Annotated in this window: 55 protein-coding genes; 33 read left to right on the forward strand and 22 right to left on the reverse strand. The window is 72.3% G+C overall.

From position 1 onward, the window contains the following. The 3 genes from VFL99_RS02330 to VFL99_RS02340 all read left to right on the forward strand — a co-directional run. Window positions 1–190: hypothetical protein (locus tag VFL99_RS02330; RefSeq protein WP_325104712.1), on the forward strand; the 190-nt coding region annotated here is incomplete at its 5' end. A gap of 232 nt (window positions 191–422) precedes the next feature. Next, window positions 423–1,646 (forward strand): LCP family protein, encoded by a 1,224-nt coding sequence (locus tag VFL99_RS02335; protein WP_325104713.1) that lies wholly within the window; start codon window positions 423–425, stop codon window positions 1,644–1,646. 13 nt (window positions 1,647–1,659) lie between these two features. Beyond that, window positions 1,660–1,998 carry a hypothetical protein gene (locus VFL99_RS02340; protein WP_325104714.1) on the forward strand — a complete coding sequence of 113 codons (339 nt, stop codon included), beginning with the start codon at window positions 1,660–1,662 and terminating at the stop codon, window positions 1,996–1,998. A gap of 62 nt (window positions 1,999–2,060) precedes the next feature. Here the strand turns inward: VFL99_RS02340 and VFL99_RS02345 are convergent, their stop codons facing one another. Together VFL99_RS02345 and yczR are read right to left on the reverse strand one after the other, a co-directional pair. Then, window positions 2,061–2,837 carry a hypothetical protein gene (locus VFL99_RS02345; RefSeq protein ID WP_325104715.1) on the reverse strand — a complete coding sequence of 259 codons (777 nt, stop codon included), beginning with the start codon at window positions 2,835–2,837 and terminating at the stop codon, window positions 2,061–2,063. 128 nt (window positions 2,838–2,965) lie between these two features. Next, window positions 2,966–4,435, reverse strand: a complete 1,470-nt coding sequence (gene yczR / locus VFL99_RS02350) for a MocR-like transcription factor YczR (RefSeq protein ID WP_325104716.1) — start codon at window positions 4,433–4,435, stop codon at window positions 2,966–2,968. 63 nt (window positions 4,436–4,498) lie between these two features. Between yczR and yczE the strand changes: the two genes are divergently transcribed. The 3 genes from yczE to VFL99_RS02365 all read left to right on the forward strand — a co-directional run bounded on the left by yczE (window position 4,499) and on the right by VFL99_RS02365 (window position 6,594). Beyond that, window positions 4,499–5,203 carry a membrane protein YczE gene (yczE, locus tag VFL99_RS02355; RefSeq protein WP_325104717.1) on the forward strand — a complete coding sequence of 235 codons (705 nt, stop codon included), beginning with the start codon at window positions 4,499–4,501 and terminating at the stop codon, window positions 5,201–5,203. Window positions 5,204–5,237: 34 nt separating this feature from the next. Further along, complete coding sequence (locus VFL99_RS02360) at window positions 5,238–6,026, forward strand: class I SAM-dependent methyltransferase (RefSeq protein WP_325104718.1); 789 nt, start codon at window positions 5,238–5,240, stop codon at window positions 6,024–6,026. A gap of 61 nt (window positions 6,027–6,087) precedes the next feature. Beyond that, window positions 6,088–6,594 carry an amino-acid N-acetyltransferase gene (locus tag VFL99_RS02365; protein ID WP_414713704.1) on the forward strand — a complete coding sequence of 169 codons (507 nt, stop codon included), beginning with the start codon at window positions 6,088–6,090 and terminating at the stop codon, window positions 6,592–6,594. A 48-nt stretch (window positions 6,595–6,642) separates the two neighbouring features. Here VFL99_RS02365 and VFL99_RS02370 read toward each other — a convergent pair whose 3' ends face one another. The 4 genes from VFL99_RS02370 to VFL99_RS02385 are packed head-to-tail and all read right to left on the reverse strand — an operon-like array spanning window position 6,643 to window position 11,015. Further along, window positions 6,643–7,464, reverse strand: coding sequence for a carbohydrate ABC transporter permease (locus VFL99_RS02370; protein WP_325104720.1), 822 nt, complete (start codon window positions 7,462–7,464; stop codon window positions 6,643–6,645). Further along, complete coding sequence (locus VFL99_RS02375) at window positions 7,461–8,414, reverse strand: carbohydrate ABC transporter permease (protein ID WP_325104721.1); 954 nt, start codon at window positions 8,412–8,414, stop codon at window positions 7,461–7,463. The genes VFL99_RS02370 and VFL99_RS02375 overlap by 4 nt, the downstream gene beginning before the upstream one ends. Continuing rightward, window positions 8,411–9,796, reverse strand: coding sequence for an extracellular solute-binding protein (locus tag VFL99_RS02380; protein ID WP_325104722.1), 1,386 nt, complete (start codon window positions 9,794–9,796; stop codon window positions 8,411–8,413). Before VFL99_RS02380 ends, VFL99_RS02375 begins: the two co-directional genes overlap by 4 nt. Window positions 9,797–9,812: 16 nt before the next feature. After that, complete coding sequence (locus tag VFL99_RS02385) at window positions 9,813–11,015, reverse strand: carbohydrate kinase family protein (protein ID WP_325104723.1); 1,203 nt, start codon at window positions 11,013–11,015, stop codon at window positions 9,813–9,815. A 102-nt stretch (window positions 11,016–11,117) separates the two neighbouring features. Between VFL99_RS02385 and VFL99_RS02390 the strand changes: the two genes are divergently transcribed. Then, window positions 11,118–11,876 (forward strand): DeoR/GlpR family DNA-binding transcription regulator, encoded by a 759-nt coding sequence (locus VFL99_RS02390; protein ID WP_325104724.1) that lies wholly within the window; start codon window positions 11,118–11,120, stop codon window positions 11,874–11,876. Then, the gene (locus VFL99_RS02395) at window positions 11,873–13,228 is read left to right on the forward strand and encodes a 6-phospho-beta-glucosidase (RefSeq protein ID WP_325104725.1); all 1,356 of its coding nucleotides are present in this window, start codon (window positions 11,873–11,875) and stop codon (window positions 13,226–13,228) included. The genes VFL99_RS02390 and VFL99_RS02395 overlap by 4 nt, the downstream gene beginning before the upstream one ends. A gap of 5 nt (window positions 13,229–13,233) precedes the next feature. Here VFL99_RS02395 and VFL99_RS02400 read toward each other — a convergent pair whose 3' ends face one another. The 3 genes from VFL99_RS02400 to VFL99_RS02410 are packed head-to-tail and all read right to left on the reverse strand — an operon-like array spanning window position 13,234 to window position 15,846. Next, complete coding sequence (locus VFL99_RS02400) at window positions 13,234–14,211, reverse strand: ABC transporter ATP-binding protein (RefSeq protein ID WP_325104726.1); 978 nt, start codon at window positions 14,209–14,211, stop codon at window positions 13,234–13,236. Next, entirely contained in the window at window positions 14,208–15,047 is an 840-nt protein-coding gene (locus VFL99_RS02405; protein WP_325104727.1) for an ABC transporter permease, read from the reverse strand. The genes VFL99_RS02400 and VFL99_RS02405 overlap by 4 nt, the downstream gene beginning before the upstream one ends. Then, a complete protein-coding gene (locus tag VFL99_RS02410) occupies window positions 15,040–15,846 on the reverse strand; it encodes an ABC transporter permease (RefSeq protein WP_325104728.1) in 807 nt (268 codons plus the stop codon). The genes VFL99_RS02405 and VFL99_RS02410 overlap by 8 nt, the downstream gene beginning before the upstream one ends. A gap of 67 nt (window positions 15,847–15,913) precedes the next feature. Here VFL99_RS02410 and VFL99_RS02415 point away from each other — a divergent pair, with 67 nt between their 5' ends. After that, on the forward strand, window positions 15,914–16,441 hold the full coding sequence (locus tag VFL99_RS02415; protein ID WP_325104729.1) for a gluconokinase: 528 nt from the start codon (window positions 15,914–15,916) through the stop codon (window positions 16,439–16,441). Further along, the gene (locus VFL99_RS02420; protein ID WP_325104730.1) at window positions 16,438–17,952 is read left to right on the forward strand and encodes a GntP family permease; all 1,515 of its coding nucleotides are present in this window, start codon (window positions 16,438–16,440) and stop codon (window positions 17,950–17,952) included. Before VFL99_RS02415 ends, VFL99_RS02420 begins: the two co-directional genes overlap by 4 nt. An 85-nt stretch (window positions 17,953–18,037) precedes the next feature. On the opposite strand, the gene VFL99_RS02425 is transcribed toward VFL99_RS02420, so the two are convergent. The 4 genes from VFL99_RS02425 to VFL99_RS02440 form a co-directional block, all read right to left on the reverse strand. Beyond that, the gene (locus VFL99_RS02425) at window positions 18,038–18,931 is read right to left on the reverse strand and encodes an A/G-specific adenine glycosylase (protein ID WP_325104731.1); all 894 of its coding nucleotides are present in this window, start codon (window positions 18,929–18,931) and stop codon (window positions 18,038–18,040) included. A gap of 3 nt (window positions 18,932–18,934) precedes the next feature. Continuing rightward, window positions 18,935–20,011: a DNA integrity scanning diadenylate cyclase DisA gene (gene disA / locus VFL99_RS02430; protein WP_325104732.1), complete on the reverse strand. Its 1,077-nt coding sequence runs from the start codon at window positions 20,009–20,011 to the stop codon at window positions 18,935–18,937. Window positions 20,012–20,136: 125 nt separating this feature from the next. Continuing rightward, window positions 20,137–21,531 carry a DNA repair protein RadA gene (gene radA, locus VFL99_RS02435; RefSeq protein ID WP_325104733.1) on the reverse strand — a complete coding sequence of 465 codons (1,395 nt, stop codon included), beginning with the start codon at window positions 21,529–21,531 and terminating at the stop codon, window positions 20,137–20,139. A gap of 90 nt (window positions 21,532–21,621) precedes the next feature. Then, entirely contained in the window at window positions 21,622–22,479 is an 858-nt protein-coding gene (locus VFL99_RS02440) for an SDR family NAD(P)-dependent oxidoreductase (protein WP_325104734.1), read from the reverse strand. Window positions 22,480–22,605: 126 nt separating this feature from the next. Between VFL99_RS02440 and VFL99_RS02445 the strand changes: the two genes are divergently transcribed. Continuing rightward, window positions 22,606–23,457, forward strand: coding sequence for an SCO family protein (locus VFL99_RS02445; RefSeq protein ID WP_325104735.1), 852 nt, complete (start codon window positions 22,606–22,608; stop codon window positions 23,455–23,457). Window positions 23,458–23,460: 3 nt separating this feature from the next. Here VFL99_RS02445 and VFL99_RS02450 read toward each other — a convergent pair whose 3' ends face one another. The 3 genes from VFL99_RS02450 to VFL99_RS02460 form a co-directional block, all read right to left on the reverse strand. Next, the gene (locus tag VFL99_RS02450) at window positions 23,461–23,706 is read right to left on the reverse strand and encodes a hypothetical protein (RefSeq protein WP_325104736.1); all 246 of its coding nucleotides are present in this window, start codon (window positions 23,704–23,706) and stop codon (window positions 23,461–23,463) included. Between the two features lie 132 nt (window positions 23,707–23,838). Continuing rightward, the gene (locus VFL99_RS02455) at window positions 23,839–24,534 is read right to left on the reverse strand and encodes a class I SAM-dependent methyltransferase (protein WP_325104737.1); all 696 of its coding nucleotides are present in this window, start codon (window positions 24,532–24,534) and stop codon (window positions 23,839–23,841) included. Then, window positions 24,531–25,400: a hypothetical protein gene (locus tag VFL99_RS02460; RefSeq protein WP_414713706.1), complete on the reverse strand. Its 870-nt coding sequence runs from the start codon at window positions 25,398–25,400 to the stop codon at window positions 24,531–24,533. The genes VFL99_RS02455 and VFL99_RS02460 overlap by 4 nt, the downstream gene beginning before the upstream one ends. A gap of 120 nt (window positions 25,401–25,520) precedes the next feature. On the opposite strand from VFL99_RS02460, the gene VFL99_RS02465 reads away from it, so the two are divergent. The 8 genes from VFL99_RS02465 to VFL99_RS02500 all read left to right on the forward strand — a co-directional run bounded on the left by VFL99_RS02465 (window position 25,521) and on the right by VFL99_RS02500 (window position 31,630). Continuing rightward, window positions 25,521–26,324, forward strand: a complete 804-nt coding sequence (locus VFL99_RS02465; protein WP_325104739.1) for a sugar phosphate isomerase/epimerase family protein — start codon at window positions 25,521–25,523, stop codon at window positions 26,322–26,324. Beyond that, complete coding sequence (locus tag VFL99_RS02470) at window positions 26,321–26,902, forward strand: TetR/AcrR family transcriptional regulator (protein WP_325104740.1); 582 nt, start codon at window positions 26,321–26,323, stop codon at window positions 26,900–26,902. Before VFL99_RS02465 ends, VFL99_RS02470 begins: the two co-directional genes overlap by 4 nt. 70 nt (window positions 26,903–26,972) lie before the next feature. Further along, window positions 26,973–27,722, forward strand: a complete 750-nt coding sequence (locus VFL99_RS02475; protein WP_325104741.1) for an ABC transporter ATP-binding protein — start codon at window positions 26,973–26,975, stop codon at window positions 27,720–27,722. Then, complete coding sequence (locus VFL99_RS02480; protein WP_325104742.1) at window positions 27,719–28,453, forward strand: ABC transporter permease; 735 nt, start codon at window positions 27,719–27,721, stop codon at window positions 28,451–28,453. The genes VFL99_RS02475 and VFL99_RS02480 overlap by 4 nt, the downstream gene beginning before the upstream one ends. Before the next feature lie 221 nt (window positions 28,454–28,674). Beyond that, window positions 28,675–29,628, forward strand: a complete 954-nt coding sequence (locus VFL99_RS02485; RefSeq protein WP_462283430.1) for a proline dehydrogenase family protein — start codon at window positions 28,675–28,677, stop codon at window positions 29,626–29,628. Window positions 29,629–29,635: 7 nt separating this feature from the next. Further along, a complete protein-coding gene (gene proC / locus VFL99_RS02490) occupies window positions 29,636–30,439 on the forward strand; it encodes a pyrroline-5-carboxylate reductase (RefSeq protein WP_325104743.1) in 804 nt (267 codons plus the stop codon). Next, on the forward strand, window positions 30,436–30,915 hold the full coding sequence (locus VFL99_RS02495) for a GNAT family N-acetyltransferase (protein WP_325104744.1): 480 nt from the start codon (window positions 30,436–30,438) through the stop codon (window positions 30,913–30,915). The genes proC and VFL99_RS02495 overlap by 4 nt, the downstream gene beginning before the upstream one ends. Before the next feature lie 181 nt (window positions 30,916–31,096). After that, a complete protein-coding gene (locus VFL99_RS02500; RefSeq protein WP_325104745.1) occupies window positions 31,097–31,630 on the forward strand; it encodes a GNAT family N-acetyltransferase in 534 nt (177 codons plus the stop codon). 34 nt (window positions 31,631–31,664) lie between these two features. Here VFL99_RS02500 and VFL99_RS02505 read toward each other — a convergent pair whose 3' ends face one another. Further along, window positions 31,665–32,333, reverse strand: a complete 669-nt coding sequence (locus VFL99_RS02505; protein WP_325104746.1) for a potassium channel family protein — start codon at window positions 32,331–32,333, stop codon at window positions 31,665–31,667. Between the two features lie 96 nt (window positions 32,334–32,429). Between VFL99_RS02505 and VFL99_RS02510 the strand changes: the two genes are divergently transcribed. Together VFL99_RS02510 and VFL99_RS02515 are read left to right on the forward strand one after the other, a co-directional pair. Next, a complete protein-coding gene (locus VFL99_RS02510; RefSeq protein WP_325104747.1) occupies window positions 32,430–33,626 on the forward strand; it encodes an acetoin utilization protein AcuC in 1,197 nt (398 codons plus the stop codon). A 225-nt stretch (window positions 33,627–33,851) separates the two neighbouring features. Then, entirely contained in the window at window positions 33,852–34,052 is a 201-nt protein-coding gene (locus VFL99_RS02515; RefSeq protein ID WP_325104748.1) for a helix-turn-helix domain-containing protein, read from the forward strand. A gap of 129 nt (window positions 34,053–34,181) precedes the next feature. On the opposite strand, the gene VFL99_RS02520 is transcribed toward VFL99_RS02515, so the two are convergent. The 3 genes from VFL99_RS02520 to VFL99_RS02530 form a co-directional block, all read right to left on the reverse strand. Continuing rightward, window positions 34,182–34,448 carry an SHOCT domain-containing protein gene (locus VFL99_RS02520; RefSeq protein ID WP_325104749.1) on the reverse strand — a complete coding sequence of 89 codons (267 nt, stop codon included), beginning with the start codon at window positions 34,446–34,448 and terminating at the stop codon, window positions 34,182–34,184. Between the two features lie 132 nt (window positions 34,449–34,580). Then, a complete protein-coding gene (locus VFL99_RS02525; protein ID WP_325104750.1) occupies window positions 34,581–35,261 on the reverse strand; it encodes a response regulator transcription factor in 681 nt (226 codons plus the stop codon). Then, the gene (locus tag VFL99_RS02530) at window positions 35,254–36,240 is read right to left on the reverse strand and encodes a sensor histidine kinase (protein ID WP_325104751.1); all 987 of its coding nucleotides are present in this window, start codon (window positions 36,238–36,240) and stop codon (window positions 35,254–35,256) included. The genes VFL99_RS02525 and VFL99_RS02530 overlap by 8 nt, the downstream gene beginning before the upstream one ends. 283 nt (window positions 36,241–36,523) lie before the next feature. On the opposite strand from VFL99_RS02530, the gene VFL99_RS02535 reads away from it, so the two are divergent. The 3 genes from VFL99_RS02535 to VFL99_RS02545 all read left to right on the forward strand — a co-directional run bounded on the left by VFL99_RS02535 (window position 36,524) and on the right by VFL99_RS02545 (window position 38,721). Next, on the forward strand, window positions 36,524–36,622 hold the full coding sequence (locus VFL99_RS02535; RefSeq protein ID WP_003792170.1) for a 30S ribosomal protein bS22: 99 nt from the start codon (window positions 36,524–36,526) through the stop codon (window positions 36,620–36,622). A 132-nt stretch (window positions 36,623–36,754) separates the two neighbouring features. Further along, window positions 36,755–37,711, forward strand: coding sequence for an NAD-dependent epimerase/dehydratase family protein (locus VFL99_RS02540; protein WP_325104752.1), 957 nt, complete (start codon window positions 36,755–36,757; stop codon window positions 37,709–37,711). Next, window positions 37,708–38,721: a lysophospholipid acyltransferase family protein gene (locus tag VFL99_RS02545; protein WP_325104753.1), complete on the forward strand. Its 1,014-nt coding sequence runs from the start codon at window positions 37,708–37,710 to the stop codon at window positions 38,719–38,721. Before VFL99_RS02540 ends, VFL99_RS02545 begins: the two co-directional genes overlap by 4 nt. Before the next feature lie 155 nt (window positions 38,722–38,876). Here VFL99_RS02545 and VFL99_RS02550 read toward each other — a convergent pair whose 3' ends face one another. Further along, the gene (locus VFL99_RS02550; RefSeq protein WP_325104754.1) at window positions 38,877–39,848 is read right to left on the reverse strand and encodes an HAD family hydrolase; all 972 of its coding nucleotides are present in this window, start codon (window positions 39,846–39,848) and stop codon (window positions 38,877–38,879) included. 92 nt (window positions 39,849–39,940) lie between these two features. On the opposite strand from VFL99_RS02550, the gene VFL99_RS02555 reads away from it, so the two are divergent. From VFL99_RS02555 to VFL99_RS02595, 9 genes are all read left to right on the forward strand, one after another. Beyond that, window positions 39,941–40,273, forward strand: a complete 333-nt coding sequence (locus tag VFL99_RS02555) for a glutaredoxin family protein (RefSeq protein ID WP_414713705.1) — start codon at window positions 39,941–39,943, stop codon at window positions 40,271–40,273. A gap of 138 nt (window positions 40,274–40,411) precedes the next feature. Beyond that, window positions 40,412–41,101 carry a redox-sensing transcriptional repressor Rex gene (locus VFL99_RS02560; RefSeq protein ID WP_325104755.1) on the forward strand — a complete coding sequence of 230 codons (690 nt, stop codon included), beginning with the start codon at window positions 40,412–40,414 and terminating at the stop codon, window positions 41,099–41,101. Then, entirely contained in the window at window positions 41,098–42,405 is a 1,308-nt protein-coding gene (locus tag VFL99_RS02565) for a glutamyl-tRNA reductase (protein WP_325104756.1), read from the forward strand. The genes VFL99_RS02560 and VFL99_RS02565 overlap by 4 nt, the downstream gene beginning before the upstream one ends. Then, entirely contained in the window at window positions 42,402–43,481 is a 1,080-nt protein-coding gene (hemC, locus tag VFL99_RS02570; RefSeq protein ID WP_325104757.1) for a hydroxymethylbilane synthase, read from the forward strand. Before VFL99_RS02565 ends, hemC begins: the two co-directional genes overlap by 4 nt. After that, window positions 43,478–45,142, forward strand: coding sequence for a bifunctional uroporphyrinogen-III C-methyltransferase/uroporphyrinogen-III synthase (locus VFL99_RS02575; RefSeq protein ID WP_325104758.1), 1,665 nt, complete (start codon window positions 43,478–43,480; stop codon window positions 45,140–45,142). The genes hemC and VFL99_RS02575 overlap by 4 nt, the downstream gene beginning before the upstream one ends. After that, complete coding sequence (gene hemB / locus VFL99_RS02580; protein WP_325104759.1) at window positions 45,139–46,134, forward strand: porphobilinogen synthase; 996 nt, start codon at window positions 45,139–45,141, stop codon at window positions 46,132–46,134. The genes VFL99_RS02575 and hemB overlap by 4 nt, the downstream gene beginning before the upstream one ends. Before the next feature lie 136 nt (window positions 46,135–46,270). After that, window positions 46,271–46,927 carry a DUF5753 domain-containing protein gene (locus VFL99_RS02585; protein WP_325104760.1) on the forward strand — a complete coding sequence of 219 codons (657 nt, stop codon included), beginning with the start codon at window positions 46,271–46,273 and terminating at the stop codon, window positions 46,925–46,927. Window positions 46,928–47,010: 83 nt separating this feature from the next. Next, window positions 47,011–47,223, forward strand: coding sequence for a hypothetical protein (locus tag VFL99_RS02590; RefSeq protein WP_325104761.1), 213 nt, complete (start codon window positions 47,011–47,013; stop codon window positions 47,221–47,223). An 80-nt stretch (window positions 47,224–47,303) separates the two neighbouring features. After that, entirely contained in the window at window positions 47,304–47,795 is a 492-nt protein-coding gene (locus VFL99_RS02595; RefSeq protein WP_325104762.1) for a GNAT family N-acetyltransferase, read from the forward strand. 20 nt (window positions 47,796–47,815) lie between these two features. On the opposite strand, the gene VFL99_RS02600 is transcribed toward VFL99_RS02595, so the two are convergent. Then, the coding region (locus tag VFL99_RS02600) for a hypothetical protein (RefSeq protein WP_325104763.1) at window positions 47,816–48,387 on the reverse strand (572 nt) is incomplete at its 5' end.

Below are 48,387 nucleotides of genomic sequence, written 5' to 3' on the forward strand. Positions count from 1 at the left end.
CGTGGGATTCGTGCCGGTGATCGAGGGCTCGGAGAACTACACCGAGGAGCAGGTCGTCGACGCGATCGTGCGCACCGACTACGACCAGCCGATCGCGTCCCAGCGGAAGACTCCACCCGCTCCCGCGCCGCCGCTCCCGCCCAAGGGCGGGGTGTTCCGCCGGTTCCTGGACGGGTTCCGCTACCGCTGACGGCACGCCGGAGTCAGGTTCCGTGCTGGGCCGGCCGCCACCCGGACCACCATGGTGGGAAGTGGCCCGTTCGGTCAGGTCTCAGGTCTCGCCGGGGCCACCACGCCGGGAAGTGGCCAGCTTGGTCAGTTGTCAGTTGTCAGCGCACAGCCGGGCACGGCCGGGCCGGCGCCACCGCGCCAGCGGCGGGCGGTGGGGTCGACGGCCTACGAGCGTCGTCTACCGTGGCCGGGTGCCTGCCACGACACCACGCACCGCGATCCGCTCGACCGCAGCCGTCGGCGTGGCGCTCGCCGTCGCGCTGAGCGGCTGCACCTCCTCGGACGGCTCCGCCGCCCGGAGCAGCAGCCCCACCTCGAGCAGCCCTGCGCCGAAGGCGAGCAGCTCCAGCCCGGCCAAGCCGCATCCGCGCGTCAGCGTCGCCGGCGTGCCCACCGCCCTCGCCAAGACGGTCCGGCAGCTGTATGCCGGAAAGCCCGTCCCAGCGCCGGCTCCGCTGCGCCGGGTCCTCGCCCAGCGAGCCACCTCGCACGGGCGCGTGAAGGCCCACGGCAACGTGGCGAGCTGGAAGTCGTCGAAGATTGCGGTCGTGACCGCCCGCCACGACGTCACCCTCGCGGTGCAGGGCAAGCACGGCTGGCACGTCGTCGGCGGCTGGTGGCCCTCGATGAAGGTGAGGAGGCCGCAGCTCGGCGGCACCCGGCACGTGCTGCTCATGGGGTCCGACGCCCGGGTCTCGCACGGGCAGGAGGTCGCCCGTTCCCGCGCCGACAGTCTCCACGTCATCGGACTGGACGGTCGCGGTGGCGCCGGTGTGCTCGGCATACCGCGCGATTCGTGGGTGTCGCTGGCCACCGGCGGGCCGGGGAAGATCAACTCGGCCATGGCCTACGGCGGTCCGACGGCGGAGCTGAAGACGGTCCGGCACGTGACCGGGCTGCCGATCGAGGGCTACCTGCTGACCGGGTTCGTCGGCTTCCGGCACGCGATCGACGCCTTCGGGGGCCTGCCGTTCGACGCGCCCAAGGCCGTCATCGACCCGACGCACCACAACTCCGGCGCGGACGTGAAGAAGGGCAAGCAGCACCTCAACGGCGACGAGGCGCTCGCCTATGCCCGGGAGCGGAAGTCGTTGCCGGACGGCGACTTCGGGCGCTCGCGCAACCAGGGTTGGCTGCTCCTCGCGGGCGCGGCACTGGTGCGCGGCGGCGGTCCGGAGAAGCTGCCGAGGTACCTGCACGAGCTCTCGCCGTACGTCACGACCGACCTGTCCGCCCAGCAGGTGCTGACCCTCGCGGCGCACGTCTTCACCCTGAACCCTCATAGGGTGCGCAACGAGGTCGCCACCGGTGGCTTCGGTGTCCGTGGGGGCGGCCAGTCCGTGGTCCTGCTGGGCAGCGGCGCTCGGCACCTGTTCCACGACCTCCGGGACGGCACCCTCTCTGGCGGCGGGTGAGAGACTGCGAACCATGGCGGACGAGGTGCTCTACGACGATGGTGTGGTCACGCTCGACGAGGGTGGCATCACGCTGCGGCGCTACTACTTCCCGCTCGCGCTGAGCAAGCGGATCCGCTACTCCGACGTCCGCGGCTTCGAGCAGCGGCAGATGGGACCGTTGACCGGCAAGGGCCGGGTCTGGGGCAGCGGCGACTTGCGGCACTGGACGCCGCTCGACCTGAAGCGGCCGCAGAAGCAGGTCGCGATCATCCTCGACGTCGGCGCCGCGGTGCGGCCGACCTTCTCACCGGAGGACCCGGAGCGCTTCGTGGCGATCCTGCAGCAGCACGTGCCGCCCGTCACCTCCTGACGGGATGGGGTCCGCGGTGGCCGGCTGGAGACCCGGCCACCGCGGCGCCCGCTCGCGGGAGCTCAGCTCTCCGGCAGGGCGGCACACTGGCCGACGGCCTTGCCGCCGACACTGTTCGGCCCGTACCCGGGTGGGGCACCGTCCACCGCGTCACCCAGTTGCGGCTTCGGGCTGTTGCGGTGGCAGACCAGGTTCTTGCCGATCGTGTTCGCGACCACCTCGTTGCCATCGGGATCGGCGTTCTGGATGTTCTTCAGCACGACGTTGCCGCCGATGGTGCTGCGGATCACCCCGAACCACGTGGTGTTCAGGCCCTGGACCACGACGTTGCCGTGGATGGTGTCGTCCTTGATGGAGAACGGGATGAACGGGTCGGTGGCCGGCCCGGCCCCGCCGCCGTGCGAGGTCAGGTTGCCATGGATCGTGATGCCGTTGAAGGCGGCGTTGTAGACGTGGTCGAGGGTGACGTTGCCCTTGACGACGTCGGCTCCGACCTCACCGGGGGTCCCATCGGTGCTGCACGGGTGTGCCTGGGTGCAGCCCAGCGCCAGCATCGAGCCGGGCTTCGCCGTCACGTTGCCGCGCACCGTGAGCGTGGAATGCGTGGAGGCGTCGAACACTGCTCCCCGGGTGACCGTCAGGTTGCCGCGCACGATGACCGCGGCGCCGTCGGGAACCATGCAGTTTCCGGTGATCCGGACATTGGAGTAGGTGCCGGACGCGAGTTCCCCGCCGCTGCAGGCGGCGGAGGGCGGAGGTGCGGCGTTCGCCGCGGCGGTGAATCCAGTGGCCGTCAGGACGGCGGCACCGAGGATCGCCGCACCATAGCGTGCTTTCATGTGGGGTTTGCCCGTCTGTGAAGGATGGTGGGACGCCCCGAATCGAACGCCATCCACACAGCGGGCCACAAGCGGCGGGCGCAAGAATCACCCGATAAACGCCCGTGTCTAGACAACGCCTCGCGTGGTCAGGCGACCATCGGTGCCCGACCGCGTCGGGTCCGGCGCTGGGTGCCCGACTGCAGGGCATCGGACCATGCGCGGGCCAGTCCCGTCACCGCCGCACCGATGCGCTCCTCGCCCAGGGTGTAGGGCACCCGGACGAAGCGCTCCAACCCGGTGCCGTCGACGGAGAAGGACGCCCCCGGCGCGAGGAGCACCCCGTGCCGCTCGGCGGCCACGGCCAAGGCGGTCGAGCGCGGCTGCGGCAGGCGGCACCAGGCTGTCAGACCGCCCGGTGGCCGGCGGACCTCCCAGTCGGGCAGCTGCTCGCCCAACGCCTGTAGCAGGGCGGCCCGGCGACTGCGCAGTTCCGCCCTCCGCGCCTCCAGCAGCGGCTCGCCCGCCTGCAGCAGCTCGGTCACCACGAGCTGTTCGAGCACCGGAGCCCCCAGGTCGAGGCTGACGCGCGCCTCCAGGAACCGCCCGACCTGCTGTCGTGGCACCCGCATCCAGCCCACCCGGAGGCCACCCCAGTAGCTCTTGCTCGCGCTGCCGACCGTGACGGACTCCGTCGCGAACGCGGCGAATGGTCGGGGCATCGCATCGACGTCCAGTCCGACGTCGACCATCGTCTCGTCCACCACCGGCACCGCGCCGGCGGCGCGTAGTGCGTCCGCGACCAGCTGCCGATCCGCCTCCCGCATCAGTGAACCGGTCGGGTTCTGGAAGTCAGGGACCAGCACGGCGCCGGCCACGGCCGAGCGGCGCCCGGCGCCCAGGAGGTCTCCCAGTGCGGCGAGATCGAGACCGGCCGGCCCGACGGGCACCCCCACCAGCCGGGCGCCCTGACGGCGCAGCGTCGCCAGGGCGTTGGGGTAGCCGGGGTGTTCCACCAGCACGCGGTCGCCGGTGCGCAGCAGCGCGCGGGCGGCCACGGCCGTCGCGGCCACGGCGCCGGCGGTGACGATGACCTGGTCCGGTTCGGTCGGCAGCCCGCGGGCGGTGAACCGCGCGGCGAGCGCCTCGCGCAGCACCGGCAGTCCCGCCGGGTGGTAGCCGGTGCCGTACAGGTGCCGGGGGAGCCGCTCCATCGCCGCCTCGTAGGCCGTCAGGACCCCGACGCCGGCTGTCGGCGCGGCGTAACTGAGGTCCAGCATCGTCGCGGACCGTTCGGTGGGATGCACCAGGTTGGCGGTCCCCGGCTGCGGGCCGCCGGGGACCGTCGCGATGCTGCCAGAACCCCGGCGGGAGGTGAGGTAGCCGCGGTCGCGCAGCTCGGCATACGCCCTCGCGACGGTGGTGCGGCTGACCGGCAGCGCGGCCGTCAGCTCGCGCTCGCTCGGCAGCCGCGTGCCGTGCAGGATCCGCCCGTCGGCCACGAGCAGGCGGATCCTGTCGGCGAGCGACCGGTAGGCCGGCCCGTCGGGGGCCGGGTCGGCGAGCAGGTCGGCGAGCAGGGAGGCGAGGCGGGCAGCGGAGACGCGCGCGGTCGGCATACGGGCCACTGTCGCACAAGTGGCCATGTTCAGGAAGGCCACTTTGCTGTCACACTGGCCGGCATGACCCTGACGCCGCCTCGCCGCCAGCTGGCCTCGCTGTCGCCGCGCGAGCAGCTGCGCAGCGGCCGGATGCCGCGCCGGCTGCTCCAGCTCTTCGTCGGCCTGTCCTGCTTCGGTGCGTCGATGGGGATGATGGTGCGGGCCCGGCTCGGACTGGCGCCGTGGGACGTCTTCCACTGGGGGCTGACCTCCCGGCTGCCGCTGAGCTTCGGGACGATCGTGATCATCGTCGGCGCCCTCGTGCTGCTGCTGTGGTGGCCCCTGCGGCAGTGGCCCGGCCTCGGCACGGTCTGCAACGTGGTGTGGGTCGGCGTGGCCAGCGACGTCACGCTCGGCCTCCTGCCGCCGCCGGAGGCGATGGGGTGGCGGATCGCGCTCATGGTCGGTGGTGTGGTGCTCAACGGCCTGGCCAGCGCGCTCTACATCGGCAGCCAGCTCGGCCCGGGGCCGCGGGACGGCCTGATGACCGGACTGTCCCAGCGCACCGGGCGCAGCATCCGGCTGGTGCGGACCTCGATCGAGGTCACCGTGCTCGTGGTCGGGTGGATCCTCGGCGGCGTCGTGGGCGTCGGCACGGTGCTGTATGCCGTGGCGATCGGCCCGCTCATCCAGCTGTTCCTGCCGATGATGGTCGTGGACCTGCCGGGCGCGGCCCGCTACGCTGCGAAACCGGCCGGCCGCGAGCCCATCCAGCCGCGGCCCTGACGTCACTTCGCACCACGGAGGCAGGAGCCGTCCGATGCCCACCGGGGAACGCCTGCGCGCGATGTCGCGCCGCCGCTCGAGCCTCACCTTCAAGCTGCGGTATGCCGTGCGGCACCCCGAGCGCATCCGCGGCCACCTGCGACGCGCTGCCCGGGACGCGTGGCTGCGGGCCAGCAGCCGGGACCACGTCGCCTACTACCGGGCGGTGATGCAGCACGACGTCGCGCACCGGGCAGCGAACGCCGCCGTCGGCAGCCCGAGCGAGGAGCAGTGGCTGCGGTTCGGGCGGTTCCAGTTCCGCTACCTGCGCCAGCACGGCCTGCTGCCGAGGCACCGGGTGCTCGAGATCGGGTGCGGGAACCTGCGGGCGGGCTGGCACCTCATCGACTACCTCGACGCCGGCAACTACTACGGCATCGACATCTCCCCGGACATCCTCTTCGCGGCGCAGCAGACGGTCGCCGACCGGGGACTGCAGGACAAGCTGCCGCACCTGACGCCGGTGCGCGACCTGCGGTTCGCGTTCCTGCCGGACGGGTACTTCGACGTCGTCCATGCGCACAGCGTCTTCTCGCACTCCCCGGCCGAGGTGGTCGAGGAGTGCCTGGCCCACGTGGGTCGCATCCTCACGCCGGACGGCTTCTTCGACTTCACCTTCAACCGGACCGAGGCCGCCGAGCACCACGTCCTGCACGAGGACTTCTACTACCGCACCGAGACGCTGGTCGCCGCGGCCGAGCGGCACGGCCTGACCGCGCGGTTGATGGAGGACTGGGAGCAGAGCTCGCACCGGCAGTCCAAGCTGCGCGTCACCCGCTCCTGAGCCGGGTCTCACCCGGCGGGCAGCCGGCCGTTGCCCGCCGGGGGCGGACTACCGTGTGCGCGTGGAGACCCCCCACCTCACCACCCGCCGGGCGCGCACGCGTGACGTGCCCGAGATCCGTGCGCTGGTGCAACCGCTCGCAGAGTCCCGCGTGCTCGTCGCGAAGGACGCTGTCGCCTACTACGAGTCCCTGCAGGAGTTCCGGGTCATCGAGGACGCCGGCGTCGTGATCGGCTGCGGAGCGGTGCACGTCATGTGGCAGGACGTCGCCGAGGTGCGCACCCTCGCGGTGGCCGACTCCCACCGGGGGCGGGGGATCGGCCACCTGCTGCTCGAGCAGCTCCTCGACGACGCCCGCGAGCTCGGCGTGGCGCGGGTCTTCTGCCTCACCTTCGAGGTGGACTTCTTCTGCCGGCACGGCTTCCAGCCGATCGAGGGGCAGGCCGTCACGCCTGAGGTCTACGCCCAGCTCCTGCGCTCCTACGACGAGGGCGTTGCCGAGTTCCTCGACCTGGACCGGGTCAAGCCGAACACCCTCGGCAACACCCGGATGCTGCGCGTGCTCTGAGCGGCGACCGGGCGGGGGGCTTCCCGGCAGCGCGGGCCGGTCAGCAGGTCACTCCTTGACCGCGCCCGTCAGCATGCCCTCGATGAACCGCCGCTGCAGGATCAGGTAGACGATCACCACCGGTAGGGCGACCAGGACCGCCCCGGCCGCGAGCAGCGACACGTCCGAGGAGTGCTGGCCCTGGAAGAAGACCAGTCCCAACGGCACGGTCCGCCGCGCCTCGGAGGTCACCATGACCAGCGCCAGCAGGAACTCGTTCCACGTCCACATGAACGTGATCACCACGAGGGTGGTGATCGCCGGCCGCCCGACCGGCACGAGCACCCGCCACAGCGTGGTCCAGCTGTTGGCGCCGTCGATCCGCGCGGCCTCCACCAGCGTTCGGGGTGCGCTGCTGAAGTAGGCCCGCATCCAGAACGTGCCGAAGGCGATCGACTGCGCCGTCTGCGGCAGGATCAGGGCCCAGTAGGTGTCGGTCAGGCCGAGGCCACGCAGGTCGTAGTAGAGCGGCACGACCAGCGCCTCCTCGGGCAGCGTCAGCCCGATGAGGAACATGTAGAACAGCACCGTCGAGCCGGGGAAGCGCATCGTGCCGAAGGCGTAGGCCGCCAGCGTGGAGAACACCGCCGCCGACACCACCACGGCGACCGCGACGATCACCGAGGACCCGAGGTAGTGGCTGAAGTGCCCCCGCGTCCAGGCCTCGACGAAGTTGTGCCAGTGCAGCTCGTTGGGCAGCGCGAAACCGGTGGCGAGCGAACGCTGGTCGGCAAACGCGGTGCTGAGCACCCCGAAGACCGGGGTCAGGGCGATGACACTGAACAGCGCGAGGATCACGTAGGTCGCCCACTGCTCGGCCTTGGAGGTCACCGGTCCCTCCCCTCGATCAGCCTCGACACCACCACGGTGAGCACGAAGATGAGGATCGCCAGGCTCACCCCGATCGCCGCTGCCGAGCCGACCTGCCCCGTCTCGAACGCCCGGTGGTAGACCTCGTAGGCCGGCACGGACGTGGCGTTCTCCGGTCCACCTCCCGTCGTGACGTAGATCAGGTCGAAGTTGCGCAGGCCCGCCACGATCGTCAGCGTCGCGGCGACCGCGATCTCCGGCCGCAGGGCGGGGAGCGTGACGGCGAAGAACTCCCGGATCGCACCGGCACCGTCGAGCCGGGCCGCCTCGTAGAGCTCACGCGGGATCCGCTGGGCACCGGCGAGGAACAACACCATGGCCAGGCCCGATTCGACCCACGTGCCGATGAGTCCGACGGCGGGCAGGGCGAAGGTGAAGTCCCCCAACCATGCTCGCGTGATGTCGCCGAGCCCGACAGCGGCAAGCAGATCGTTGAGCAGCCCCTGGGGCGCGTAGATCCAGCGCCACGCGAGAGCGACGACGACCATGGCCAGCACCTGCGGCAGGAACAGGACGGTGCGGAAGAACGTCAGCCCGTGGATCCGGATGCGCGACATGGCACCGGCCAGCAGCAGCCCGATGACGATGGGCAGGAACGAGTAGAACAGCAGCAGGATCAGCGCGTGGACGAACGGCCCGCGGAACGTCGGGTCGGTGAAGATGGCGGCGTAGTTGCTGCCGCCGGCCCAGGTCGCGACCGAGAGCCCGTCCCAGTTGTAGAGCGAGTACCAGATGGACTGGCCGAAGGGGATCAGCACGAACAGCGCGAAGAGGGCGACGGCCGGGAGGATGTAGAGGTAGCCGACCTGCCGTGGCTCGCCCGGGGATCCTCGGCGGCGCCGGCGGCGGCCCCCGGCGCGCTCCAGGGGCCGCGTTGCGACGGTTCGCCGGCTGGTGGCGTGCTGGCTCACTGACTGTGGAACGACTGGTAGTCCGACTGCAGCCTCTGGGTGAACTGCTGGGGCGTGAGCTTGCCCCCGATCAAACCCTGCAGCGACGCGGTGATCGTGTCGTAGAAGGTGGGCGTCGAGTAGTCCAGGTAGGGCACCAGCCCGTCGTCCTGGCTCAGCGTTTCCCAGCCCTGCACCATCTGACCCTCGATGCTGGAGGCGGGCAGCGACTTCGCGGCCGGCCCGGGCACTGCGGGGAGGTTGCCCGTCTTCGTCATCACGTCCGCGGCGTGCTTGTCCGTCAGGAAGTTGATGTAGGCGGCGGCCACATCGGGGTGCTTGGACTTGCTCGTGACGGCGAAGGCCAGGCTCTCGCCCCCGGTCGTGACCACGGAACCGCCGGGCTGGTCGGGCGGGGTGACGATGAGGCCGAGCTTGCGACCCATGGAGGGCTTCAGCACGGCCGCCTCCCAGGTGCCGGTGACGAGGTAGACGCCCTGCCCCGAGGCGAACTGCTTGGCGGCGTCGTCGTAGCCGAGCCCGTTGGCGCCCTGCGGGAAGTAGCCCTTCTTGGCCCAGTCGGCCAGCACCTGCGCGGCCTTGAGCGTGCCGGAGTCGGTCCACGTGGCGTTGCCGGTGCCGAAGACGAGGTTGCGCACGGTCTGCTTGCCGGCCGTCTGGCCCTGGATGACGCCGAAGGTGTGGATGGCCGGGTACTTGTCGAGGTTGCCGAACTGAATGGGCAGCTGGCCCTTCGCCTTGATCTTGGGCAGCTGGTCGGTGAAGTCCTTCCACGTCTTGGGTGGTTGCAACCCGAGCTGCTTGAGCTTGTCCTTGTTGTAGTAGATGCCGATGTACTCACCCATCTGGGACAGGCCGTAGAGCTTGCCCTCCCCGAAGTGCTTGCCGTCGTTGGAGACCCGGTTCAGGTCGAGGAGCGTCTTGGGGTAGCGGTTGGCCCAGCCGTAGGCCTTCGCGTAGCTGTCGAGCGGGGTCAGCATGCCGGCCTTCACGAAGGCGACCATGTCGCCGTAGCCCTGGTTCGCCTCCACCACATCGGGTGGGTTCTTGCCCGACAGGGCCAGCTTGAGGGTGGTCTTGAGGTCGGAGAAGCTCTTGGCCGTCCGCTTGATCGTGACGTTCGGGTACGTGCTCTGGAACTCCTTGTTCAACCGGCTGATCTCGGCGTTCTGCCCGCCGCGGACCTCCTGGTCCCACACCTGCAGGGTCACCGTGCCGGCCTTGGCCGGGTTGGTGGAGATGCTGCCCGCGGGCCGGCTGGACTGGCTCGAGGCGGCACTGCCGCTGCCCGGTGGCGAGCAGGCCGCGGCCGCCAGCCCACCAGCCACGGTGAGGCAGGTCAGCGACAGCAGGGACGTCATACGGCGGGGGGAACGTCGCACAGGGAACTCCTTGCGGTCAGCGGCTTCTGGGGCCGCGATGGGGAGGGATGCGGGTGTGTCGCTGGGGTGCCGCGTCGGTGTGGTCGATGTCCGCGAGCCGCGCCACGGTGGCCTGCGCGCGGCGCACGCTGGCCAGTGGCGCGGGCGGGGTCACGTCGTCGAGGAAGGCGTAACGGCGCAGCAGGGAGGCGTGGTAGGCGTCGGTGGGGCCGACCCCCTTGGTGCAGGACCACCAGTCGCTGATGTCGCCCCACCCGGGCGCCGCGAGGGAGCCGCCGAACTGCTGCACCGCCAGGGCCGAGCAGACGCCGGCGAAGGCGAGCCGGTTGGCCAGTGGCCAACCCTTGAGGGTGCCCAGGACGATCGCGGCGCCGAACACGTCGCCGGCACCGGTGGCGTCCAGGGCCTTGACGCGGACCGCGGGGACGTGCGCCTCCTCGCCGGTCTCGGAGTCGATGGCCATGGCGCCCTCCGCGCCGTTGGTGACCACGGCCAGCGGCACGAGGTCGGCGAGGGTGTAGAGCGCGTCCTTGGCATTGCCGCACCGGGTGTAGGCCATCGCCTCCGTGGCGTTGGGCATGAAGGCGTGGCAGACCGAGAGCTGGTCGAGGATCGCGGGCGACCACTGCCCACTGGGGTCCCAGCCGACGTCGGCGAAGATCTTCGTGCCGTTCGCGCGGGCGGCGTCCACCCAGGTCGCGGTGGCCGCGCCGTCGCCCGGACCGGCACCGGTGCCGGCCACGTGGATCGGGTGGGACTCGCTGAGGTCGACGATGGCGGCCCGGGCCCGCGGTGGGGTGCCGATGAGCTCGGCGACGGGCACCGGCGGCGCGTGGCCGTGCGTGACCATCGCGCGGTCCCCGGGGGTGGCCATCGAGACCGTGACGGGGGAGTGCCAGTGCTCGAAGCGGCGCGAGTGGCTGAGGTCGATGCCCTCCTGCTGCTCGAGGGTGCGCCAGCAGAAGTCGCCGTAGTCGTCGTCCCCGAACGCCGCCGCGAGCGAGGTGCTCAGCCCGAGCCGGCCGGTGGCGACGGCCAGGTTGGCGATGCCGCCGGGGCACGAACCCATGCCCTCGGCCCAGATCTCCGTTCCTCCGGTCGGCAGCGAGCCCAGCCCCGTGAAGATGATGTCGAGGAAGACGGTGCCGTGGACGAACACGTCGAACTGGCGCTCGGCGTCGGCCGCCTTGGCCGTCGTGGTCGTGTCGCGCGCGGTCACGGTGACACGCTAGCCCTGCGTGCGGGAGCGGACAACCATGAACGCGCAAATCTGCGCATCGAGTGCGCGCTCGTGCGTGTTCGTGGTGCTAGCGTGGCGGTCATGCTGCAGCACGAGCGCCGCGTCGCCATCCTGCGGCGGGTGCGCGCGAGCGGCGCCACCGAAGTCAGCGAGTTGGCCCGCAGCCTGGGCGTGAGCGCCTCGACGATCCGGCGCGACCTCGCGGCGCTCGGTGCGGAGGGGACGGTCCGCCGCGTGCACGGTGGGGTGCGCGTGGACGACCAGGCCGATGCCCGGCTGCCCTTCGCTGCGGTCGTGGAGGTGGACCCGGCACGCAAGGACGCGATCGGAGCGCGTGCGGCGGCGACAGTGCAGGACGGGCAGAGCGTGCTGCTCGACATCGGCACCACGGTGCGCTCGATGGCGCAGCACCTGCGCGGCCGGCCGGTCACGGTGCTCACCTCGAGCCTCGCCGTCGTCGACGTGCTGCGCGACGACCCGCAGGTGGAGCTCATCGTGCTCGGGGGTGTGGTGCGCCGCGCCTACCACTCGATGGTCGGGCTGCTCACCGAGGACGCGTTGGCCCAGGTGCACGCCGACCGGGCCTTCCTGGGCGCCAGTGGAGTTCGCCCGGACGGGCGGGTCCTGGACAGCACCCGGGTCGAGGTGCCGGTCAAGCGGGCCATGCTGCGGGCGGTCGACCGCGCCGCGCTGCTCGTGGATGCCCACAAGTTTCCGGGCTCCGGTGGCCTGCGGGTCTGCGACGTGGGTGACCTGGACCTGGTGGTGACCAACGACGATGCCGACCCCGACACGGTGGCCCTGTGCCGGGAGCGTGGCGTGGAGGTGGTGTTCGCGTGAGGTTGACGATCCTCGGTGGTGGGGGTTTCCGGGTTCCGTTGGTCTACGGCGCCCTGGTCCGGGACGCGGTCGCGGGCCACGAGCCCCGGGTCACCGAGGTGGTGCTGTATGACGAGGACGCGACCCGGCTGCGCGCTGTCGCCTCGGTGCTCGAGCAGATGGCCCCCGAGGCGAGCCGACCGGCCGTGCGCAGCACCACCGACCTCGACGAGGCCCTGACCGGAGCCGACTTCGTCTTCTCCGCGATCCGCGTCGGAGGCCTGCACGGGCGCACCTGCGACGAGCGGGTGGCCCTGGACCTCGGGGTGCTGGGGCAGGAGACCACGGGTCCCGGCGGCATCGCCTACGCGCTGCGGACGATCCCCGTCGCGCGGGCGATCGCCGAGCGGGTCCGGGCGTGCTGCCCGCAGGCGTGGGTCATCAACTTCACGAACCCGGCCGGGATGGTGACCGAGGCGATGCAGGAGCTGCTCGGAGCGCGGGTCACCGGGATCTGCGACTCGCCGATCGCCTTGGCACGTCGTGCTGCTCGCGCCCTCGGCCTCGACCCGGCGCGCACCGAGCCCGACTATGTCGGCCTCAACCACCTGGGCTGGCTGCGCGGGCTGCGCCACGCCGGCCGCGACGTGCTGCCCGACCTGCTCGCGGACGACGCGGCGCTCGGACACGTCGAGGAGGCACGGCTGTTCGGGCCCGCCTGGGTCCGGTTGCTGGGGGTGCTGCCCAACGAGTACCTCTACTACTACTACTTCGCGCGTGAGTCGGTCGCGGCCATCCTCGCCGGCGGGGACACCCGTGGCGAGTTCCTCCTGCGCCAGCAGGAGGGCTTCTATGCCAGCGCCGCGGCCGATCCCGGTGCGGCGTACCGGGAGTGGCAGCAGGTGCGACGCGAGCGGGATGCGACGTACATGCAGGAGAGCCGGCAGGAGCGGGCCGCGGGGGAGCGGGACGAGGAGGACCTGCAGGGCGGCGGCTACGAGGGGGTCGCACTGGCGCTCATGGCGGCGATCGCGCGCGGCGAGCGGTCGACCATGATCCTCAATGTGTGCAACGGGTCCGCCGTGCCGGGGCTGCCCCCGGAGGCGGTCGTCGAGGTGCCCTGTGCGGTCAGCGCGTCGGGACCCCAGCCGCTGGCGACCCGCCCGCTGGCGGGGGACCAGCTCGGGCTGCTGCAGCAGGTCAAGGCGGTCGAGCAGCTGACTATCCGCGCCGCCGTGACCGGGTCGCGGTCGTTGGCACTCAAGGCCTTCGCCCTGCACCCGCTGGTCGACTCGTTCACCACCGCCCAGGCACTCCTCGACGGATATGCGCAGCGGATCCCGGAGGTGGCCGCCGCATTGCCGAACGGCTGAGCGCGTCAGCGCGTCGAGGAGTAGATCCGCCGGACGACGTCCTCGATCTCGGGCTCCTCGATCGCGAGGTCGCGCACCTCCACGCTCGCGGAGACTGCCGCCAGCACGGCCGCGGCCGTGGTCTGCTCGGCGTCGAAGGCGAGCCGCTGGCGCAGCCCGTCGCCTTCGCTGCCCAGGTGAGTCGTTCCGGGTATGCCGGTGAGGGCCTCGGTCGGTGCCGCCAGGTCGACGACGAGGACCCGGCGGGCCCCGACGGTCCTGGCCAGACCGGCGAGGGTGCCCTCGTAGGCCAACCGGCCGTGGTCGACCACGAGGACCCGTTCGCAGAGCCGCTCGATGTCGCCCATGTCGTGGGTGGTGAGCAGCAGCGTCGTGCCGCGTGAAGCCCGCTCGTGGATGAGGAATTCGCGCAGCCGCTGTTTGGACAGCACGTCCAGGCCGATCGTCGGCTCGTCGAGGATGAGCAGGTCGGGGGAGTGCAGCAGGGCGGCCGCGACCTCGGCCCGCATCCGCTGCCCGAGGGAGAGCTGGCGCACCGGGGTGTCGAGCGTCGGCCCCATCTCGAGCTGTTCCACCAGCTCCGCGGTGCGGGACCGGGCCGCGTCCGCGTCGAGCCGGTGGATCGAGGCGAGGATCGTGAACGACTCGCGCAACGGCAGGTCCCACCAGAGCTGGGACCGCTGGCCGAACACCACGCCGACTCGACGGGCGAGAGCCCGCCGCTGGCTGACCGGCTCCAGCCCACAGGTGCGGACCCGGCCGCTGGTCGGGACCAGGATGCCGGTGAGCATCTTGATCGTCGTCGACTTGCCCGCGCCATTGGCGCCGATGTAGCCGACCGCCGAGCCGGCCGCGATGGTGAACGTCATCGCGTCGACCGCGGTCAGGGTCGCCCGGCCCCACAACGCACGGGCTCCCTTGCCGCGTAACGTGAACCGTCGGGTCAGGTCGTCCACCTCGACGACCGGCTCGCCCGGCTTCATCCGCCACCTCCCTGGTAGTGCCGCGTGCCGAGCCGCCAGAGACCGGCCGCCATCAGACAGACCCAGACGGCCGCCAGGGGCGTGCACCACGCCAGCCACGCGGGCAGCAGCGCCGGCCCGGGCAGTCCGAGCACGGCCAGGGCAGGCAGGTAGGCGGTGAACGCCACCGGGAAGAGGAAGCCGAAGACGAGCTTCAGCGGACCGGGCCAGACGCTGGCCGGCTGCGTGGCGGCATACCGTCCGCCGTAGACGAAGGAGTTGGTCAGCTCGGCACCGTTGATGAGGAAGAACTGCATCCCCGCCGCGCACACGAACAGCCCCGCATAGATCACGGCCCCGGACACGAAGCCGAGCACGAGCAGCGCCACCGTGGACACGCTCCAGTGGATGTCGTTGACCACCAAGGCGATCGCGAGAGCGGCGGCGCCCACGACGGCTCGGGCGATTCGTTTCAGGCTGATGTCGCTGGTGACCAGCTGGGCCAGCAGTGGCTGCGGCCGCAGGTAGAACACATCGAGGGTGCCCGCGCGCACGTACGTCGGCAGCGTGTCGCAGTGGCCCACCGCGAGGTCGGCGAGGGAGAAGGCCAGGTCGGCCAGGCCGAAGACGAGCAGGATCGCGTGGAAGTCGAGGCCACCCAGCGCGTGCACGTTGTGGTAGATGATCCACACCTCGGCGAGCTCGACGAGCCCGACGAGGAAGGAGCTCGCCACGTCGATCGCGAACGACGTGCGGTAGGAGCGTTGCGCCCGCACGCGCGAGGCCAGCACCGCGCGGTATGCCGTGAGCCGGCCCGGCCGGATCCGTGCCGGTGCCGTCGTGGTCGCCTCAGCCACCCTGCACCTCCAGCTTGCGCCGCCCCGCGGTGGTGAGCAGGTGTCCGAGGAGGAAGGTGACGCCGAGCCAGAAGAGCTGGAGGCCCAGCACGCGCAGGGCGTCCAGGCCCAGCTTCCGCCCGGACAGCACGTCGATGGGGGCCATCATGATGGACGGGAACGGGGTGGCGGAGGCCAGCGCGCCGAGCCAGCCGGGGAAGAGGGACACCGGCACGAACATCCCCATGAGGAAGGTCGAGGCGACCATGTAGAGGAGCTGCATCCCGCGCGTCTCGACCAGCCAGAAGCCGAGGACGTTGACCGCGTAGCGGCCGCAGAACGAGATCGCCATGCCGAGGACGACGCTCACCACGCCCAGCAGGTAGGGAAGCGGCGCGCGCGGCATGACGATGCCGACGGTGAGCGCTCCCACGAGGACGCTCGGGATGCCGCGGGGGATGAGGCTGAACGACGCCTTGCCGAGGTCGGCGGCGAGGTGGGACAGCTGCACGTCCACCGGGCGCAGGAAGTCCACCGCCACGTCACCGGTGCGGATCCGCTCCCCGATCTCCGCCTTGCCGTGGGCCTGGACCGCACCGAGCAGGCCTTGGGACAGCCAGACGTAGGCGCTCATCGCGCCGACGCCGTAGCCCCGCAGGTCGCCGCCGGCGGCCCGGACCGCGGCGAACAGCACTGCGGCCTTGAGGAAGCCGAACACGACGTTGGTGAGCAGACCCGCGAATGTCGCCAAGCGGTAGCGCGACTGCTGCCGGAACCCTGCGCGGGCCAGCTGCCAGTAGGTGAGGAGCTCCGCGCGCACAAGCGCAAGAAACTACTCCGGGCCGCCGGTGCGCGCAAGCGAGCGGGTGGGCAGTAGCCTGCCCGGCATGACCGAACCGCAGTACATCATCGTGATGGGGGTGTCCGGCGGCGGGAAGACCACTGTGGCCAAGGGCATCGCGCAGGCCATGGGCTGGGAGTTCGCCGAAGGTGACGACTTCCACCCCAAGGCCAACGTCGAGAAGATGGCCGCCGGCCATCCACTCACCGACGAGGACCGCTGGCCGTGGCTGCGGGCGATCGGGGAGTGGATCGACGAGCGCGAGCGTGCGGGCACCAGCGCCGTCGTGACGTGCTCGGCGCTGCGCCGGGTCTATCGCGACCTGCTGCGCGAGGGCCGTCCCGGGGTGCGGTTCTGTCACGTCGACGCCGACGCGGACCTCATCGCCGAGCGGCTCGCGCGCCGCAGGGGCCACTACATGCCGCCGTCGCTGCTGCCCAGTCAGCTCGCCACGCTGGAGCGCCTGCAGCCCGACGAGCCGGGGGTCGTGGTCTCGGCCAGGGACACCCCGGAGCAGGTCGTGAAGGAGGCGCTCGAGGCGCTGGGACTGCACCCCAAGGAGGAGGCCAAGTGACGGCATACCATCTCGCACTGTTTGCCACCGCGGCCGGCGACAAGCCGCTCAGCCACGCCGGCCACGCACAACTCATCCTGGCGGCTCTGGCCGGCATCGCCACCGTCGTCGTCCTCATCGTCTGGGCGAAGTTCCACCCGTTCATCGGGCTGATCCTCGGCACGGCCGTGCTCGGGGCGGTCGCCGCCGTGCCGCCGGAAGACGTGGTGACCAGCTTCATCGACGGGCTCGGGTCCACGTTCGGCAGCGTCGGGCTGCTGATCGCCCTCGGCGCCATGCTCGGCAAGCTGCTCGCGGACTCCGGCGGCGCCAACGTCATCGTCGACACGATCATCAGCAAGGTCGGCCGCCGGACCCTGCCGTGGGCGATGGCCCTGATCGCCGGGATCATCGGGCTGCCGATGTTCTTCGAGATCGGCGTGGTCATCCTCGTGCCGATCGTCATCCTCGTCGCGCGCCGCACCGGCGTCTCGCTGATGAAGGTCGGCATCCCGGCGCTCGCGGGCCTGTCCATCCTGCACGGCCTGGTCCCGCCGCACCCCGGTCCGCTGACGGCGATCAGCCTGCTCCACGCCGACCTCGGCTACACCCTCGTCTTCGGGCTCATCATCGCCGTCCCCACGCTGGTCATCTCGGGGCCGTTCCTGGCGCAGTTCATGGACCGCGCCGTGCCGGTCACCGTCGGCGCCGACCTCAACGCGAACGCCGGTGTCGCCGCGGACTCCCACCGGGACGCCGGCACGAGCCGCACGGCCGACATCGCCCCGGACGAGCCGGGCGGTGCCAAACAGGACCAGACCTCCCCGGTCGGGACCGCGACCATGGTCGACGAGAGCGTCACCAAGCGGCCCAGCTTCGGGCTCGCCGTGATCAGCGTCGTGCTCCCGGTGCTGATGATGCTCGTGCGCGCCGTCGGGGAGTTCACCGTCAAGGACGGCACCACGCTGCGCAGCATCCTCGACTTCATCGGTGAGCCGTCGGTCGCGCTGCTCGCGGGCGTGCTCCTCGCGATGCTCGCCCTGGGCCGGGCCGCCGGCATGCCGCGGGCGAAGATCCACGAGTCGCTCGGCTCGGGCCTGCCCGGGGTGGCCTCGATCATGCTCATCGTCGCCGCCGGTGGTGGCTTCAAGACGCTGCTGTCCGACTCTGGCGTGGCCAACGTGATCGCCGACTACGCCGAGCACGCGCACATGTCGGTGCTGCTGCTCGGCTGGCTCGTGGCCGTCGGGATCCGGCTCGCCACCGGCTCGGCCACCGTCGCCACCATCACCGCCGCCGGCATCGTCGGGCCGCTCGGGCAGACCCTGGACCAGCCGCACCTCGCGCTGCTGGTGCTCGCGGTCGGCGCCGGGTCGCTCTTCTTCAGCCACGTCAACGACGCCGGCTTCTGGCTGGTCAAGGAGTACTTCGGCCTCACCGTCGGGCAGACGATCAAGTCCTGGTCGGTGATGGAGACGGTCATCTCGGTCGTCGCGCTGATCTGCGTGCTGATCCTCGGCGCCGTCGTCTGACCCATCGGCGGTCGGTGCGGGCGGGTTCTGCCGGCGGGCTCGGGTTGCAACCCGGGCGCGGGTGCGTGATGTCGACCAGTGCGAGTCAGGGAAGCGCGTAGCGCCCGTCCTCGAGCGGGTCGACGAGACCGTCGGCGACGAGCCCGTCGAGGCAGCGCTCGCGCTGGACGGGGTCGGTCGTCCACACCTCGTGCAGCCGCTCGGCCGGCACCGGTTCGGCGGAGTCGCGCAACACCGCCAGCAGTCGTCCGCGCACCTGCCGGTCGGTGCCGGCCCACCGCTGGCCCCGCTTGGCCGGCCCGGTGTATGCCGGCCGGCCGGCCAGGTGCCAGCCGCACCGGTCCAGCAGCGGACAGTCGGCGCAGCGGGGCGAGCGTGCGGTGCAGACCAGAGCGCCGAGCTCCATGACCCCGACGTTCCAGCGGCGCGCGGTCTCGGCGTCGTCGGGCAGCAGCCGGTCGGCGAGCTCCCGCTCGGCGCGGTTCAGGCTCGGCGCGGCCTCTCCGGACCCCGCCACGGCGCGGGCGTGCACCCGGCGCACGTTGGTGTCGACCACGGCGCACTGCAGGCCGAAGGCAAAGCTCGCCACCGCGGCCGCGGTGTAGTCGCCGACACCGGGCAGCGCGCGCAGCTCCTCGAGCGTGTCCGGCACCTGGCCGCCGTGCCGCTCGACCATCGCCCGAGCGGCCTGGTGCAGCCGCAGCGCGCGTCGCGGGTAGCCCAGCCGGCCCCATGCCCGCACGGCTTCGCCGGGGGATTCGGCGGCCAGCGCTGCCGGCTCGGGCCAGCGGGTCAGCCACTCCCGCCACACCGGCTCGACCCGGGCGACCGGCGTCTGCTGCAGCATCACCTCCGAGACGAACACCGCCCAGGGCGAGGCGTCCGGGGCGCGCCAGGGCAGGTCACGGGAGTGCACGGCATACCAGTCGAGGACCCGGGCGTGCAGGTCCGGGAGGTCGCCATGGGCGCGCCGGGGCACGGCTCAGACGTAACGCTCGAGGATGCTGGACTCGGCCAGGCGCGACAGGCCCTCGCGCACGGCGCGGGCCCGGCCCTCGCCGACGCCCTCGACGGCCATCAGCTCCTCGAGCCCGGCGGCGAGCAGCTTCTGCAGGTTGCCGAAGTGGTCGACCAGCCGGTCGACGATGGCGCCGGGCAGGCGGGGGACCTTGGACAGCAGCCGGTAGCCGCGCGGGCTGATCGAGGCGTCGATCGCGTCACCGGCGGACGGGAAGCCGAGGGCCCGCGCCCCCGCGCTGAGGTCGAGCAGCTCGGCGGAGGTCAGCTGGGCGAGGTTGGCGAGCACCTCCTCGATGGTGGTGACGTTCTTCGCCGCGTCGAGGTAGTCGCGGATCACCAGCTCGCGGTCGCCGCCGAGGCCGCCGGTGAGCTCCTCGATCTGCAGGTTGAGCAGCCGGCCGTCGGTGCCGAGCTCGAGGACGTAGTCGGCGATCTCGTCGCGGATCCGCCGGACCATCTCGAGGCGCTGCACGACGCTCGCGACGTCGCGGACGGTGACCAGGTCCTCGATCTCGAGCGCCGACAAGGTGCCGGTGACCTCGTCGAGCCGGGACTTGTAGCGCTCCAAGGTCTGGAGGGCCTGGTTCGCGCGCGACAGGATCGCGCTGGAGCCCTCGAGCACGTGGCGCAGGTTGCCGACGTAGAGGGCGACGATCTGCATCGACTGGCTCACCGAGACCACCGGCAGTCCGGTCTGCTTGGCCACCCGCTCGGCTGTGCGGTGCCGGGTCCCGGACTCGCTCGTCTGGATGGAGGGGTCGGGGACCAGCTGGGTGGCGGCGCGGACGATGCGGGTGCCCTCGCGGTCGAGGATGATGGCGCCGTCCATCTTCGCGAGCTCGCGCAGCTGCGTGGCGGAGAACTCCACGTCGAGCGGGAAACCGCCGGTGCACAGCGACTCCACGACCTTGTCGTTGCCCAGGACGATCAGGGCACCGGTGCGGCCGCGCAGGATGCGCTCGAGCCCGTCGCGCAGCTCGGTGCCGGGGGCGACGGCCGCCAAGGTGGCACGCAGCAGCTCCTCGTCGCTTCGCTCCACGGTGTCGGTCCTCAGGTCGGGCAGGAACTTCCGGAAGCCCCTGCGTCGTGTCCGGCTGTTGTCTCTGGCGGCTCCTGCGGCGTCACCGCTGCCGGGAGTCTAGCGGCCGGCCTGTGCGACCAATGTCACGATCCTGCAGCGGGTGTGACGAGATCAACAGCGGCAGCGAGGTTGGCCACCTCCACCACGCGCATGCCGTCCGGCACCGGGCCGGACCCCAGGGAACCGCGCGGCACGATGGCGCGGGTGAACCCGATCCGCGCCGCCTCGGCCAGTCGTCTCGGGATCCCCGTCACCGCGCGGATCTCGCCGGCCAGACCCACCTCGCCGACCGCGATCGTGCCGGCGGGCAGCGGCCGGTCCTGCACCGAGCCGGCCATCGCGAGGGCCGCGGCCAGGTCGGCGGCCGGCTCGGTGAGCCGCACGCCGCCGACCGTCGAGACGTAGCAGTCCGACTGGCGGACCGACACCCCCGCCCGGCGGTCGAGCACGGCCAGCACCATCGCCATCCGGGAGGAGTCCAGCCCGCTGGTCGTCCGACGCGGTGAGGGGGCACTGGTCTGGGCCAACAGCGCCTGCACCTCGGCCACCAGCGGGCGCCGACCCTCCAACGTGACGGTGACGCAGGTGCCCGGCACGACCAGGTCTCGGCTGGTGAGGAACAGCCCGCTGGGGTCGGTCAGCCCGACGATCCCGACGTCGGACAGGTCGAAGCAGCCCACCTCGTCGGTCGGGCCGTAGCGGTTCTTCACCGCGCGCACGAGCCGCAGCCGGGAGTGCCGGTCGCCCTCGAACTGCACCACCACGTCGACGAGGTGCTCGAGCACCCGCGGCCCGGCGATCGACCCGTCCTTGGTGACGTGCCCGACGAGCAGGACACTGATGCCGCGGGCCTTGGCGACCTGGATGAGCGAGGCCGCGACCTCGCGCACCTGGGCGACGTTGCCCGCGGCACCCTCGACCTCGCTGCTGGAGATCGTCTGCACCGAGTCGACCACCAGCAGGTCCGGCTGCACCTCGTCGATCTGGCCGAGCACGGTCGCGAGGTCGGTCTCGGCGGCGAGGAACAGGCTCCGGGCCATGGCCTCGATCCGCTCGGCCCGCACCCGCACCTGCGCGGCGGACTCCTCCCCACTGACGTAGAGCACGGTGCCACCCATGCGGCTCGCCCGGGCGGAGACGTCGAGCAGCAGGGTGGACTTGCCGATGCCCGGCTCGCCGGCGAACAGCACCACCGCACCCGGCACCAGCCCGCCGCCGAGCACCCGGTCCAGCTCGCTGACGCCCGTCGACCGTGCCTCGGCCCGGCGCGCGTCGACGTCGCCGATCGGGATGGCCGGGCGCTCCACCTTCGCTGCAGCGGTGGTCCGGACCGCGACGGCCCCGACCTCGCTCACCGTGCCCCACGCCTGGCACTCGCCGCACCGGCCGACCCACTTGACCGTGGCCCACCCGCACTCCGAGCAGCGGTACCCCGGCGACCTGCCCGTCCTCGCCCCACCCGTCGTCTTCGCAGCCATGGCGAGCAACCTACGGGGCCACACCGACAGACCCGTGGACCGGCCACGCAACGCCGGTGCCCGATCGCTCAGTGCCGGTGCCCCGGCCGCTCAGCGCCGGTTGCCGGCCAGGAACGACCGCCGCACATAGGCGTCGAAGGCGCGCGCCCCGAACAGCCGTCGGCTGTGCACCATCGCCACCGCGGGGACGGTGACCACGTAGCGGATCCGGGGACGGGGTGAGGTGAGGGCCCGTTCGACGACGGCGGCCACCGCCTCCGGCCCCGCCGAGAGCCACCGCGACCGGTAGACCCCGTTCATGCTGCGCTCGGCCGCCGCCCGCATCGCCGCGTACGGACTGTCGGATCCGGCGCTGTCGGCCATGGTCTGCGACGCCGTGCCGCGGAAGCCGGTCCGGATCAGTCCCGGTTCCACCACGCTCACGCTGATGCCGAAGGGGCCGACCTCCAGGCGCAGGGCATCCGAGATGGCCTCCACCGCGTACTTGCTCGCGTGGTAGTAGCCCCCGACCGGGAACACGAGCCGGCCGCCCATCGAGGAGATGTTGATGATCCGGCCGGTGCCGGCTGAGCGCATGCCCGGCAGCACGAGCTGGGTCATCCGCGCCAGGCCGAACACGTTGGTCTCGAACTGGCGCCGGACCGACGCCAGCGGTGTCTCCTCGATGGTGCCGTAGGCGCCGTAGCCGGCGTTGTTGACCAGCGCGGTGACCGCGCCGTGCTCCGCCTCGACCGCGGCGACGGCGGACTGCATCGACTCTTCGTCGGTGACGTCGCACGCGACCACCCGCACCCGTTCCCCGGCGAGGTCCGAGATGCTGTCGGGACGCCGCGCGCTGGCCCACACCGTCAGGTCGCCCCGGCGTGCCAGCCGCTGGACCGTGGTCCGGCCGATGCCGGAGGACGCTCCGGTCACCAGCACCGCGGCGGCGGTACGCGCGTGCTCCACCAGCACACTGTGTCACCCGCCGGCGGCGGGTGCGACGGGATCCGCGGGACTCACCGGAACGCGACAGCGAGCCACCCACCACGGGGCGCTCGCCGTGCCGAGCCAGGCGCCGCGCATACTGCTGGGGTGGTGCAGGGAAGCAACGTCGGTCCCCGCAGGAGTCGTATGCCGGTGCGCCGCCGCTTGGCTGCCCTCGTCTCCGTCGCCCTGGGCACGGGCCTGCTCGCCGCGTGCGGCGGGGCCGCGACGGGCAGCGGCGGGACGGCTGCGCAGGACCCGTCATCCGGCCCCGGAGCGCAGATCGGCACGCGCGTCGACCAGCCGATGGCGTCGGCGCTGATGCAGCTGCCGCTGCGAGACGCGCACGGAAACCCGGTGCAGCTCAAGCAGTTCCGGGGCAAGGTGCTCGTCGTCTCCGACGCGATGACGCTGTGCCAGGAGACCTGCCCCCTCGACACCGCCACCGTCGTGCAGACCGCTCGCGACGTGGAGAAGGCCGGCCTCGGCGACAAGGTCGAGTTCCTCAGCATCACGGTCGACCCGCGCAGGGACACCACGACGCAGCTGGCGGCCTACCGCAAGCTGTTCCCGCACGCGCCGAAGAACTGGACGCTGCTCACCGGGTCCCCGAAGGTGCTCAACCGGTGGTGGGACACCCTGGGCGTGTGGCGCCAGAAGACGCCGGAGAGCAAGATCCACGAGCCGGGCCCGGCTCCGCGCAACTGGCGCACGGGGCAGAAGCTGACCTACGACGTCGCCCACTCCGACGAGGTGTTCTTCTTCGACGGCCGGCAGCACGAGCGCTTCGTGCTCGAGGGGCCGCCCCACGTCACGGATCCCAGCCTGCTGCCGAAGCGGCTGCGCAGCTTCCTCAACGACGCGGGCCGGAAGAACCTCGCGCACCCCTCGAAGGAGGCGTGGACCGAGCCGCAGGCCCTGAAGGTGGTCAGCTGGCTCACCGGCCACCACCTGTCCTGAGGGTCAGGTCCCGGCCTTCTCCGGGAGGCCCAGTGCCTCGGCGATGGCGGTGCGGAGCCGGCGTGCGAGCTCGTCCTGGTCGGCCGCGGGCACCTGTTCGCCCTCCGGCACGCCGAGGTAGCCGAACACGTTCGGGCCGCGACGGTCCTCGGCCAGGTCCGCCGGGCGCGGGATGAGGTGGAAGTGCGTGTGGGCGAAGCCTTCCGCCTCGGCGAACTGGGCGACGTAGCTCTTCGCGCACCCGGTCATGCTCGCAGACGCCTCCCGACTGACGACCCCGCCGGTGGCGTTTCCCGGGTCCGAGCACGAGCGAAACGCCACCGACCGCGTCGTCGGTCGCGGGGGTTGGCTCCCGGCGCAGGGGCGGGTGACGGTCGACGGTCAGCCGAAGCGGTGCCACCAGAGGTTCACGGCGTAGTCCACGCCGGAGCCCTCGTGGTGCTCGAGGATCCAGTCCGCCACCTGCGGCGTGAACTCGATGCGCACCACCTGCTCGAAGTCCGCGCGTGAGCCGAACGCCCAGCGGATCTCCAGCGGCTCGCGCTGCCAGCCCCGCCGTGTCCAGAACCGTTGCACCGCAACCGGATCGTATGCCGGCCACGCCCGCCGGAACCATGCCCCGAAGGTCGAGCGGCTGGCGTCGTTGTCGATGACGAACGCGATCCCGCCGGGGGCGACGACCCGCTCCAGCTCGGCCAACCCCGGCTCGCAGCCGGGACCGAAGAAGTAGGCCCAACGCGCGTGCACCACGTCAACCACATTGTCCGGCAACGGCATTGACTGCGCCGCGCCCTGCAGGACCTCGACGTTCGACAGGTCGACCCCGGCGACCCGGGAGCGCGCGCGTTCGACCAGCGGTGCGTGGGGCTCGACCCCCGTCACGCGAGCGGCGTCGGCCGCGAACACCGGCAGGTGGAAGCCCGAACCGCAGCCGAGGTCCAGCACCCGCAGCCCGCGCCAGTCCTGCAGGCGGCGCATGGCGTCCAGCAGGACGCCGTCGGGGTCCACCCCTCGGTTCTCGACCTCGTAGACGTCCGGGGCGTTCCAGATGTTGGGCGAGGGGATCGCGTGCGTCACCGCTTGCGCTTCTTGCCGCCCGCCGACGCCTTCCCGGAGGGGTTGGCCGTCGGCGTGGCCGGCTCGGCGGCGGAACGGCGCGCCTTCCGGTGCTCCCGCTGAGCCTGGCGGGTCCCCGGGTGCACGAGCAGCGGCAGCATCGTGCGGCCCCCCGCCTCTCGGGCGGCACGGACGGCCAGCAGGTGCAGCTCGCAGTGGGCGACCAGCACGTCATACGCGGACTTGCCCATGAGCTCGGTGAGCTCGGCGGCGTTGCTGCGGAACAGCGGCTCGCGGCCTACGTGCGCCTCGCTGTTCGCCGAGCAGTACCAGTCGAGGTCGTGCCCGCCCGGCCCCCACCCGCTGCGCTCGTACTCGCCGATGCTGATCTCCAGGTAGGACGTCTCGTCCGGGAGCTCGACGGTGCGGTAGGTGCGCCGGATCGGCAGCTGCCAGCACACGTCCGGCTTGACCGTGTGCGGCGGCAGGCCCTCCAGGAGCGCGTGCTGGTGCAGCGCGCACCCGGCGCCGGCGGGGAAGCCGGGCCGGTTGAGGAAGATGCACGCCCCGTCGACCACCTTGGTCTTCGGCTCGCCGTCCTCGAGCTCGGTCCAGCCCTGGTCGTGGCCGACCGAGTGGTACTGCCACTCGTCCTCGCCGAGCTCCTCGACCACGGCAGCCACCCGCTGCTGGTCGTCCTCGTCGGAGAAGTGCGCCCCCAGGGTGCAGCACCCGTCGTCCGGGCGGTCGGCGTAGATCCCCTGGCAGCCGGCACCGAAGATGCAGGTCCACGACGAGGTCAGCCAGGTCAGGTCGCAGCGGAAGCGCTGGTCGGCGTCGTCCGGGTCGACGAACTCGACCCACGTGCGGGGACCGTTGGAGGGCATCTCTGGCACGCCTCCCAGCCTAGGTGCCGCACCGCCCGGTATGCCGAGCGCTCACCGGCGCGCGTCGCCCGCCTCGGGTGCTGGATAACCTCGGGGCATGCGGCGGTACGGGAGCGGACGATGAGTCCCGTGGATGCCGCGGAGTGCCCGGTCCTGCTCTCGACCGCCTCCTGCTATCCCGACTCGTGCGCCGGGGCCTTCGACGTGGCCGACCGGCTCGGCTACGACGGAGTCGAGGTCATGGTGTGGACCGACCCGACCAGCCAGGAGTCCGGCGCGCTGCGGGCACTGTCGCAGCTGCACGGCATACCGGTGGTGTCGGTGCACGCGCCCACGTTGCTGCTCACCCAGCGGGTGTGGGGGCCCGACCCGTGGCACAAGGTGGACCGCTCCATCGAGCTGGCCCAGGACCTCGGCGCGGAGACCGTCGTGCTGCACCCGCCGTTCCGCTGGCAGCGGGACTACGCGCTGGAGTTCGTTGACGGCGTGCGGGAGCGCGAGGAGAAGACCGGCATCCGGCTGGCCGTGGAGAACATGTTCCCGTGGCGCGCCGGCGGCCGGGAGATGCTGGCCTACCTGCCGCACTGGAACCCCGTCGGCTACGACTACCGGCACGTCACGCTCGACCTGTCGCACACGGCGACGTCCGGCTCCGACGCGCTCGCGATGGCCGACGCGCTCGACGACCGGCTCGCGCACATCCATCTCGCCGACGGGCTGGGGTCCAACAAGGACGAGCACCTCGTCCCCGGGCACGGCGCCCAGCCGTGCGGTGAGCTGCTGGAACGTCTGGCGGCGCAACGCTTCCCGGGCGCCGTCGTGGTCGAGGTCGGCACCCGCCGGATGGATCCGGACCAGCGGGAGCTCGCGCTCGCCGAGTCGCTGGCGTTCGCGCGGCTGCACCTGGGAGCAGTGGGCACGTGAGCCCCCGGGGACGCCGCCCGGCCGGCACCGACACCCGCGCCGAGATCGTGCACGCTGCCTCCCGGGTCTTCGCCTCCAAGGGCTACCAGGCGGCGTCGCTGCGCGGGATCGCCCGGGACGCCGGCGTCGACCCGGCGCTGGTGCACCACTACTTCGCCGGCAAGCGCGAGCTGTTCGTCGAGGCCATGCGACTGCCGTTCGACCCGGCGGAGCGGATCGGGGCGATGGTGGCCGGGCCGCCGGAGCAGCTCGGGGAGCGCATCGCCGCCGGCTTCTTCGCGATCTGGGAGGTGCCCGAGTCGCGCGAGCGCTTCGTCGCCCTGGTCCGCTCGGCGGTCTCCGACGACGACGCCGGGCGGATGCTGCGCGAGTTCGTCGCGCGCGAGATCGTGGGCCGGATCGGGGCCGCCGCGGTGTCGCCCGACGGGGGAGAGCGGGCCGCCCTGGTGGCCAGCCAGCTCATCGGCCTGGCGATGCTGCGGTACGTCGTGCGGGTGCCGCAGGTGACCGACGTGCCGCTCGCCCGCCTCGTGGAGCAGGTGGCGCCGACCCTCCAGCGCTACCTCACGGAGGACTGACCGGGCACCACACGAAGGTGGCCCGAGGGGATTGTTGCCGGCGCCCGCGCGGAGTAGATTTCATCGCGTGATGAATGACATGGCCGCGATCAGCTGCCGCGACCTGCGGGTGGTGCGGGGCGAGCGCGTGGTGCTGCCGAGGGTCTCGCTGGACGTGCCGCGCGGGCAGGTCATCGGGCTGCTCGGTCCCAGCGGCAGCGGCAAGACCACCCTCATGCGGGCGGTCGTGGGCGTCCAACGGGTCGCCGGCGGCAGCGTCACCGTGCTCGGGGAGCCGGCCGGTTCCGCCGTCCTGCGCTCCCGCGTCGGCTACGTCACCCAGGCCCCCAGCGTGTATGACGACCTCACCGTCCGTGCCAACCTCACCTACTTCGCCACGATCCTGGGCGCGGCACCGGACGCGGTCGAGCGGACGCTGGCAGCCGTGGACCTCGCCGACCACGCCGACCAGCGGGTCGGCCGGCTCTCCGGCGGCCAGCGCTCGCGGGTCTCGCTGGCCGCGGCCCTGGTCGGGGACCCGGAGCTGCTCGTGCTCGACGAGCCGACCGTCGGGCTCGACCCCGTGCTGCGCCGGGACCTGTGGGAGCTGTTCCACCGGCTCGCCGGGGCCGGCACGACCCTGCTGGTCTCCAGTCACGTGATGGACGAGGCGACCCGGTGCGACCGGCTCCTGCTGCTGCGGGAGGGCGAGGTCCTCGCCGACGACACCCTCGCCGGCCTGCTCGCCCGGACCGGTGCCGCGGACGCGGAGACCGCCTTCCTCACCCTGATCGAACGCGGCGGCCGGGAGGCCGGCCAACGACAGGAGGTGCACCGGTGAACCCCCGGCTGACCCTCGCCACCGCGGCCCGGGTGCTGCGCCAGGTGCGCGCCGACCCGCGCACCATCGGGCTGCTCGTCGTCGTGCCGTGCGTGCTGCTCGGGCTGCTCGCCTGGATCTACGGCGACGGACCGCTGTTCGACCGGATCGGCGGCCCGCTGCTCGGGATCTTCCCGTTCGTCGTGATGTTCGTCGTCACCAGCGTCGCCACACTGCGTGAGCGGACCTCCGGCACGCTCGAGCGGCTGCTCGCCACGCCCCTCGGCAAGGGCGACTTCCTCACCGGCTACGCCGTCGCCTTCGGCGGCCTCGCCGTCGTGCAGGCGCTGGTCGCCACCGGCTTCGCCATCTGGGTGTGCGGGCTGCAGGTCCAGGGACCGGTCTGGATGCTCGTCGTGGTCGCGGTGCTCGACGCCGTCCTCGGCGCGGCCGTCGGACTGTTCGCCAGCGCGTTCGCGCGGACCGAGTTCCAGGCCGTGCAGTTCATGCCCGCCTTCGTCCTGCCCCAGTTCCTGCTGTGCGGGCTGCTGATCCCGCGGGACCAGCTGCCGGACGTGCTGCACTGGCTCTCCGACGTGCTGCCGCTGTCCTATGCGGTCGACGCCATGGTCGCGGTCACCGGTCAGGCCGACCCCGGCGGTGACGTCGGCCGGGACCTGGCGGTCGTCGTCGGGTTCCTGCTCGCCGCCCTGGTGCTCGGTTCCACCACGCTGCGCCGGCGCACGGCCTGACCGGGGCGAGGCACGGCATACCGCGCCGTTTCATCGTCCCCCATCACCGCCGCCGATCATTGTGACGTTTCGGTCGCTCCAGCAGCCAAGACGCCACAATGATCGGCGGCAACGATTCGCGCGGCAGCCGGGTGAGGCACGGCATACCGGATCGGTGCGGAGGCGGCCACGGGGATACCGTTGACGGCGCACCCGCGCTGCCCACTCCCAGGGAGGACCCCGTGATCGATGCCAGTGGCGTGCTGCGCCAGGGACTGCTCCAGCTCGCCGCGAGCAACCGGGTGCGTGACCTGGTGGAGAAGGCCCCGGTGAGCCGGTCGCTGGTGCACCGCTACGTCCCCGGAGCGGGCCTCGAGGACGCGGTCAACGCCACTCGCGAGCTCTGCGACACGGGCCGCATGGGCACCATCGACTACCTGGGCGAGGACACCCTCGACCTGGGGCAGGCGCAGCACACGCGGGACGCCTACCTGGCCATCATCTCGGCGCTGTCCGAGCAGGGGATCACGCGCGGCGGCAAGGTCGAGGTGAGCCTCAAGCTCAGCGCGCTCGGCGGCGCGCTGCCCGGTGAGGGTCGCAAGGTCGCCCTCGAGCACGCCCGCGAGATCTGCCAGGCGGCCGCGAACGCCGGCACCACCGTGACCCTGGACATGGAGGACCACACCAGCACCGACGCCACGCTCGGGGCGCTGCGCGAGCTGCGCCAGGACTTCCCGTGGGTCGGGGCCGTGCTGCAGGCCTACCTCTACCGCACCGAGTCGGACTGCCGGGCCCTGGCGCACGAGGGCAGCAGGGTGCGGCTGTGCAAGGGCGCCTACAGCGAGCCGGAGTCGGTGGCCTACCAGAAGCGCTCCGAGGTGGACCGCTCCTACGTGCGCTGCCTGAAGGTCCTCATGGAGGGGGACGGCTACCCGATGGTCGCCACCCACGACCCGCGCCTGGTCGAGATCGCCCGGGCGCTGGCCGTGCGCACCCGCCGGGAGCGGGACAGCTACGAGTTCCAGATGCTCTACGGCATCCGCCCCGAGGAGCAGCGCCGCATCGCCGAGCGGGGCGACCAGATGCGCGTCTACCTGCCCTACGGCGAGGAGTGGTACGGCTACTTCATGCGCCGGCTCGCCGAACGGCCGGCCAACCTGATGTTCTTCCTGCGTTCCCTGACCAGCAAGGGGTGAGGCCAGCATGAGCACTCTGGCGATCTTCGGCGCCGGCGTCATGGGCTCGACGCTGCTGTCCGGGCTCATCCGCGCCGGCCGGCCGGTCGAGGACCTCCTCATCACCGAGCGCGACCCCGAGCGGGCCAAGGCGCTGGCCGAGCAGTACTCCGTCCGCGTCCTGGGCAACGCCGAGGCCGCCGAGGCCGCCGACACCCTCGTCCTCGTGGTCAAGCCGCAGGACATGGGGGCCCTGCTGGAGGAGGTGGCCCCGCACCTGAGCCCGGGCAACCTCGTGGTCAGCCTCGCCGCCGGCATCACCACCGGCTTCCTCGAGCAGCGGCTGCCGGACGGCACGCCGGTGGTGCGGGTCATGGCCAACACCCCCGCCCTGGTCGACCAGGGGATGGCGGCGGTCAGCCCCGGACGGCACTGCGACGACCGGCACCTGGCCGAGGCCGAGGAGCTGCTGCGCTCCTGCGGCAAGGTGGTCCGCCTGGCCGAGCGGCACCTGGACGCGGTCACCGCGATCAGCGGCAGCGGGCCGGCATACATCTTCTACGTGGTGGAGGCGATGATCGAGGCCGGCGTGCTGCTCGGCGTCCCGCGCGCGACCTCCACCGAGCTGGTCGTCCAGACCCTCTACGGCTCCGCGACGATGCTCAAGGAGACCGGTCAGCACCCGACCGTGTTGCGCGAGCAGGTCTCGAGCCCCGGCGGCACCACCATGTCCGCGCTGCGCCAGCTCGACGACCACAAGGTCCGGGCCGCGTTCCTGACCGCGATCGAGGCGGCCGCCCGCCGCTCGCACGAGCTCGCCTCCGGGCAGTGAGCGACCTTCGGGTCCGCCGGCTCGCGCCGGACGACTGGGAGGTCTACCGGGAGGTGCGGCTGCGCATGCTGCAGGACGCCCCCGACGCGTTCGCCTCCCGCTACGAGCAGGCGGTCGAGCGCACGGAAGCGGACTGGCGCGAGGTGCTGCACGCCTGCGACCACCACCTCGCCGAGCGCGACGGCGCCCCGGTCGGTGCCGCCGGACTGGTCCTGCACGGGCGGGAGGCCAACCTCATCGGCATGTGGGTGTCGCCGCCGTTCCGCGGCAGCGGTGCCGGCGAGGTGCTGGTCGAGGCGGTCTGCCGTCGGGCGGCCGAGCTGGGGCACCCGCGCGTCCTGCTCGACGTGGTCGAGGGCAACGACCGGGCCCGGCGCTTCTACGAGCGGTGCGGTTTCCGGTTCACCGGACGACGCCAGCTGGTCCCCGGCCGGCAGGACGCCTGGGAGGACCAGATGGCCCGCGAGCTGGGCTGACGCGGCGCCGACCCCGCGGATCCGCACACCGGCGTACCCGGGCACCGCGTGGATCGGCACGTCCCCGGCGCCGACACCCCGCTCCAGCCCTGCTTCCGCACGGGGTTCGTGACCCTCTGGATACCCACTCTTTACCGGGGGGCATCGCGGCCGGCTCCCCGGACATGGAAGGGTGGGGCGCATGAGCGACATCACCGTGCGCCCCCTCGGGGAAGATGACTGGGCCGACTACCGCCAGGTCCGTCTCGAGGCGTTGCAGGAGTCCCCGGAGGCCTTCGTCGCCAGCTACGCCGACGAGCAGGGCTATGACGAGGAGTTCTGGCGCGCGCGCATGCGCCGGTCACGGCGGCTGCTGGCCGAGGTCGACGGCACGCCCACCGGTGTGGTGTCCGTGGGGCAGTCGCGCAAGAACCCCCAGGTCGGCGAGCTGTTCGGGCTCTGGGTGCGCCCGGAGGCCCGCGGCTCCGGCGTCGCCTGGCGGCTGGTCGAGGCCGGCGCCTCCCAGGCCCGCGACGACGACCGCACCCACCTGGTCTACTGGGTCGGCACCGACAACGGCCGGGGCGTGGCCTTCGCCAGCAGCTTCGGCTTCCGGCCCACCGACCAGCGCCGCCCCATGCGGGTCAGCGGCAGCGAGGACGGCGAGGAGGAGATGGCGATGATCCTCCCCCTCGGCAGCGACCCTGGGTCGGTGCCCAGCTCGCTCATGCACTGACCTCCTGCGCCCCGCCCTGACCTCTGGCGCGACCTCAGGGGCGCGCCGCCAGCCGCCCGATCAGTTCCCGCGGCCCACTCACGATGAGCGCGTGGTGCGCCCCCACCTTGGTGTCCGGCACGGCATACGTGAAGCCCTCCCCGGGGGCCTTCACCCCCACCACGGTGACGCCGTACTTGCTGCGGATCTGGCTCTGCCCCAGCGTGAAGCCCACCATCTCGCTGGGCGGGGTCATCTTCGCGATGGCGTAGCCGTCGTCGAACTCGATGTAGTCCTTGAGTCGCTCGTTCACCAGGTGGGCGACCCGGTGCCCGGAGTCGTGCTCCGGGAACACGACGTGGTGGACGCCGATGCGGGTGAGGATGCGCCCGTGCTCCGGGCTGACCGCCTTGGCCCAGATGGAGGGGACCTGCGCGTCGACGAGGTTGCCGGCGGCCAGCAGCGAGGACTCCACGGACGTACCGACGGCCACCACGGCGATGCGGAAGTTCTGGATCCGCAGCTGCTGCAGCTGCTCCGGATCGGTCGCATCCACCGGCACCACCCGCGCGAGCTTGCCGGAGTACCGCTCGGCGCGGTCGGGGTCGCGCTCGGCCGCCGTCACCCGGTAGCCGAGCTGCTGCATCTCCAGGGCAGCGGCCGACCCGAAGCGGCCCAGGCCGATGACGAGCGCGTCCTCGTCATACATCCGGTTCTTGGGCATCCCAACTCCTGTCCAGTCCGTCTCGGCGGTATGCCGGGTGCTTGCGAGATCTCATCCTCGCGTAACCGTCCGCTCCGGTGTGTGTAGCGTTCCGGCATGGCCACACAGGCGCGTGTCATCTGGGACGAGCGTTTCACGGGCTACAACTTCGGCGACGGCCACCCGATGAGCCCCGTGCGCCTGGACCTCACCGTGCGCCTGTGCCGCGAGCTCGGCCTGCTCGACCTGCCGGGGGTGGAGGTCGTGGTGCCGGACCTGGCCAGCGACGAGCTGCTCGAGACCGTCCACGACCCCGCCTACGTCGCCGCCGTCCGGGCGGCGTCGGAGCACCCCGAGCGGGCCGACGTCGAGCGTGGCCTCGGCACCGAGGACGACCCGGCGTTCGTCGGCATGCACGAGGTGACGGCCAGGATCGCCGGCGGCACCGTCGACGTGGCCCGCGCGGTCTGGGAAGGCAGCGCCGAGCACGGGGTGAACTTCTGCGGCGGCCTGCACCACGCGATGGCCGACCACGCCTCCGGCTTCTGCATCTACAACGACGTGGCCGTGGGTATCCAGTGGCTGCTCGACCACGGAGCCGAGAAGGTCGCTTACGTCGACGTGGACGTGCACCACGGGGACGGGGTGGAGCGGATCTTCTGGAACGACCCCCGGGTGCTGACCATCTCGCTGCACGAGAGTGGTCGGCTGCTCTTCCCGGGGACCGGTTTCCCGGGGGACTGCGGCGGCCCGGACGCGCGGGGGAGCGCCGCCAACGTCGCCCTGCCACCCGGCACCGGGGATGCCGCGTGGCTCCGCGCCTTCCACGCCGTGGTGCCGGCGCTGCTGCGGGCGTTCCGGCCGGACGTCCTCGTCACCCAGCAGGGCTGTGACTCCCACTACTCCGACCCGCTCGCCCACCTGGCCCTGTCGATCGACGCCCAGCGCACGTCATACGACTCCTTGCATGCGCTGGCCCACGAGGTCTGCGAGGGCAGGTGGGTGGCGCTCGGCGGGGGCGGCTACGAGGTGGTCGACGTGGTGCCGCGGGCGTGGGCGCACCTGACCGCGATCGCCGCCCACCAGCCGATCCCGCTGGAGTCGGACGTGCCGGCCGGGTGGCGCGAGCACGTGCTGCAGCTCTACGGCCGGCACGCCCCGCTGCGGATGGGGGACGGCGTCGCCGAGGGCGGTCGGATGTGGTGGCGCTCCTGGGAGGTCGGCTACAACCCCGAGGACGCCGTGGACCACGCCGTCATGGCCACCCGGGAGGCGGTCTTCCCGAGCCACGGGTTGGACATGTTCTTCGACTGAGGGCCGACTTCGTCGATCGAGGGCGTCGGCGGAGCGGGTGAGCGCCGTCCGTCGAGGGGGAATTGACCCACCCTTGACCGGCGTGTCGACTGGACTTGTCAAAGATTTGGCCACACTTGACTTTCCCAACTGCCCCAACAGCCTCTATCGTGACCGTGAAACGTCGGAACGAGCAGCCGGCCCGATGCCGGGCTGTCCAGCCGACCATGACGATCGAGGTTCCCCATGGCAGACGAGCCCCAGCTCGGCGAGGTCAACTTCCTGACCGTGGCCGAGGTCGCCTCGATGATGCGTGTCTCCAAGATGACCGTCTACCGCCTGGTGCACGCCGGCGACCTGCCGGCGGTCCGTGTCGGTCGCTCCTTCCGCGTCCCCGAGGACGCGGTGCACGACTACCTGCGCAAGTCCTACACCAGCACGGCCTGACGACGACGGCCTGACGACCACGGGACGTGTTTCGTGCGCCGGGCCCCGGTTGCAACCCCGGCTCGGTGGCAGAACCCGCCCTGCGCGACCGGCCGCCTGGGCGCCGGGACGCCCGGCGCCCCGCGGCCCCTACCGCCGGCGGGTGTCGCGCAGCACCTCGAGCCGCCGGCGGTACTCCTGCTCGTCGATGTCCCCCTCGGCGAAGCGGCGCCCGAGCACACTCTCGGCCGAGTGGCCGGAGCCGTGGTCACCGCCGCGCCACCAGAGCCGGCGCACGACGAAGCCGAAGAACAGGATGATCAGCAGGAACCACACGAGGGGGATGAACGGGAACCACCAGTGGAACCCGCCCCCGTGCCAAGGGCCGGCAGTGAGGGCGGTCGCGAGCGTGAGCATGGGTGGGCCTTCCTTCTCGAGGAGCTGCCGGCGTCGATCGCCGACACCACCACGATCGGGCGGCCGACAGGTCTTCGTCGTCGTCCCGCCGGGGGCTTCGGCGCTACCGCCGGGGGAGTAGCAGCGGGCAGGTCACAGCCAGCCGGGCCGGATCAGCCCACCTTCGTAGGCCAGCACGACCAGCTGCGCCCGGTCACGCGCGCCGACCTTGACCATGGCCCGGCTGACGTGGGTCTTGGCCGTCGTCGGCGACAGGAACAGCCGGCCGGCGATCTCCTCGTTGGTCAGCCCCTCACCGACCAGGGCCACCACCTCGCGCTCGCGCGGGGTGAGCTCCGCCAGCCGACGCAGCTGCGCCTGGTCCGGGCGCCGGTCGGCGCGGCTACTGACGTGGTCGATGAGGCGCCGGGTGATGCTGGGGGACAGCGCAGCGTCGCCCGCGGCCACCGAGCGGATCGCGGCGAGCAGGTCGGTCGGCTCGGTGTCCTTGACCAGGAACCCGCTCGCGCCGACCCGCAGTGCCTCGAAGACGTACTCGTCCAGCTCGAACGTGGTGAGGATCATCACGCGTACCCCGCTCAGCCCCGGGTCGGCGCAGATCTCGCGGGTGGCCGCCAACCCGTCCGTGCCCGGCATACGGATGTCCATGAGGACCACGTCGGGCACGGTCTCGCGCACGAGGGTGACCGCCGCGTCGCCGTCGGAGGCCTCACCGACCACCTCGATGCCGGGGTCGGCGTCGAGCAACACCCGGAAGCCGGCGCGCAGCAGCGCCTGGTCGTCGACAAGGGCGACGCGGATCGGTTCAGTCATCAGTTGATTCCTTCGCATGCCAACGGATCTGGGCGGACACCTCCACGCCGTGCGGCTGCCGGTCACGCACCGTGAAACTGCCGCCGAGCGCCTCCACCCGGGCCCGCATGCCGGCCAGCCCGGTGCCTCGGGAGTCCGCCGCGTTGCCCAGTCCCTGCCCGTCGTCGGTGACCTGCACGGTCACCTGGCGCTCGGCATACCGGAGCGCGATGTGGCCGTGGCCGGCGTGGGCGTGCCGGCGCACGTTGGTCATCGCCTCCTGCACGACCCGGTATGCCGCGCTGTCCACGGCAGCGGGCACCGCACCGCGCGTGCCGCTGACCTCGAGCTGCCAGTCGACCGGGTCACCCGAGGTCTGCGCGACCAGGGCGGGCACGTCGGTGAGGCGCGGCGCGGGGGCGCGGGTGGCGGACTGGGGGTCGCGGAGCGTCTCGAGCACGGCACGGACCTCGGTGAGCGCCTCGTGGCTGACCGACTTGATGGTGGTGAGTGCGGGGCGGGCGTTCTCGGGGTGGTCCTCCAGCAGGTGCAGCGCGACCCCGGCCTGGACGTTGATCACGCTGAGGCTGTGGCCGATCACATCGTGCAGCTCGCGGGCGATCTCCATGCGCTGCTCGCTGTCCGCGCGCTCGCGGGCGATGGCCTGCTCGCGGCGCGCAGCCGCCCACCGCTCCCGACGGGTCCGGACGCCCTCCAGAAGCAGGGCGACCACCGGCGACAGGAAGACCGGCCCGACCGGGTAGTCGAGGGCGACGTAGGTGATGGTGGCCGCCAGCGCGACGGCCAGCGGGGCGAAGCGCCACTTCTGCAGCGTGGCGATGGCGAGCGGGCCGATGAGCAGCAGTGCGACGCCGAGGCCGTTCACGTGCCCGTGGTGGTAGCGCGCGGAGCCGAACGAGCCGAACACCTGGATGATCGCCACCACCACGGCGATGGGCACGAAGGCAGGCAGGAATCGTCGCCCACCACAGCTGCGCATGCAGCGACGGTAGCGACGACGGGTGTCCACCGGCGACCTCCGCCGGGAGTAGCCGGGCTGCTCCGAGGGGAGTGGTGCGGCGGCTCGGAGGGGAGTGGTGCGGCGACTCGGAGGGGAGTGGTGCGGCGGCGGCCGCGCTCGCGCGTCGAGGGCGGAATTGGGTGGGACCCCCGGCGGACGGTACGCTGACGCGGAATGTTCGGCGTGGTGCGCGCATCCGGGAGGTGCTCAGACCACTCGCGTCGGCACTTTCCCCGCAGCACCAACACGAAAAGGTTCACGCATGGGCTCCGTCATCAAGAAGCGCCGCAAGCGCATGGCCAAGAAGAAGCACCGCAAGCTGCTTCGCAAGACGCGTCACCAGCGTCGCAACAAGAAGTAGGCCAACCTCGGCCCGGCGCGCTGCTCGGGCGCGCACGGCAGGCCCCCCACCGGCTCACACGGCACGGTGCGGGGGTCTTCGCGTCGCTAGGATCGGCCGGACGGCGGCGAGCGACCCGCGGGAGGTGAACGTGTGGGCAAGGTGGTCTTCCTGACCGGGGTGTCCCGCCACCTCGGGGGCGCCGTGGCCCGCGCACTGGCGGCGGACCCCGAGGTCGACCGGGTGATCGGCGCCGACCTGTTCCCGCCGCCGCACGACATCGGCGGCGCGGAGTTCGTCCGGGCCGACATCCGCAACCCGGTGGTCGGCAAGATCCTCACCCGCGCCGAGGTCGACACCGTCGTGCACATGAACATGCTCTCCACGCCGGTGGCTGCCGGGGGGCGCTCCTCGCAGAAGGAGATCAACGTCATCGGCACCATGCAGCTGCTTGCTGCCTGCCAGAAGGCCGACAGCGTGCGGCACATGGTGGTGAAGTCCTCGGCGTCGGTCTACGGTTCCTCGCCGCACGACCCGGCCGTGTTCACCGAGGACATGAACCCGCAGGTCGCTCCTCGCACCGGCTTCGGCAAGGACTCGATGGAGGTCGAGGGCTACGTGCGCGGCTTCGGCCGGCGTCGGCCGGACGTCGACGTCGCCGTGCTGCGGTTCGCGAACATCGTCGGCCCGGGCATGCGCACCAGCCTGACCGACTACTTCTCGCTCCCGGTCGTGCCCACGCCCCTGGGGTATGACGGCCGCCTCCAGTTCGTGCACGAGGACGATGCGGTGCGCGCCCTGGTGCTCGCGACCCAGCGGGAGGGACTGGGCACGGTCAACGTCGCCGGGGACGGGACGCTGACTGTCCGACAGGCGGTGCGGCTGGCCCACCGGGCGCCGTTGCCGCTACCGCGCGTCGCGGGCAGCGCGGTCGGACAGCTGGTCCGCCGCGCCGGACTGGCCGACTTCTCCGGCGAGCAGCAGCAGTTCCTCTCCTTCGGGCGCAGCCTGGACACGCGCCGGATGCGGGAGGTGCTCGGCCTGGAGCCGCGGTTCACCACGCGTGAGGCGTTCGTCGACCTGGTGGACGCCGGGAGGCGGGGCGCATGAACCGGCAGTCGCCGCGCGGCTCCACCGCCGGGGGTGGCGGCTCCGGACCCGCGGGGCCGTGGGACGGGATGAGCGGTGACGGGCCCGCTCCGGACACCGGTGTCGAGGCGCTCGTGGCGCTGGCCGTCGAGCTGCTGCGCAGCGCCGCGGCGGCGCGCGGGCTGAGCGGGGAGGCCGCCGAACGGCAGGTCGCCGAGACGCTCGCCTTCCTGCGCCGTCGGGTCGCCGGGGACTACGCGGTCGACGAGTTCGGCTTCGACCCCGACCTGACCGAGCACGTCTTCCTGCCCCTGCTGAGGCCGTTCTACCAGTCGTGGTTCCGGGTGGAGGTGCGCGGCATCGAGCACCTGCCGCTGCAGGGCGGGGCGTTGGTGGTCGCGAACCACTCCGGGACGATCGCGTTCGACTCGTTGATGACCCAGGTCGCCGTGCACGACGAGCACCCGAACCGCCGGCACCTGCGGATGCTCGCCGCCGACCTCGTCTTCCGCAGCCCGGTGGTCGGCGAGGTGGCCCGCAAGAGCGGTTCGACGCTGGCCTGCAACCCCGACGCCGAGCGGCTGCTCGGGGAGGGGCACCTCGTGGGCGTGTGGCCCGAGGGCTTCAAGGGCATCGGCAAGCCGTTCAGCGAGCGCTACAAGCTGCAGCGGTTCGGCCGGGGTGGGTTCGTCGCCGCGGCGCTGCGCGCGCAGGTGCCGATCGTGCCGTGCTCGATCGTGGGCGCCGAGGAGATCTACCCGCTGCTGGGCAACCTCACCGGGCTCGCCCGCACGTTCGGGATCCCCTATTTCCCGGTCACCCCCACCTTCCCGTGGCTGGGACCGCTCGGGCTGGTGCCGCTGCCGAGCAAGTGGATCATCGAGTTCGGCACGCCGCTGGACACCACCTCCTACGGCGTCCAGGGTGCCGACGACCCGATGCTCGTCTTCGACCTCACCGACCAGGTCCGCGAGACGATCCAGCAGACGCTCTACTCGCTGCTGCTCCAGCGCGGCTCGGTCTTCTTCTGACGGCGGCTCCGCCAACGGCACCAGGGACGCCGGCCCGTGGCCGCTGTTGCTGAGGATTCGCGGTCCCCTTGAGCGGCGGGGTTTCAGCAACAGTCGTGGTTCCGGGGTGCCCGCCAAGGCCGCTGCTGCTGCGTGGTCGTGGTGCGTGGTCGTTCTCAGCGGCGGAGGCGGCGGGCGCCGGCGGCGGCAAGCACGCCCGTGAGCGCGGTCGCCCCGAGCGCCTGCAGCCCGTGCTTGGCGACCTTGCGCTTGGTGCGGAAGTCCCGGATCCGCCAGCCGTGGGCCTGGGCGTGCGCGCGCAGCTTGGAGTCCGGGTTCACCGCGCACGGGTCGCCCACGAGCGAGAGCAGCGGGATGTCGTGGGCCGAGTCCGAGTACGCCGAGCACCGCTGCAGGTCCAGGCCGTGCTTGTCGGCCAGCGCCCGGACGGCGGCGGCCTTCTCCTCCCCGTGTAGCAGGTCGCCGATCAGCCGCCCGGTGTAGACCCCGTCGCGCTGCTCGGCGATCGTCCCCAGCGCCCCGGAGAAGCCCAGCCGACCTGCGATCATCTCGGCCAGCTCGACCGGGCTGGCCGTCACCAGCCAGACCTGGTCGCCGTCGGCGAGGTGCTGGCGGGCCAGCGCGACCGTGCCCGGCCAGAGCCGCTGGGCCATCACCTCGTCGTAGATGTCGGCCCCGGCGGCGTTGATCTCGGCGACCGACCGGCCGGCGACGACGCCGAGCGCCTGCTCCCGGATCTCGTCGACGTGCTTCAGGCTCTCGCCCACCAACGAGAAGTGCAGCCGCTTCCAGGCCATCGCGGCGATGTCGCGGACGCCGAAGAACTCGCGCTGCCACATCCCCCGGGCCAGGAAGAAGATGCTCGCGCCCCGCAGCACCGTGTTGTCCAGGTCGAAGAACGCGGCGACGCCCTCGTGGGAACCCGGCTGCGCCGGTGCGGCCTCGGGCCCCAGCTCGGCGGCCGCTGCTGGCCCGCGGCTGGTCTCGAGCCGCTCCTCCGCCGCCGGCTCCGCCACCGCAGATTGCTCCGTGGCAGGCTTCTGCGCCTCCTGCGTCTCCGCCACCCCGTCGGCGGGCTCGTCGAGGCCGCCCCGGGCCCGGCGCCGACGGCGCAGCAACTGCGTCATGCCCACCACCCTACGGGCCGCCCGCCTGCCCGCCGGTGCCCAGCGGCGGGCAGGATTCGCCGGGAGGCGCGTGTCCGGCATACCGTCGGGGGGTGCAGGCGAACGACCACGGTGACCGGCCGACCGACGTGCCGGCCGACCGGGTGAGCGACCCGAACGACCCCCAGGGCCGGAGCGAGCCGCGGATCACCCTCGTCGGCAAGCCGGGCTGCCACCTGTGCGACGACGCCCGGGAGGTGATCCGGCGGGTGTCCCACGATCTGGACGTGGGGTGGCGTGAGCTGTCCATCCTCGACGACCCGGAGCTGGCCTCCCGCTACGCCGAACAGATCCCGGTCACTCTCGTGGACGGCAGGCAGCACGACTACTGGCGCGTGGAGGAGTCCCGGCTGCGCGCCGCGCTGGCCGAGGGAGTGCGCCGATGAGCCCCAAATACCAGACCGTATGCCGTTCGCGCGACTTTGTGCCTGCGTTCACAAACGCCTAGTGTTGGGGGGACCCCAATCCTCCAGACCGCGGGTTTGATATAGCGCGGTCTCTCGCAGAGAGGAGCCGGTGCGCCCGTGACCGCCGACCCCACCCGCCGTGGGATTCCCGACGCCACCGTCGCGCGGCTACCGGGCTACCTCCGGGCACTGACCGAGCTCGTCGGGAACGGCATCGTCTCGGTCTCCTCCGAGGAGCTCGCTGAAGCCGCCGGTGTGCGCTCGGCGAAGCTCCGCAAGGACCTGTCCTACCTCGGTTCCTACGGGGTGCGCGGTGTCGGCTACGACGTCGAGCTGCTCGCCGCCGAGATGTCGCGCGAGCTGGGCCTCACCCAGGACTGGCCGGTCGTCATCGTCGGCATGGGCAACCTGGGCCACGCGCTCGCGGCCTACTCCGGCTTCGCGACCCGCGGGTTCCGCGTCGTGGCCCTGTTGGACGAGGACGTCGACGTCATCGGCCGCCCGATCGCCGGGCTGCGGGTCACCTCGATGGAGGAGCTGCCGCAGATCGTCACCACGCACGGCGTCGCGATCGGCGTGATCACGACGCCTGCGGGCTCGGCGCAGATCGTCGCCGACCGTCTCGTGGCCACCGGAGTCCGCTCGATCCTCAACTTCGCGCCCTGCGTGCTGTCCGTGCCCGACGGGGTGGACGTGCGCAAGGTGGACCTGTCCATGGAGCTGCAGATCCTCGCCTTCCACGAGCAGCGCAAGCAGCTCGCCGAGGGGACCGGCCTGCCGACCGACCTGCAGGAGGTGGCGCAGTGAGCGTCCTCGTGCTCGGGCTGTCGCACCGGTCGGCCCCCATGGCGCTGCTGGAGCGGGTCGCCCTCGCCCCGGACCGTGCCGAGGGGCTCGCCGAGACGGTGCACGCCGGTGAGAGTGTCGGCGAGGCGGTCGTCGTCGCGACGTGCAACCGGGTGGAGGTCTACGCCGACGCCGCGACCTTCCACGGGGCCGTCTCCGAGATCGGGGACGCGCTCTCGCGGGCGACCGGCCTGCCGATGGGAGACCTGCGCGACCACCTCTACGTCCACTACGAGGACCGCGCCGTGGCCCACCTGTTCTCCGTCGCGTGCGGACTCGACTCGATGGCCGTCGGTGAGGGGCAGGTGCTCGGCCAGCTGCGCCACGCCCTGCGCGGTGCCCAGCGTCGCGGGCGCGCCGCCTCGGTGCTGAACACCCTGTTCCAGCAGGCCCTGCGCGTCGGCAAGCGCGCCCACGCCGAGACCGACCTCGACAAGGTGAGCCTGTCCCTCCTCGAGGCGGGGCTGGCGGCCGCCACCGACGTCGTCGGACCGGTGCAGGACCGGCACGTGCTCGTCGTCGGCGCCGGCTCGATGAGCAGCCTCGCCGCCGCGACCGTGGCCCGCGAGGGGGCCGGGTCGCTGACCGTCATCAACCGCACCGCGGCGAAGGCCCGCCGACTGGCCGAGACCGTCACCGGCCGCGCCCGCGACTGGTCCGAGCTCGCCGACGCGCTCGCGGACGCCGACGTGGTGCTCTCGTGCACCGGGGCGGCCGGGCACATCGTCACCGCCGAGATGGCTACCGCTGCGCGCGCACGTCGCGGTGGCGCTCCCCAGGTGTATGTCGACCTGGCCCTTCCGCGCGACGTCGCCCCGGCCGTCGGGGAGCTTCCCGACACGCGGGTCGTCGGCCTGGAGGAACTGGGCCGCTCGCTGGAGCGGGCCGGCTCCGAGGTGCGGCTCAAGCCGGTGCAGGACCTGGTCACCAGCGAGGTGGCGGCCTACCTCACCGGGCGGCGGGCGAAGGCGGTGGCGCCCACGGTCGCCGCGCTGCGCTCGCGGGCCGCCGACGTCGTGTCGGCCGAGCTGGGCCGGCTGGACCAGCGCCTCCCCGGGCTGTCGGAGCAGGAGCGGGCGGAGGTGCAGCTGACGGTGCACCGGGTCGTCGAGAAGCTCCTGCACGCCCCGACCGTCCGGATCAAGGAGCTCGCCGGCAACGGCAGCGGCGGCGACTACGAGCAGGCGTTGCGCGAGCTGTTCGACCTCGACCCGCACGACGTCGCAGCCGTCTCGGTCCCTCCCGAGAAGGGACCGGTGACATGAGCCTTCGACTCGGAACCCGACGCAGCACGCTGGCCACCACCCAGTCGCAGTGGGTGGCCGACCGGCTCGGCGAGCACGGGCACGCGTGCGAGCTGGTGGAGGTGACCACCTTCGGGGACACCTCGACCGCGCCGCTGACCTCCATTGGCGGCACCGGGGTGTTCGTCTCCGCGCTGCGCCAGGCGCTGCTCACCGGGCAGATCGACCTCGCCGTGCACTCCCTGAAGGACCTGCCGGTGGCTCCCGAACCGGGTCTGGTGATCGCCGCCGTGCCCGAGCGGGAGGACCCGCGTGACGTGCTCGTCGCCCGCGACGGGCTGCGGCTGCACGACCTGCCGCGCGGAGCGGTCGTCGGCACCGGCGCCCCCCGCCGGGCCGCCCAGCTCGCCGCCCTCGGGCTCGGGCTGGAGATCCGCCCGATCCGGGGCAACGTCGACACCCGCATCCAGCTGGTGCGCCGCGGCGAGGTCGACGCGATCGTGCTGGCCCGCGCCGGGCTGGCCCGGCTGGGCCGGCTCGACGAGGCGACCGACACCCTCGAGCCGGAGGACGTGCTGGGTGCGGCCGGCCAGGGCGCGCTGGCGGTGGAGTGCCGCGCGGACGACGACCCGACCATCGAGCTGCTGTCCGCGATCGACGACCCGCGCAGCCGGGCAGAGGTGGCCGCCGAGCGGTCGCTGCTCGCCACGCTGGAGGCCGGCTGCACGGCACCGATCGGCGCCCGCGCCCGGATCAGCATGGCCAGCCACGGCACCCAGCCGGTGCTCACCCTCGAGGCCTTCATCGGCCGGGAGGACGGCACGGCCGGGCTGCGCCGTTCCCGCAGCGGCCGCGTCACCGGGGCCGACCAGGTCGGCCGCGAGCTCGCGGAGCTGCTGCTGGGCGACGGCGCGGCAGACCTGGTGGCGTCCGGCGACACGTCTTCCCACGACGCGACCGGGACCATCGCGTCGCACCCGCACCCTGCACCAGCGGTCCCATCACCCGAAAAGCCCCGTGCGTCAGCCGATTCGTCGACTTCCGCACCTGACCCAGCGTCCCGTCCAGACGACATCGTTACGGAGCGTGCTCAGTGACCCCCACCCGCTCGGCCGCCAACGCCAGCACAGCCAACCGCAAGTCCAAGGCCACCGCCCGCGTCGCCTTCGTCGGCGCCGGTCCGGGTGACCCGGGCCTGGTGACCAGGAGGGCGGCGGAATACCTCGCCGCCGCCGACGCGGTCATCATCGACCAGGTCAGCCGCGAGGACTTCGTGCGCCAGTTCGCCCGCAGCGACGTCGAGATCGTCGACGCCGGCCACGGCGAGCAGGGCCAACCGCTGACCCACGCCTCGCGCGCCAAGCTCGTCGTCAAGACGGCCAAGGCGACCACCACGGACCGACCGCACGACGACGGCCTCGTCGTGCGCCTGATGGACGGCGACCCGGCTGTGTTCAACGGCCTGGCCGAGGAGGCGCTCGCCTGCCAGAAGGCCGGCGTGCCGTTCGAGATCGTGCCGGGCGTGAGCACCGCGTCCGCCGTGCCGAGCTACGCCGGAATCCCGGTGACCGGCAGCAAGTCGACCGCGGTGCACGTGGTGAGCGGCTCCGACACCAAGATCGACTGGTCCACCTCGGTGGCGGACTCGGTGACCGTGGTCGTCCTCGGCACGCCGGAGGTGCTCGCGTCGGCGCTGGCCAAGCTGCTGGACGCCGGCCGCAAGCCGGAGACCCCGGTCGCGCTGACCGAGCGTGGCACCAGCACCACCCAGGTGACGCACACCACCACCCTCGGGCAGGTGGCCGAGCTGATGCAGAGCCAGCAGGTGCACTTCCCCTCCCTCGCGGTCGTGGGCAACACCGTCGACCTGCGCGAGAAGCTGTCGTGGTTCGAGACCAAGCCGCTGTTCGGCTGGAACGTCCTGGTGCCCCGCACCAAGGACCAGGCCGGCAGCATGACCGCCCGGCTCACCTCCTACGGCGCGACCAGTGATGTCGTGCCCACGATCAGCGTCGAGCCGCCGCGCACGCCGCAGCAGATGGAGCGCGCGGTCAAGGGCCTGGTCACCGGGCGCTACGAGTGGATCGGGTTCACCTCGGTGAACGCGGTCAAGGCGATCCGCGAGAAGTTCGTCGAGTTCGGCCTGGACGCCCGGGCCTTCGCCGGTCTGAAGATCGCCGCAGTGGGCGGTGTCACGGCCCAGGCATTGCGCGACTGGGGCATCGAGCCCGACCTCGTGCCGGCCGAGGACCACTCGGCCAAGGGCCTGCTCGAGGTGTGGCCGCCCTACGACGAGGTGCTCGACCCGATCAACCGGGTCTTCCTGCCGCGGGCGGACATCGCCACCGACACCCTCGTCGCCGGACTGCAGGACATGGGCTGGGAGGTCGACGACGTGACGGCCTACCGGACGGTCCGCGCCGCTCCGCCGGCCGCCGAGGTCCGCGAGGCGATCAAGAGCGGGGCGTTCGACGCGGTCTGCTTCACCTCGAGCTCGACGGTGCGCAACCTCGTCGGCATCGCCGGCAAGCCGCACCCCTCGACCGTCGTCGCGTGCATCGGCCCGGCCACGGCCAAGACCGCCGAGGAACACGGCCTGCGGGTGGACGTGCTCTCGCCCGAGCCGTCCGTGCACAAGCTGGCCGAGGCGCTGGCCGACTTCGGCGCGAAGCGCCGGGCGGCGGCCGTCGAGGCGGGTGAAACGGTCAAGCGGCCGAGCGAGAAGCGGCCGGCGCGGAGGAGGGCACGGTCGTCGTGACCACCTACGGCAGGTTTCCGGCCGCGCGTCCGCGCCGTCTGCGCACCACCTCGGCGATGCGGCGCATGGTGGCCGAACACCGGGTGCACCCCTCGGACCTGATCCTGCCCGCGTTCGTGCGGGAGGGCGCGAGGGAGCCGGTGCCGGTCTCGACGATGCCGGGCGTGGTGCAGCACACCCGGGACACGCTGCGCAAGGCGGCCGTGGAGGCGGTCGAGGCGGGTGTGGCCGGGCTGATGCTGTTCGGCGTGCCGGAGGTCAAGGACGCGGTCGGGTCGCAGGGCACCGACCCGGACGGCATCCTGCAGGTCGCCCTGCGGGACGTGCGCTCCGAGGTCGGCGACGAGCTGGTGCTCATGTCGGACCTGTGCCTGGACGAGTACACCGACCACGGCCACTGCGGCGTGCTGGACGCCCAGGGGCGTGTCGACAACGACGCGACGCTGGAGCGGTACGCCGAGATGGCGCGTGTGCAGGCCGACGCCGGCGCGCACATGCTCGGGCCCAGCGGCATGATGGACGGCCAGGTCGGCCACGTGCGCGCCGCGCTGGACGCGGCCGGGCACACGGACGTGTCGCTGTTCGCGTACGCGGTGAAGTACGCCTCGGCGTTCTACGGTCCGTTCCGTGAGGCGGTGGCCTCCTCGCTGACCGGCGACCGGAAGACCTACCAGCAGGACCCGGCCAACGCCCGCGAGGCGCGGCGGGAAGTCGCCCTCGACCTCGAGGAGGGCGCCGACATGGTGATGGTCAAGCCGGGCCTGCCCTATCTGGACGTGCTGCGCGACGTCGCGGAGCGGGTCGACGTGCCGGTCGGCTCGTACCAGATCTCCGGCGAGTACGCGATGGTCGAGGCGGCCGCGGAGAAGGGCTGGATCGACCGTGACGCGGCGATCATGGAGACCCTGACGGCCTTCAAGCGGGCCGGTGCCACCGTGATCCTGACCTACTGGGCGGTCGAGGCCGCCAGGCGGCTGCGGCGGGCGGGGTAGTCCGGCGCGGCCGTCCACCGGCTGTGGACAACTTCGCCGCCTCTTCGGGGGACCTTCTCGGAGGCCTGTGGGCAGCAGGACGGTCACTTGCTGTAATCGGACCTGTCGCTGACGGGATCCCGATCGAGGAGGGGCCGTGAAGAACGAACTGCTGACGCCCGACATGGCGGAGGAGCGGGTGTGGATCGCCGAGGCGGTGCACGCCCGGTGGCAGGCGGAGAGCCGGTCGCGCTACCTCGCGGAGGAGTCGAGCGCGAAGGTGCTCCACCAGTACGCGACCACGCTGCCCGACCTGTTGCAGACCCGGGCCTACGCCCGCGAGGTGATCGCCGCCGATCCCGAGAGCCCGTCGGTGGAGGCGTGGATCGACCTCCGGGTGGCCGAGCGCGTCGACCGGCAGGACGTGCTCTTCCGCGAACCGGCACCCGAGGTCCGCGTCATCCTGGACGAGTCGGCGCTGCGCCGGCCGACGGCCGACCCGAAGGTGTGGCGGGACCAGCTGTGTCACCTGACGAGCTGCGTCGACCTGAACCTGGTGGTGCTGCAGGTGCTGCCGCTGCGTGCCGGGCTGCACGGGCTGCCCGACGGTGCACTGACGCTGCTGTGGCAGGGGCACGGCGGGGCGCTGGCGTGGCAGGAGACCCGCGTCGGCGGCGAGCTGACGGAGGCCCCGGAGAAGTTCCTGCGGCTGCGGCTCGCCTTCGAGCGGGTCCGGGACCTGGCGCTGACGCCCGGCGCGTCGAAGGAGCTGATCGAGCGGCTCGCCCGCGCGGCGGAGGAGGCCGCCCGGTGAGGCGTGGGCCGGGCGGGTGCCGCCGCGGCGACCCGCCGCGGCGGATCTTGCCCGGCGGGACGTGACTGCCGAGCATGCCTCGCATGGCACGTTGCGAGGTATGCGGTAACGACTACGACCTGACCTTCACGATCGAGACGCAGGACGGTGCCCGGCACGTCTTCGACTCCTTCGCCTGCGCGATCCACCGGATGGCGCCGATCTGCGAGCACTGCCGGGTGCAGATCATCGGGCAGGGAGTCGAGTCGGGCGGCCGCTGGTTCTGCGGGGCGCACTGCGCCCGTGCCGAGGGCTAGGCGCGCCTCGTCGACAAGGTGTAGTGCCGGCGGGCGAAAACCGCTGGCGGCCCGGCGGCCGGCCCGGCCACTCTTGTGCCATGCAGATCAGAGAGGCCACGAGCGAGGACTGGCCGGCGGTCTGGCCCTTCTTCCACGAGATCGTGGCCGCGGGGGAGACCTACCCCTACCGCCTCGACCTCGGCTGCGAGGAGGGCCGGGAGCTGTGGCTCCAGCCTGCCCCGGGCCGCACCGTGGTCGCCGTCGACGAGGCGTCGGGCGAGGTGCTGGGCACGGCGAAGATGAACCCGAACCGGCAGGGCAACGGCGACCACGTGGCGAGCGCGAGCTACATGGTCGCCCCCGCCCACGCCGGCCGCGGTGTCGGACGGGCCCTGTGCCGCAACAGCCTGGACTGGGCGCTGGCCGAGGGGTACCGCGGCATGCAGTTCAACGCCGTGGTGGAGACCAACACGCACGCGGTGGCGCTGTACGAGTCGCTGGGCTTCGACATCGTCGGCACCGTCCCGGAGTCCTTCCGCCACCCGGAGTACGGCTATGTCGGTCTCCACGTCAGGTACCGCCCGCTCTGAGGCGTTTCAGGGGGAAAGGCTCAGAAGACGCCCTGGCCCGGGGTGAGGTTGCCGGCGGGGTCGTAGCAGTGGCGGGCGTCGGACAGGGCCGGGAAGGCCGGGCCGAAGTGGTCACGCCAGTCGTCGCCGTCGAAGGGCACAGAACCGACCGGGTACTGCTTGCCGCCGTGGTCGCGGACCGTCTCGTAGGCGGCGCGGTTGGCGGTCAGCAGACGTGCGACGGTCGTGTCGTCCTCGGGCGGGCAGGTGCGCAGGACCGCCAGCAGGTACGGCACCGGGTCGTCGGGCATGCGCAGCAGCGGCGTGTGCAGCTGTTCCCGGCACAGCGGGTAGAGCAGGACGACACCGCCGGCGCCGACGTCGTCGGGCCCGAGTCCGGACAGGATGGGCCCGGCCAGTTCGGCTGCCTGGTCGCCGGGCAGCAGCAGGTTGAGCCACGGGTGGGCGTCGTCCCACAGTCCGGCCTGCTTCAGCTGTTCCACGGCGCCGGCGAGCCGGTTGAGGAAGTCGTAGTAGTCGAGGTTCTCGGCCGTCATCCCCGACGGGTCGTACCGCAGGTCCGCCAGCAGCGTGGCGTCGTCGGGCGCGGGCC

This window comes from Segeticoccus sp. (assembly GCF_035708005.1).

What these genes read in the sequence shown, in the direction of transcription:
- VFL99_RS02340 (WP_325104714.1), top strand. Translation starts at nt 1,660, where the DNA reads ATGGCGGACGAGGTGCTCTACGACGATGGTGTGGTCACGCTCGACGAG.
- VFL99_RS02345 (WP_325104715.1), bottom strand. Translation starts at nt 2,837, where the DNA reads ATGAAAGCACGCTATGGTGCGGCGATCCTCGGTGCCGCCGTCCTGACG.
- yczR (WP_325104716.1), bottom strand. Translation starts at nt 4,435, where the DNA reads ATGCCGACCGCGCGCGTCTCCGCTGCCCGCCTCGCCTCCCTGCTCGCC.
- yczE (WP_325104717.1), top strand. Translation starts at nt 4,499, where the DNA reads ATGACCCTGACGCCGCCTCGCCGCCAGCTGGCCTCGCTGTCGCCGCGC.
- VFL99_RS02360 (WP_325104718.1), top strand. Translation starts at nt 5,238, where the DNA reads ATGCCCACCGGGGAACGCCTGCGCGCGATGTCGCGCCGCCGCTCGAGC.
- VFL99_RS02390 (WP_325104724.1), top strand. Translation starts at nt 11,118, where the DNA reads ATGCTGCAGCACGAGCGCCGCGTCGCCATCCTGCGGCGGGTGCGCGCG.
- VFL99_RS02400 (WP_325104726.1), bottom strand. Translation starts at nt 14,211, where the DNA reads ATGAAGCCGGGCGAGCCGGTCGTCGAGGTGGACGACCTGACCCGACGG.
- VFL99_RS02415 (WP_325104729.1), top strand. Translation starts at nt 15,914, where the DNA reads ATGACCGAACCGCAGTACATCATCGTGATGGGGGTGTCCGGCGGCGGG.
- radA (WP_325104733.1), bottom strand. Translation starts at nt 21,531, where the DNA reads ATGGCTGCGAAGACGACGGGTGGGGCGAGGACGGGCAGGTCGCCGGGG.
- VFL99_RS02450 (WP_325104736.1), bottom strand. Translation starts at nt 23,706, where the DNA reads ATGACCGGGTGCGCGAAGAGCTACGTCGCCCAGTTCGCCGAGGCGGAA.
- VFL99_RS02460 (WP_414713706.1), bottom strand. Translation starts at nt 25,400, where the DNA reads ATGCCCTCCAACGGTCCCCGCACGTGGGTCGAGTTCGTCGACCCGGAC.
- VFL99_RS02465 (WP_325104739.1), top strand. Translation starts at nt 25,521, where the DNA reads ATGAGTCCCGTGGATGCCGCGGAGTGCCCGGTCCTGCTCTCGACCGCC.
- VFL99_RS02475 (WP_325104741.1), top strand. Translation starts at nt 26,973, where the DNA reads ATGAATGACATGGCCGCGATCAGCTGCCGCGACCTGCGGGTGGTGCGG.
- proC (WP_325104743.1), top strand. Translation starts at nt 29,636, where the DNA reads ATGAGCACTCTGGCGATCTTCGGCGCCGGCGTCATGGGCTCGACGCTG.
- VFL99_RS02500 (WP_325104745.1), top strand. Translation starts at nt 31,097, where the DNA reads ATGAGCGACATCACCGTGCGCCCCCTCGGGGAAGATGACTGGGCCGAC.
- VFL99_RS02505 (WP_325104746.1), bottom strand. Translation starts at nt 32,333, where the DNA reads ATGCCCAAGAACCGGATGTATGACGAGGACGCGCTCGTCATCGGCCTG.
- VFL99_RS02510 (WP_325104747.1), top strand. Translation starts at nt 32,430, where the DNA reads ATGGCCACACAGGCGCGTGTCATCTGGGACGAGCGTTTCACGGGCTAC.
- VFL99_RS02515 (WP_325104748.1), top strand. Translation starts at nt 33,852, where the DNA reads ATGGCAGACGAGCCCCAGCTCGGCGAGGTCAACTTCCTGACCGTGGCC.
- VFL99_RS02520 (WP_325104749.1), bottom strand. Translation starts at nt 34,448, where the DNA reads ATGCTCACGCTCGCGACCGCCCTCACTGCCGGCCCTTGGCACGGGGGC.
- VFL99_RS02525 (WP_325104750.1), bottom strand. Translation starts at nt 35,261, where the DNA reads ATGACTGAACCGATCCGCGTCGCCCTTGTCGACGACCAGGCGCTGCTG.
- VFL99_RS02530 (WP_325104751.1), bottom strand. Translation starts at nt 36,240, where the DNA reads ATGCGCAGCTGTGGTGGGCGACGATTCCTGCCTGCCTTCGTGCCCATC.
- VFL99_RS02535 (WP_003792170.1), top strand. Translation starts at nt 36,524, where the DNA reads ATGGGCTCCGTCATCAAGAAGCGCCGCAAGCGCATGGCCAAGAAGAAG.
- VFL99_RS02545 (WP_325104753.1), top strand. Translation starts at nt 37,708, where the DNA reads ATGAACCGGCAGTCGCCGCGCGGCTCCACCGCCGGGGGTGGCGGCTCC.
- VFL99_RS02550 (WP_325104754.1), bottom strand. Translation starts at nt 39,848, where the DNA reads ATGACGCAGTTGCTGCGCCGTCGGCGCCGGGCCCGGGGCGGCCTCGAC.
- hemC (WP_325104757.1), top strand. Translation starts at nt 42,402, where the DNA reads ATGAGCCTTCGACTCGGAACCCGACGCAGCACGCTGGCCACCACCCAG.
- VFL99_RS02590 (WP_325104761.1), top strand. Translation starts at nt 47,011, where the DNA reads ATGGCACGTTGCGAGGTATGCGGTAACGACTACGACCTGACCTTCACG.
- VFL99_RS02595 (WP_325104762.1), top strand. Translation starts at nt 47,304, where the DNA reads ATGCAGATCAGAGAGGCCACGAGCGAGGACTGGCCGGCGGTCTGGCCC.